Origin of the sequence: Streptomyces sp. NPDC001194 (genome assembly GCF_042896985.1) — a bacterium.
GTDB lineage: Bacteria > Actinomycetota > Actinomycetes > Streptomycetales > Streptomycetaceae > Streptomyces.
Map to the genome: position 1 here is coordinate 55,349 of NZ_JBIAXU010000005.1, position 54,623 is coordinate 109,971.

Annotated in this window: 54 protein-coding genes and 1 pseudogene (2 of these 55 running past the window's edge); 25 read left to right on the forward strand and 30 right to left on the reverse strand. The window is 73.2% G+C overall.

Features of this window, described 5'->3' with window-relative positions:
* The 3 genes from ACFY1T_RS14085 to ACFY1T_RS14095 all read left to right on the forward strand — a co-directional run.
* A protein-coding gene (locus ACFY1T_RS14085) for a YigZ family protein (protein WP_384701660.1) crosses the window boundary here: on the forward strand, positions 1 to 282 show its final stretch. Its footprint begins 345 nt before the window's first position; the window shows 282 of its 627 coding nt (coding positions 346-627); the start codon falls outside the window, past its left edge; its stop codon occupies positions 280 to 282.
* A gap of 122 nt (positions 283 to 404) precedes the next feature.
* Entirely contained in the window at positions 405 to 1,571 is a 1,167-nt protein-coding gene (locus ACFY1T_RS14090) for an exonuclease SbcCD subunit D (RefSeq protein WP_390788341.1), read from the forward strand.
* On the forward strand, positions 1,568 to 4,579 hold the full coding sequence (locus ACFY1T_RS14095) for an AAA family ATPase (RefSeq protein ID WP_390788342.1): 3,012 nt from the start codon (positions 1,568 to 1,570) through the stop codon (positions 4,577 to 4,579). The genes ACFY1T_RS14090 and ACFY1T_RS14095 overlap by 4 nt, the downstream gene beginning before the upstream one ends.
* On the opposite strand, the gene ACFY1T_RS14100 is transcribed toward ACFY1T_RS14095, so the two are convergent.
* Entirely contained in the window at positions 4,569 to 5,015 is a 447-nt protein-coding gene (locus ACFY1T_RS14100; protein WP_384701652.1) for an Lrp/AsnC family transcriptional regulator, read from the reverse strand. The genes ACFY1T_RS14095 and ACFY1T_RS14100 overlap by 11 nt on opposite strands.
* A 94-nt stretch (positions 5,016 to 5,109) precedes the next feature.
* On the opposite strand from ACFY1T_RS14100, the gene ACFY1T_RS14105 reads away from it, so the two are divergent.
* Positions 5,110 to 5,673: a rhodanese-like domain-containing protein gene (locus ACFY1T_RS14105; protein ID WP_390788343.1), complete on the forward strand. Its 564-nt coding sequence runs from the start codon at positions 5,110 to 5,112 to the stop codon at positions 5,671 to 5,673.
* Positions 5,674 to 5,758: 85 nt separating this feature from the next.
* Here the strand turns inward: ACFY1T_RS14105 and ACFY1T_RS14110 are convergent, their stop codons facing one another.
* From ACFY1T_RS14110 to ACFY1T_RS14125, 4 genes are all read right to left on the reverse strand, one after another.
* Positions 5,759 to 7,483: a DUF885 domain-containing protein gene (locus ACFY1T_RS14110; RefSeq protein WP_390788344.1), complete on the reverse strand. Its 1,725-nt coding sequence runs from the start codon at positions 7,481 to 7,483 to the stop codon at positions 5,759 to 5,761.
* Positions 7,484 to 7,641: 158 nt separating this feature from the next.
* Positions 7,642 to 9,111 carry a GNAT family N-acetyltransferase gene (locus ACFY1T_RS14115; protein WP_390788345.1) on the reverse strand — a complete coding sequence of 490 codons (1,470 nt, stop codon included), beginning with the start codon at positions 9,109 to 9,111 and terminating at the stop codon, positions 7,642 to 7,644.
* A 180-nt stretch (positions 9,112 to 9,291) separates the two neighbouring features.
* Positions 9,292 to 10,887 carry an alkaline phosphatase D family protein gene (locus ACFY1T_RS14120; protein WP_390788346.1) on the reverse strand — a complete coding sequence of 532 codons (1,596 nt, stop codon included), beginning with the start codon at positions 10,885 to 10,887 and terminating at the stop codon, positions 9,292 to 9,294.
* A gap of 106 nt (positions 10,888 to 10,993) precedes the next feature.
* Positions 10,994 to 11,845, reverse strand: a complete 852-nt coding sequence (locus ACFY1T_RS14125; RefSeq protein ID WP_390788347.1) for an alpha/beta fold hydrolase — start codon at positions 11,843 to 11,845, stop codon at positions 10,994 to 10,996.
* A 277-nt stretch (positions 11,846 to 12,122) separates the two neighbouring features.
* Between ACFY1T_RS14125 and ACFY1T_RS14130 the strand changes: the two genes are divergently transcribed.
* The gene (locus ACFY1T_RS14130; protein ID WP_390788348.1) at positions 12,123 to 12,893 is read left to right on the forward strand and encodes a GntR family transcriptional regulator; all 771 of its coding nucleotides are present in this window, start codon (positions 12,123 to 12,125) and stop codon (positions 12,891 to 12,893) included.
* Positions 12,894 to 13,194: 301 nt separating this feature from the next.
* Here ACFY1T_RS14130 and ACFY1T_RS14135 read toward each other — a convergent pair whose 3' ends face one another.
* From ACFY1T_RS14135 to ACFY1T_RS14145, 3 genes are all read right to left on the reverse strand, one after another.
* Positions 13,195 to 14,352 (reverse strand): ROK family transcriptional regulator, encoded by a 1,158-nt coding sequence (locus ACFY1T_RS14135; RefSeq protein ID WP_030860714.1) that lies wholly within the window; start codon positions 14,350 to 14,352, stop codon positions 13,195 to 13,197.
* A gap of 101 nt (positions 14,353 to 14,453) precedes the next feature.
* A complete protein-coding gene (locus tag ACFY1T_RS14140; protein WP_390788349.1) occupies positions 14,454 to 15,104 on the reverse strand; it encodes a response regulator in 651 nt (216 codons plus the stop codon).
* A gap of 4 nt (positions 15,105 to 15,108) precedes the next feature.
* Positions 15,109 to 16,284, reverse strand: a complete 1,176-nt coding sequence (locus ACFY1T_RS14145; RefSeq protein ID WP_390788350.1) for a sensor histidine kinase — start codon at positions 16,282 to 16,284, stop codon at positions 15,109 to 15,111.
* A 108-nt stretch (positions 16,285 to 16,392) separates the two neighbouring features.
* On the opposite strand from ACFY1T_RS14145, the gene ACFY1T_RS14150 reads away from it, so the two are divergent.
* From ACFY1T_RS14150 to ACFY1T_RS14160, 3 genes are read left to right on the forward strand one after another with little or no spacing between them, the layout of a single operon-like run.
* Positions 16,393 to 17,304: an ABC transporter ATP-binding protein gene (locus ACFY1T_RS14150; protein WP_390788351.1), complete on the forward strand. Its 912-nt coding sequence runs from the start codon at positions 16,393 to 16,395 to the stop codon at positions 17,302 to 17,304.
* A gap of 29 nt (positions 17,305 to 17,333) precedes the next feature.
* A complete protein-coding gene (locus tag ACFY1T_RS14155) occupies positions 17,334 to 18,083 on the forward strand; it encodes an ABC transporter permease (protein WP_390788352.1) in 750 nt (249 codons plus the stop codon).
* Between the two features lie 40 nt (positions 18,084 to 18,123).
* Positions 18,124 to 18,558 carry a hypothetical protein gene (locus ACFY1T_RS14160; RefSeq protein ID WP_390788353.1) on the forward strand — a complete coding sequence of 145 codons (435 nt, stop codon included), beginning with the start codon at positions 18,124 to 18,126 and terminating at the stop codon, positions 18,556 to 18,558.
* On the opposite strand, the gene mug is transcribed toward ACFY1T_RS14160, so the two are convergent.
* The 5 genes from mug to ACFY1T_RS14185 all read right to left on the reverse strand — a co-directional run bounded on the left by mug (position 18,555) and on the right by ACFY1T_RS14185 (position 23,852).
* A complete protein-coding gene (gene mug, locus ACFY1T_RS14165) occupies positions 18,555 to 19,118 on the reverse strand; it encodes a G/U mismatch-specific DNA glycosylase (RefSeq protein WP_390788606.1) in 564 nt (187 codons plus the stop codon). The genes ACFY1T_RS14160 and mug overlap by 4 nt on opposite strands.
* Positions 19,115 to 20,548, reverse strand: coding sequence for an adenylosuccinate lyase (purB, locus tag ACFY1T_RS14170; RefSeq protein WP_390788354.1), 1,434 nt, complete (start codon positions 20,546 to 20,548; stop codon positions 19,115 to 19,117). The genes mug and purB overlap by 4 nt, the downstream gene beginning before the upstream one ends.
* A gap of 71 nt (positions 20,549 to 20,619) precedes the next feature.
* Complete coding sequence (locus ACFY1T_RS14175) at positions 20,620 to 21,411, reverse strand: SGNH/GDSL hydrolase family protein (RefSeq protein ID WP_390788355.1); 792 nt, start codon at positions 21,409 to 21,411, stop codon at positions 20,620 to 20,622.
* Between the two features lie 69 nt (positions 21,412 to 21,480).
* Positions 21,481 to 22,506 carry a hemolysin family protein gene (locus ACFY1T_RS14180; RefSeq protein WP_390788356.1) on the reverse strand — a complete coding sequence of 342 codons (1,026 nt, stop codon included), beginning with the start codon at positions 22,504 to 22,506 and terminating at the stop codon, positions 21,481 to 21,483.
* Positions 22,503 to 23,852: a hemolysin family protein gene (locus ACFY1T_RS14185; protein ID WP_030860696.1), complete on the reverse strand. Its 1,350-nt coding sequence runs from the start codon at positions 23,850 to 23,852 to the stop codon at positions 22,503 to 22,505. Before ACFY1T_RS14185 ends, ACFY1T_RS14180 begins: the two co-directional genes overlap by 4 nt.
* 206 nt (positions 23,853 to 24,058) lie before the next feature.
* Between ACFY1T_RS14185 and ACFY1T_RS14190 the strand changes: the two genes are divergently transcribed.
* Positions 24,059 to 24,481: a GNAT family N-acetyltransferase gene (locus tag ACFY1T_RS14190; protein ID WP_390788357.1), complete on the forward strand. Its 423-nt coding sequence runs from the start codon at positions 24,059 to 24,061 to the stop codon at positions 24,479 to 24,481.
* A gap of 5 nt (positions 24,482 to 24,486) precedes the next feature.
* On the opposite strand, the gene ACFY1T_RS14195 is transcribed toward ACFY1T_RS14190, so the two are convergent.
* Entirely contained in the window at positions 24,487 to 25,152 is a 666-nt protein-coding gene (locus ACFY1T_RS14195; protein ID WP_390788358.1) for a class I SAM-dependent methyltransferase, read from the reverse strand.
* A gap of 197 nt (positions 25,153 to 25,349) precedes the next feature.
* On the opposite strand from ACFY1T_RS14195, the gene ACFY1T_RS14200 reads away from it, so the two are divergent.
* Entirely contained in the window at positions 25,350 to 25,967 is a 618-nt protein-coding gene (locus ACFY1T_RS14200; RefSeq protein WP_390788359.1) for a hypothetical protein, read from the forward strand.
* 96 nt (positions 25,968 to 26,063) lie between these two features.
* Here the strand turns inward: ACFY1T_RS14200 and bioD are convergent, their stop codons facing one another.
* Genes bioD through bioB form a run of 3 tightly spaced genes read right to left on the reverse strand, consistent with a single transcriptional unit; the run spans position 26,064 to position 29,344 of the window.
* Positions 26,064 to 26,783 carry a dethiobiotin synthase gene (gene bioD, locus ACFY1T_RS14205; protein WP_390788360.1) on the reverse strand — a complete coding sequence of 240 codons (720 nt, stop codon included), beginning with the start codon at positions 26,781 to 26,783 and terminating at the stop codon, positions 26,064 to 26,066.
* Position 26,784: 1 nt separating this feature from the next.
* Entirely contained in the window at positions 26,785 to 28,098 is a 1,314-nt protein-coding gene (locus ACFY1T_RS14210) for an adenosylmethionine--8-amino-7-oxononanoate transaminase (protein ID WP_390788361.1), read from the reverse strand.
* A complete protein-coding gene (gene bioB, locus ACFY1T_RS14215) occupies positions 28,091 to 29,344 on the reverse strand; it encodes a biotin synthase BioB (RefSeq protein WP_390788362.1) in 1,254 nt (417 codons plus the stop codon). The genes ACFY1T_RS14210 and bioB overlap by 8 nt, the downstream gene beginning before the upstream one ends.
* Before the next feature lie 156 nt (positions 29,345 to 29,500).
* Here bioB and ACFY1T_RS14220 point away from each other — a divergent pair, with 156 nt between their 5' ends.
* Positions 29,501 to 30,673 (forward strand): 8-amino-7-oxononanoate synthase, encoded by a 1,173-nt coding sequence (locus tag ACFY1T_RS14220; RefSeq protein WP_390788363.1) that lies wholly within the window; start codon positions 29,501 to 29,503, stop codon positions 30,671 to 30,673.
* A gap of 4 nt (positions 30,674 to 30,677) precedes the next feature.
* Here ACFY1T_RS14220 and ACFY1T_RS14225 read toward each other — a convergent pair whose 3' ends face one another.
* Complete coding sequence (locus tag ACFY1T_RS14225; protein ID WP_030860675.1) at positions 30,678 to 30,908, reverse strand: DUF397 domain-containing protein; 231 nt, start codon at positions 30,906 to 30,908, stop codon at positions 30,678 to 30,680.
* Positions 30,909 to 30,920: 12 nt separating this feature from the next.
* A complete protein-coding gene (locus ACFY1T_RS14230) occupies positions 30,921 to 31,808 on the reverse strand; it encodes a helix-turn-helix domain-containing protein (RefSeq protein ID WP_390788364.1) in 888 nt (295 codons plus the stop codon).
* Between the two features lie 196 nt (positions 31,809 to 32,004).
* Here ACFY1T_RS14230 and ACFY1T_RS14235 point away from each other — a divergent pair, with 196 nt between their 5' ends.
* The 8 genes from ACFY1T_RS14235 (at position 32,005) to ACFY1T_RS14270 (ending at position 39,281) form a co-directional block, all read left to right on the forward strand.
* Positions 32,005 to 32,454: an ATP-binding protein gene (locus ACFY1T_RS14235; protein WP_390788365.1), complete on the forward strand. Its 450-nt coding sequence runs from the start codon at positions 32,005 to 32,007 to the stop codon at positions 32,452 to 32,454.
* A gap of 315 nt (positions 32,455 to 32,769) precedes the next feature.
* Complete coding sequence (locus tag ACFY1T_RS14240; RefSeq protein WP_030860669.1) at positions 32,770 to 33,072, forward strand: urease subunit gamma; 303 nt, start codon at positions 32,770 to 32,772, stop codon at positions 33,070 to 33,072.
* 14 nt (positions 33,073 to 33,086) lie between these two features.
* Positions 33,087 to 33,398, forward strand: a complete 312-nt coding sequence (locus tag ACFY1T_RS14245; protein ID WP_030860667.1) for an urease subunit beta — start codon at positions 33,087 to 33,089, stop codon at positions 33,396 to 33,398.
* Positions 33,391 to 35,112: an urease subunit alpha gene (locus ACFY1T_RS14250; protein ID WP_390788366.1), complete on the forward strand. Its 1,722-nt coding sequence runs from the start codon at positions 33,391 to 33,393 to the stop codon at positions 35,110 to 35,112. The genes ACFY1T_RS14245 and ACFY1T_RS14250 overlap by 8 nt, the downstream gene beginning before the upstream one ends.
* A 30-nt stretch (positions 35,113 to 35,142) precedes the next feature.
* Positions 35,143 to 35,817 carry an urease accessory protein UreF gene (locus tag ACFY1T_RS14255; protein WP_390788367.1) on the forward strand — a complete coding sequence of 225 codons (675 nt, stop codon included), beginning with the start codon at positions 35,143 to 35,145 and terminating at the stop codon, positions 35,815 to 35,817.
* A gap of 35 nt (positions 35,818 to 35,852) precedes the next feature.
* Positions 35,853 to 36,539, forward strand: a complete 687-nt coding sequence (gene ureG, locus ACFY1T_RS14260) for an urease accessory protein UreG (RefSeq protein ID WP_390788368.1) — start codon at positions 35,853 to 35,855, stop codon at positions 36,537 to 36,539.
* Positions 36,540 to 36,697: 158 nt separating this feature from the next.
* On the forward strand, positions 36,698 to 37,426 hold the full coding sequence (locus tag ACFY1T_RS14265) for an urease accessory protein UreD (RefSeq protein ID WP_390788607.1): 729 nt from the start codon (positions 36,698 to 36,700) through the stop codon (positions 37,424 to 37,426).
* A gap of 190 nt (positions 37,427 to 37,616) precedes the next feature.
* A complete protein-coding gene (locus ACFY1T_RS14270; RefSeq protein ID WP_390788369.1) occupies positions 37,617 to 39,281 on the forward strand; it encodes an alpha/beta hydrolase in 1,665 nt (554 codons plus the stop codon).
* Positions 39,282 to 39,316: 35 nt separating this feature from the next.
* Here the strand turns inward: ACFY1T_RS14270 and ACFY1T_RS14275 are convergent, their stop codons facing one another.
* The 6 genes from ACFY1T_RS14275 to ACFY1T_RS14300 all read right to left on the reverse strand — a co-directional run bounded on the left by ACFY1T_RS14275 (position 39,317) and on the right by ACFY1T_RS14300 (position 44,716).
* Positions 39,317 to 40,027, reverse strand: a complete 711-nt coding sequence (locus ACFY1T_RS14275; protein WP_030860653.1) for a 1-acyl-sn-glycerol-3-phosphate acyltransferase — start codon at positions 40,025 to 40,027, stop codon at positions 39,317 to 39,319.
* A gap of 188 nt (positions 40,028 to 40,215) precedes the next feature.
* The gene (locus tag ACFY1T_RS14280; protein ID WP_030860651.1) at positions 40,216 to 40,374 is read right to left on the reverse strand and encodes a hypothetical protein; all 159 of its coding nucleotides are present in this window, start codon (positions 40,372 to 40,374) and stop codon (positions 40,216 to 40,218) included.
* Positions 40,375 to 40,406: 32 nt separating this feature from the next.
* On the reverse strand, positions 40,407 to 41,369 hold the full coding sequence (locus ACFY1T_RS14285; protein ID WP_390788370.1) for a cytochrome c oxidase assembly protein: 963 nt from the start codon (positions 41,367 to 41,369) through the stop codon (positions 40,407 to 40,409).
* 108 nt (positions 41,370 to 41,477) lie between these two features.
* Complete coding sequence (locus tag ACFY1T_RS14290; protein ID WP_030860648.1) at positions 41,478 to 42,503, reverse strand: 6-phosphofructokinase; 1,026 nt, start codon at positions 42,501 to 42,503, stop codon at positions 41,478 to 41,480.
* 214 nt (positions 42,504 to 42,717) lie between these two features.
* On the reverse strand, positions 42,718 to 43,446 hold the full coding sequence (locus ACFY1T_RS14295) for a type 1 glutamine amidotransferase (RefSeq protein WP_030860647.1): 729 nt from the start codon (positions 43,444 to 43,446) through the stop codon (positions 42,718 to 42,720).
* 31 nt (positions 43,447 to 43,477) lie between these two features.
* Positions 43,478 to 44,716, reverse strand: a complete 1,239-nt coding sequence (locus ACFY1T_RS14300) for a MurT ligase domain-containing protein (protein WP_030158239.1) — start codon at positions 44,714 to 44,716, stop codon at positions 43,478 to 43,480.
* Between the two features lie 122 nt (positions 44,717 to 44,838).
* Here ACFY1T_RS14300 and def point away from each other — a divergent pair, with 122 nt between their 5' ends.
* Entirely contained in the window at positions 44,839 to 45,405 is a 567-nt protein-coding gene (def, locus tag ACFY1T_RS14305; RefSeq protein WP_390788371.1) for a peptide deformylase, read from the forward strand.
* Between the two features lie 18 nt (positions 45,406 to 45,423).
* Here the strand turns inward: def and ACFY1T_RS14310 are convergent, their stop codons facing one another.
* Positions 45,424 to 46,068 carry a TetR family transcriptional regulator gene (locus tag ACFY1T_RS14310; protein ID WP_030860645.1) on the reverse strand — a complete coding sequence of 215 codons (645 nt, stop codon included), beginning with the start codon at positions 46,066 to 46,068 and terminating at the stop codon, positions 45,424 to 45,426.
* A gap of 193 nt (positions 46,069 to 46,261) precedes the next feature.
* Between ACFY1T_RS14310 and ACFY1T_RS14315 the strand changes: the two genes are divergently transcribed.
* Positions 46,262 to 47,494, forward strand: a complete 1,233-nt coding sequence (locus tag ACFY1T_RS14315; protein ID WP_390788608.1) for an acyl-CoA dehydrogenase family protein — start codon at positions 46,262 to 46,264, stop codon at positions 47,492 to 47,494.
* 47 nt (positions 47,495 to 47,541) lie between these two features.
* On the opposite strand, the gene ACFY1T_RS14320 is transcribed toward ACFY1T_RS14315, so the two are convergent.
* A complete protein-coding gene (locus ACFY1T_RS14320; RefSeq protein WP_390788372.1) occupies positions 47,542 to 48,294 on the reverse strand; it encodes a hypothetical protein in 753 nt (250 codons plus the stop codon).
* 368 nt (positions 48,295 to 48,662) lie between these two features.
* Between ACFY1T_RS14320 and ACFY1T_RS14325 the strand changes: the two genes are divergently transcribed.
* Positions 48,663 to 48,848 carry a DUF5999 family protein gene (locus tag ACFY1T_RS14325; protein WP_030158228.1) on the forward strand — a complete coding sequence of 62 codons (186 nt, stop codon included), beginning with the start codon at positions 48,663 to 48,665 and terminating at the stop codon, positions 48,846 to 48,848.
* 144 nt (positions 48,849 to 48,992) lie between these two features.
* Here ACFY1T_RS14325 and ACFY1T_RS14330 read toward each other — a convergent pair whose 3' ends face one another.
* The gene (locus ACFY1T_RS14330) at positions 48,993 to 51,095 is read right to left on the reverse strand and encodes an ATP-binding protein (RefSeq protein WP_390788373.1); all 2,103 of its coding nucleotides are present in this window, start codon (positions 51,093 to 51,095) and stop codon (positions 48,993 to 48,995) included.
* Between the two features lie 84 nt (positions 51,096 to 51,179).
* On the reverse strand, positions 51,180 to 52,136 hold the full coding sequence (locus ACFY1T_RS14335; RefSeq protein ID WP_390788374.1) for a fibronectin type III domain-containing protein: 957 nt from the start codon (positions 52,134 to 52,136) through the stop codon (positions 51,180 to 51,182).
* An 83-nt stretch (positions 52,137 to 52,219) separates the two neighbouring features.
* Here ACFY1T_RS14335 and ACFY1T_RS14340 point away from each other — a divergent pair.
* From ACFY1T_RS14340 to ACFY1T_RS14350, 3 genes and pseudogenes are all read left to right on the forward strand, one after another.
* Positions 52,220 to 52,558 (forward strand): annotated as a pseudogene (locus ACFY1T_RS14340) (ABC transporter ATP-binding protein); the annotation flags it as partial.
* 98 nt (positions 52,559 to 52,656) lie between these two features.
* Complete coding sequence (locus tag ACFY1T_RS14345; protein WP_390788375.1) at positions 52,657 to 52,851, forward strand: hypothetical protein; 195 nt, start codon at positions 52,657 to 52,659, stop codon at positions 52,849 to 52,851.
* 152 nt (positions 52,852 to 53,003) lie between these two features.
* Positions 53,004 to 54,572: a hypothetical protein gene (locus ACFY1T_RS14350; RefSeq protein ID WP_390788376.1), complete on the forward strand. Its 1,569-nt coding sequence runs from the start codon at positions 53,004 to 53,006 to the stop codon at positions 54,570 to 54,572.
* Between the two features lie 7 nt (positions 54,573 to 54,579).
* Here the strand turns inward: ACFY1T_RS14350 and ACFY1T_RS14355 are convergent, their stop codons facing one another.
* Positions 54,580 to 54,623, reverse strand: the 3' portion of a protein-coding gene (locus tag ACFY1T_RS14355; RefSeq protein WP_390788377.1) for a cytochrome b/b6 domain-containing protein. Its footprint extends 646 nt past the window's final position; the window shows 44 of its 690 coding nt (coding positions 647-690); its start codon lies beyond the right edge, outside the window — the gene reads right to left on this strand; the stop codon is at positions 54,580 to 54,582.

Here is a 54,623-nt window from a genome sequence, read left to right on the forward strand (position 1 = left end):
GCCTACGGGGGAGTCGTCGGCGAGGCCCTCGACGCGCTCGGCACCGTCACCCGCAGGCGCTACCGGCTCGCCACCGTCACCGTGGACCACCAGCGGGCCGGCAAGACCCAGAACGACCTGCGCTCCACCGGCCGGACCGTGGTGGACCTGCGCTACGGGGCCGCGGTCGAGATCGAGGTCGCCCTGCCCGAGGCGGACCTGCCGGCCTTCGAGGCCTGGCTCGCCGACAGCACGGCCGGGAGCGCCACCCTCACCCTCGGCGGGGAGACGTACGCGTCCTGAGGACGTGGCCCGGGGGCCCCGGCGACGCGTTAGCGTAGAGGGGCTCAGTGAGCGGGACACGACCGGGACGACCAGGGGGACGGAAGAAACATGTGCGGCGAGACGTCCCGCGGGGCCGGCGAGTGAGGCTCCTGCACACCTCCGACTGGCACCTCGGCCGGTCCTTCCACCGCGTGAACCTGCTCGGGGCCCAGGCCGCCTTCATCGACCACCTGGTCGAGACGGTCCGCGAGCACGAGGTCGACGCGGTCCTCGTCGCGGGAGACGTCTACGACCGGGCCGTGCCCCCGCTGCCCGCCGTCGAGCTGTACGACCGGGCCCTGCACCGGCTCGCCGACCTCGGCGTGCCCGCCGTGATGATCTCCGGGAACCACGATTCCGCCCGCCGGCTCGGCGTCGGCGCCGGGCTGATCGGCCGGGCCGGGATCCACCTGCGGACCGACCCCGAGGGCTGCGCCGACCCCGTGGTGCTGGCCGACGCACACGGGGAGGTGGCCCTGTACGGACTGCCGTACCTGGAGCCCGCCCTGGTGAAGGACCGCTTCGGCGCGCGGAAGGTGAGCCACGAGGCCGTGCTGGGCGCGGCCATGGACCTGGTCCGGGCCGACCTCGCCACCCGCGCCCCCGGCACCCGCTCCGTCGTCCTCGCCCACGCCTTCGTCACCGGCGGACTGGCCAGCGACAGCGAGCGCGACATCGCCGTGGGCGGGGTCGAGGCCGTGCCGGCCGCCGTCTTCGACGGGGTGGACTACGCGGCCCTCGGACACCTCCACGGCTGCCAGACGATCAACGAACGCGTCCGCTACTCCGGTTCCCCGCTCGCCTACTCCTTCTCCGAGGCCGACCACCGCAAGACGATGTGGCTGATCGACCTCGGCCCGGCCGGCGAGATCACCGCCGAGCGCCTCGACACGCCCGTGCCGCGCCCGCTCGCCCGGCTCCGCGGGCGCCTCGACGCACTGCTGGAGGAGTCCGCGTACACCGCGTACGAGGACTCCTGGATCGAGGCCACCCTCACCGACCCGGTCCGCCCCGAGGACCCCATGGCCCGGCTCGCCGCCCGCTTCCCGCACACCCTCAGCCTCGCCTTCGACCCCGAGGGCCGCGAGGAGTCCGGCGCGGCCTCGTACGCCCAGCGCCTCAAGGGGCGCAGCGACCAGGAGATCGCCGAGGACTTCGTCGCCCACGTGCGCGGCGGCGGGGCCGCGGACGAGGCCGAACGGGCCGTGCTCCAGGGCGCCTTCGAGGACGTACGGGCGGACGACAGCCGGCAGGAGACCCGCCGATGAGGCTGCACCGGCTCAGGATCACCGCCTTCGGGCCCTTCGCTGAACCCCAGGAGATCGACTTCGACGCGCTGTCCGGCGCCGGGATCTTCCTGCTCCACGGCCCCACCGGAGCGGGCAAGACCTCCGTCCTCGACGCCGTCTGCTACGCCCTGTACGGATCGGTGCCCGGACCCCGCCAGGCCCCAGGCACCAGCCTGCGCAGCGACCACGCCGACGCCCAGATCCCGACCGAGGTCACCCTCGAACTCACCGCGGGCGGGCGGCGCCTGGAGATCACCCGGCGCCCCGAGCAGGACCGGCCGAAGAAGCGCGGCACCGGGACCACCAAGGACAAGGCGCAGAGCTGGCTGCGCGAATACGACGGGGAGGTCTGGCAGGGGCTCAGCCGCTCCCACCAGGAGATCGGCGAGGAGGTCGAGCAGCTGCTCGGCATGAGCCGCGAGCAGTTCTGCCAGGTCGTCCTGTTGCCGCAGGGAGAGTTCGCCAAGTTCCTGCGGGCCGACGAGGCGGCGCGGGGCCGGCTGCTGGGCCGGCTCTTCGACACCCGCCGCTTCGCCGCCGTCGAGGCGCTGCTCGCCGAGCGCCGCCGGGCCGCCGAGGCCAGGGTCCGGGCCGGCGACGAGAAGGTGCTCGGCACCGCCCAGCGGCTCGCCCAGGCCGCCGGGGACAGCGCCGACCTGCGCGCCTGGCCGCTGCCCGGGCACCAGCCGGGCGACCCCGGGCTGGCCGCGGCCGTCCGGGCCTGGGCCGCCGTGGCCCGCTGCGCGGCCCGGGAGCGGCTGACGGTCGCCGAGTACGCGCTGGCCGCCGTCGAGGGCCGGCACGCCGCCGCCCGGCGGGCCGCCGGGGAGGCCCGCGAACTCGACCGCCTCCAGCGCCGCCACGCGGAGACGGCCCGCCGCACCGCCCTGCTCGCCGAGGCGGAGCCCGAGCGGGAGCGGGTCCGCGCCCTGCTGGACCGGGCCCGCCGGGGAGCCCTGGTGGCCCCCGCCCTGGAACTGCGCGGAGCCGCGTCGGCGGCCCACCTGTCCGCCGCCCACGCCGAGGCCGCCGCCCGCGCGGAACTCCCGCCGCCCCTCGCCGAGGCGGGCACCGAGCAGCTCTCCGCCGTGGAGCAGCGGCTGCGGGAGGACCTCGGTGCGCTCGGCGCCGCCCAGCGGGCGGAGCAGCGCAGCGCCGAGATCGGCCGCGAGCGCGCCACCCTGGAGCGGGAGGCCCGCGACGCCGAGGAGCAGCTGCGGGACTCCGCCGACTGGCTCGGCCGCTGGGAGGCCACCCGGACCGCGCTGGCCGAGCGGGTGGACGCCGCCCAGCAGGCCGCGACACTGGCCGAGCAGCTCGCGGGGCGGCTGGAGCCGGCCCGGATGCACCTGACCGCCGCCCGGCGCCGGGACGAGCTGGACGGGGCCGCGGAGCGCGCCGAGGGCGAACTGCTCTCCGTACGCGAGGAGTCGACCGCCGCCCGGGAGCGCTGGCTGGAGCTCAAGGAGGCCCGGCTGCGGGGGATCGCGGCCGAGCTCGCCGAGGCGCTGGTGGCGGGGGAGGCGTGCACGGTGTGCGGATCGGCGGAGCACCCCGCTCCGGCGCGGCCGGCCCCCGGGCACGTGGACCGCGCCGCCGAGGACGCCGCCCACGGCCGCTATGAGCAGGCCGAGGAGCGCCGGGCCGCCGTCGAGCGGAAACTCGCCGCCGTCCAGGAGGCCCGCGCCGAGGCCGCGGCCGCCGCCGGGGAGGCCACCACCGCGGAACTCCTCGCGCTCACCTCGGACCTGAGCGCCCGCCACGCCGCCGCCCACGCCGCGGCGGCCGGGCTGCACTCCGCCCGGGAGCGGCTGGCCGGCGCCGAGCGGGAGCACGCCGTCCGCAGCTCCGACCGGCTCGACGCCGAGCGCCGGGCCGCCGGCCGGGCCTCCCGGCGCGAGGCCCTGGACCGGGAGCAGGCCGCGCTGGAGGCCGAGCTGGCCCTCGTCCGGGGGGACGCGCCCACGGTGGCGGCCCGCGCCCGGACCCTGGAGGACCGGGTCCGGATGGTCACGGGCGCCGCCGCCGCGCTGCGCCGGGCCGAGGACAGCGCCGCACGCCTCAAGGAGGCCGACGCCCAGCTCGCCGACGCCGCCTTCAAGGCCGGCTTCGACACCACCGAAGCCGCCGCGGACGCGGTTCTCCCGGACTACGAACGCAGCGCGCTCCAAAGGAGGCTGGACGCCTGGCAGGCGGAGGAGGCCATGCTGGCGGACCGCCTCGGCGAGAGCGACACCGCCGCGGCCGCGACGCTGCCCCCGGCCGCGCCGGACGCCGCGGAGGCGTACGAGGCCATGGCCGCGGCGAAACTCCGTACGGCGGGCTCGGCCGTGGACGCGGCCCGGGTGCGCTGCGCCGAGTTGGACCGGCTCTCCCGGCAGGCGGAGCAGGAGCTGCGCGCGCTCGGCCCGCTGCGCGAGGCGTACGACCGCGTGGCCCGGCTGGCCGGGCTCACCGCGGGCACCTCCGCGGACAACGAGCGCAAGATGCGGCTCGAGGCGTACGTGCTGGCCGCCCGGCTGGAACAGGTCGCCGCCGCGGCGACGGTACGGCTGCTGCGGATGTCCGGCGGCCGCTACACCCTCGTCCACTCCGACGCCAAGGCGAGCGGACGCGGGCGTTCGGGCCTCGGACTGCACGTGGTGGACGCCTGGACGGGCAGCGAGCGGGACACGGCCACGCTCTCGGGCGGCGAGACCTTCTTCGCCTCTCTCGCCCTGGCGCTCGGACTGGCCGACGTGGTCACCGACGAGGCGGGCGGCATGCGCCTGGACACCCTCTTCATCGACGAGGGCTTCGGCAGCCTCGACGACCAGGCGCTCGACGAGGTGCTCGACGTACTGGACTCGCTGCGCGAACGGGACCGCAGCGTCGGCATCGTGAGCCACGTCGCCGACCTCCGGACCCGCGTCCAGGCCCAGTTGGAGATCGTCAAACAGCGGGGCGGCTCGCTGGTGCGCCACCGCACGGCCTCCCTCACGGACTGAGCGGGCGGCGGGAGAGCGGCGAGGAGTAGACGATGCTGGTGGTGACGGAGCCGAGGCCCGAGATCCGGCCCGCGACCTCCTCCAGATGCCCCATCGAGCGGGTGGCGACCTTGAGCACGAAGCAGTCGTCGCCCGTGACGTGGTGGGCCTCCAGGATCTCCGGGGTGGCCTCCAGCAGGTCGTGGAAGGGCTTGTAGTTGCCGTGCGGATAGCGCAGCCGGACGAGCGCGAGGATGGACTTGCCCAGCTTCTCCGGGTCCACCACGGCCGTGTACCCGGTGATCACGCCCGCCTCCTCCAGGCGGCGCACCCGCTCGGTGACCGCGCTCGCCGACATCGAGACGGCGCGTGCGAGATCGGCGAAGCTGGCCCGGCCGTCCTCCTGGAGGGCGGTCAGAATGCGCCAGTCGGTGGCGTCAGGGGAATAGTCGGTCATGGGTCAGATGTAGCAGGGGAATCCCCGGCCGAACAAGGGGAAGGCCGGGGAATGGCACTTCTCGGGATGATCAGCGGCTCGTAGATTCGAAGCCATGACGACGACACAGAACAGCGCCGCCCCGGCCGACGTCCCTGCCACCGCCCCGGCCGACGTCCCTGCCACCGCCCCTGCTCCGGGTGCCAACCCCGTGCTCCGGGTGCCCCCGGCCGCCCCGGCCGCGGCCGCCGCCTACTTCGCCGCGAGCCTCGCCTTCCACGCGGACGTGTCCGACGTCGCCGCCGCCTTCAAGGTCCACCGCGAGCAGGGCGCCGAGCTCGGCTTCCAGCTCGTCGACTCCCGCTCCACCCCGGGCTGGGACCAGGCCCACGTGCCCGGCGCGGTCCACCTGCCGACCGCGCTCATCCCCGAGCAGGCCGAGCAGCTCCTCGACAAGGCCCTTCCCGTGGTCACGTACTGCTGGGGCCCCGGCTGCAACGGCGGTGCCCGCTCGGCGCTCGCCCTGGCCCGGCTCGGCTTCCAGGTCAAGGAGATGCTCGGCGGCATCGAGTACTGGATCCGCGAGGGCTTCGAGGTCGAGACCTGGCAGGGCAGCGAGCGGCGTGCCGAGGCGGACCCGCTGACGGCGCCGACCGACTCCGACGACTGCGGCTGCTGAGGCCGCCTCCCGTACCCGGAACGCCGTACGGGCCGCCCGCTCCCCGTGCGGGGAGCGGGCGGCCCGTACGCGTGAGCGCCGCCGGTCAGAGCTTCGACAGCTCGTCCACCAGATCGTCCAGCCCCAGCGAGCCCTGCGACAGCGCCGCCATGTGCCACGCCTTCAGGTCGAAGGAGTCCCCGTGCGCGGCGCGGGCGTTGTCCCGCCCGAGCAGCCAGGCCCGCTCGCCCAGCTTGTAGCCGATCGCCTGTCCCGGCATCGACAGGTAGCGGGTCACCTCGCTCTCGATGAAGTCCGCCGGCCGGCCGCTGTGCAGACCGAAGAATTCCTGGGCCAGGTCCACCGTCCAGCGCTCGCCCGGGTGGAACGGCGAATCCGCCGGGATCTCCAGACCCAGGTGCATGCCGATGTCCACGATGACCCGCGCGGCGCGCATCATCTGGCAGTCCAGGTAGCCCAGGCGCTGCTCGGCGTCCTTGAGGTAGCCCAGCTCGTCCATCAGGCGCTCCGCGTACAGCGCCCAGCCCTCGCAGTTGGCGCTGACCCAGCCGACGGTGGACTGGTAGCGCGAGAGCTGGTCCGCGACGTGCGTCCACTGCGCGAGCTGCAGGTGGTGGCCGGGAACGCCCTCGTGGTACCAGGTGGAGACCAGGTCGTACACCGGGAAGCGGGTCTGGCCCATCGTCGGCAGCCAGGTGCGCCCCGGACGGGAGAAGTCCTCCGAGGGGTTCGTGTAGTACGGGGCCGCCGCACCGCCCGGCGGGGCGATCATGGACTCCACGCGCTTGACGCGCTCGGCGAGCTCGAAGTGGGTGCCGTCGAGGTTCTCGATGGCCTCGTCCATGATGCCCTGGAGCCAGGCCTGGACCTCGTCGACGCCCTCGATGTGGGTGCCGTGCTCGTCGAGGTGGGCCAGTGCCTCCCAAGGACCCGCGCCCGGCAGGATCTTGGCGGCCTCGGCGTTCATCTCGGCGAGCAGCCGGTGGTATTCGGACCAGCCGTAGGCGTACGCCTCGTCCAGGTCCAGGTCCGTGCCGTTGAAGTACCGCGACCAGCGGGCGTAGCGCTCGCGGCCCACCTGGTCCGGCGCGTCGGCGACGGCCGGTGCGTACACGTCGCGCATCCAGTCGCGGAGTCCGGCGACGGCCGCCGTGGCTCCGGCGGCCGCCTCCTCCAGCCCGGCACGCAGCGCTTCCGGGCCGCGGGACGCGAGTTCGCCGAAGAAGGCCTCTCCGCCGGCGTCCGCCCCGCCGCCCTCGGTGTCTTCGCCGGCCCAGGTGGTGAGCTGGTCGATGAAGGTGGCGGTGGCGCGCGGGCCCCCGTACAGGCCGCGCTGCAGGCCCAGCGCGAGGCTCTCGCGGTAGCCGGCGAGGGCGGCGGGGACCGCCCGCAGCCGCTCGGCGATCGCCGCCCAGTCCTCGTCCGTTTCGGCCGGGGTCAGGGTGAAGACGTCACGGACGGCGTGCGCGGGCGAGTGGATGTTGCTGACGGTCCGCAGGTCCTCGTCCGCCTCGTACACCGCGAGTTCGGCGGTGAGGCGCTCGCGCAGCAGGCGGCCGCAGCGGCGCTCCGCGTCGCTGTCCGCGCCGGGCAGCCGTTCGGCGGCGTCGAGGCGGGCGAGGGTGGAACGGGACAGGTCGGCGGCGGCCGCACGGCCGGCCGGCGAGAAGTCCGGGAGGCGGCTGGAGCACGCGGCGACACCGAGATAGGTGCCCGTGATCGGATCGATGGCGATGAGGTCGTCGACGTATGCGTCGGCGACCTGGCGGGGCAGCCGGGAGGCGCTGTCGCTGCGAAGGGTCTCTGACATGCCGCCATCTTCGTACGAGGGAAGGCTCCGCGTCATCACCGTTCGCTGTCAGCCTCCTGACGTGCACGGGAGCGGCGGAGCCCGGTCCCGCTCCCGTGCCGTCGACGGCCTTGTCCGGGGGCGAGTTCACGCCATGTGGCCGGACCCGTGCGGCAGGCTCAGCGCGGTTGCTGCTGCCCGCCGTACGACTGCCGCGCGCGCGGGGCCTCGTGCGCGGCCCGGGAGGCGGCCGGCGCCGCGTCCAGCCGGGCCGTGATCACCAGAGTGCCGTCCTCGATCTGGTAGTCGAGGGGGAGGCCGAGGCCGCGCATGGCGGCGACCATGCCGGTGTTGGAGGCCTGGGTGACGGCGTACACGCTGTTGCAGCCGGTCTCGACGGCCATCGCGATCAGGCGGCCCAGGAGCTCGGAGCCGATCCCGCGGCGCTGCCAGTCGTCCTCGATCAGGAGCGCGACCTCGGTCTCGTCCCCGTCCCACAGCAGGTGGCCCAGGGCGACGAGCTTGCCGGACGCGGTGGTGGCGGCGAGCGTACGGCCGAACCGGGGGCTCAGCAGGTGGCTGAGGTAGCGGTCGGCGTCGGCCACGGGTCCGTGGTAGCGCAGGCCCAGGGTGCGCTCGGAGCATCGGTCGTGCATCGCGCGGGCGGCGGCCAGATCGGAGCCGTCGGCCCGGCGGACGGTGATCTCGTTGCCCTCGGGCAGGGTCAGCACGTCCTGGCTGCGCGGGACGCGCGGGCCGAGCCGGGCGTCGAGCTCGACGAGGGCGCGGGCCCGGGCGAACTCGGTCGGGGTGAAGGGCAGGTAGGGGCGCTCCACGGTGATGGCACCGCCCGAGGGGTCGCGCAGCCGCATCACCGTGGCCTCCAGGACGCCCTCGACCGGGGCGTCGGCGCCCGCGTTGGGGCGGCCGGAGAGGGTGGTGGCCGGGATCGAGTGGATGGTGCAGCGGCCGAGCAGCTGGCGCAGCGCGAGGGGCAGTTCGGCGGCGTCCAGGGCGGTGCGGGTGGCCAGGCCCAGGACGCGGGTCGGGGTGTCGACGAGGTCGTGCGCGTCGGCGCGTTCGATCCACGTGCTGTGGCCGCCGGACCCGGCGATGGCGCGCGAGAGCTCGGCGGCGGCCAGCCGCTGCGGGGCGCGCAGCAGGAATTCGTCGACGGTGCCGCCCTCGGGCAGCGGATGGGTCTGGAGGGTCAGGATGTCGACCTCGTGGCGGGCGAGGGCGCTGCAGATCGCCGCCAGGCTGCCGGGCTCGTCCCGTACGGTCGTCCGCATCCGCCACAGGGAGGTCGTGGCGGCGGTGGCGCTCTCCGAGCCGGACGCCGGCGCCGACGCGATCTCGGACGCGGACGGGACCGGGACGGCGCCCGGGGTCCGATCGGAAGGCGCTGTGCCCGGCGGCGGTGCATGGCTGTTGTGGCGCCGCGCCCACCAGGTGTGGAAGGCCGCCGTGACGAGGAGCGCGACCGCCGAGGCGATGAGCAGGATCGGGCCCTGGGGGCCGTGCGCGACGAGATTGGCGATGCCGTCTGCGACCGCGACGGCGCAGAACAGCGCGGCCAGTTCGACGACGTCGCGGCGCCAGTGGTGACGGTGGTGGCGGTGGGCGGGGGCGTGGTTGCGTTCAGTCATGCATGCCACTGTGGCGCAGGGGTGTTGCGTGATCACGAACGATCTGTGTCCGCCTGGTTAAGTATCCGTCTGGCCGATTTCGCCCGGTTTTCGCGTGGGGTGCGGGCATCCGGAATCCGTGACGGTGGTCGGCGAACGGGTCCCGGGTCCCGGGAGTTCCGGGACCCGGACCCGCGGTGGTCACTGGCCCACGCGTCCCGGCCGGAGCGAGGTGGTGAAGAGTACGCCGCCTCCCTGGCGCCGCAACCGGACGGTGAGCTCCCCGCTCTCGCCGTCGATCTCGACCTCCCCGTAGTACGGGGGGTTCTCGGACGGTGACATGTTGGCGAGCGGAGCGGACTGGACGTAGGCGGTCTCGGGGCCGAAGGTGGCGTCGAGCTTCCCGGCGGGGAACCCGCCCGCGCCGATGGGACCGGATACGAACTCCCAGAACGGCGCGAAGTCGGTGAACGCCGCCCGCTCCGGGGCGTAGTGGTTCGCGGCCGTGTAGTGGACGTCGGCGGTGAGCCAGAGAGTACCCGTGATGCGCTGGTGCTTGATGTGGCGCAGGAGTTCGGCGATCTGGAGCTCGCGGCCGAGCGGGGCGCCCGGGTCGCCCTGGGCGACGGCCTCGAAGTTCTCGGTGCCGTCGGCCACGACGATGCCCAGCGGCATGTCGGAGGCGATGACCTTCCAGGTGGCGCGCGAGCGCGACAGCTCGCGCTTGAGCCAGGCCAGCTGCTCCCGGCCGAGGATGCCGATCGGGTCCACGGTCTGGCGGCCGGGGGAGTTGGGGTCGCGGTAGGTCCGCATGTCGAGGACGAAGACGTCCAGCAGCGGCCCGTACCGCATCACGCGGTACATCCTGCCCTCGGCGCGGCCGCCGCGGAGGTCGGTGACCGGGAAGTACTCGCCGAAGGCCCGGCGGGCGCGGCCCGCGAGGGTGTCCACGTCGCGCACCGTGTAGCGGGGGTCGTCGATCACCTGGCCGGGGTACCAGTTGTTGCGCACCTCGTGGTCGTCCCACTGGGCGAGGACCGGCACCTGGGCGTTGAAGTCGCGCAGGTTGCGATCGAGCAGGTTGTAGCGGAAGTTCCCGCGGAACTCGTCGAGGGTCTCGGCGACCTTCGCCTTCTCCTCGGTGGTGATGTTGCGCCAGATGCTGCCGTCGTGCAGGGGGACGGAGGCCAGGATCGGCCCGTCGGCGTAGACGGTGTCCCCGCTGAACAGGAAGAAGTCGGGGTCGCGCCGGCGCATCTCGTCGAAGACGCGGTAGCCGCCGAGGTCCGGGTTGATGCCCCAGCCCTGGCCCGCGAGGTCTCCCGACCACAGGAAGCGCACGTCGTGGCGGCGGGAGACGGGGGTGGTCCGGAACGTGCCGCGGACCGGCTCGCCCGTGCGGCGCGGGTCGTCCGGGTCGGCCAGGACCACCCGGTAGTGGATCTGCTGTCCGGGCGGGAGGTCGCGCAGGGTGGTGGTGCCGGTGAAGTCGGTGGCGGGGCCGAGGAACGGGCCTCCGTGCCGTCGGACGCCGTAGCGGAACGATTCGCTCGGGGAGGTCTCGACGTACATCCGCGCCGGCCGGTCGGAGCGCGTCCATACGGTGGCCGAGTGCGCGGTGATCTCACCGGACTGGGTGCCCCACGGCGCGCTCGGGCGCCCGGAGCGGGTGAACGCCGCGGCGGTGGTGGGCGCGGCGAACGCGGGCGCGGCGAGCGCCCCGGACAGGGCGAGGCCCACCGGAACGGCGAGCGAACCGCCGAGCAGGGACCGTCGGGTGTGCGGAATCGGTGCCATCGGAGCGTCTCCAGGGGCCGGCGGGGACGGGTCGGCCCAGTGTGTCGCCGCACACCGGCCCGCCCGCGTCGCCCAACCGAACCGTGGATGAACAGCCGTCAGCCGGTCAGGCCGATTGGCCGGTTGTGGCGCGCACCGTGTCCAGAACCACGCGGCAGACCAGCGCCGGGTCGTCGTTCATCGGTACGTGGCCGCAGCCGCGGAGCCGGATCAGCCGGGCGTCCGGGACCGTGTGCTTGGCGCGTACGCCCTGGCGGGGCAGGAGCAGCCGGTCGCGGGAGCCCCAGGCGATGGTGACCGGCAGACCGGGCACGTCCGAGGTGAACCGTACGGAGCGGCCGGCGGCCAGGGTCTCCTCGAAGCCGGTGGCCTCGCGCAGGGCGAGGGTCTCGGCGACCACGGCCTCGGGGGAACGGCGGGCCGGGTGGGCGTAGATGGTGCCGGTGAGCGCGGCCCGGCCGGCGGCGCTGCGCGAGAGCCGCTCGAGCGTGGAGTGGGGCAGCGTCAGCGCGCCGACGCGCATCGCGCGCAGGGTGGCGAAGGCGTACTTGCGCTCGGCCTCGGTCCAGAAGCCGGCGGGGGAGAGCGCGGTGACCGAGCGGGCCAGGTTGCTGCGGCCCATCTCGAGGGCGAGGAGCCCGCCGAGGGAGTTGCCCACGACGTGCGGGCGCTCGAGGCCGAGGGCCGCGCAGAGCGAGCCGAGTGCGGGGACGAAGGTGCTCAGGTCGTACGGGACCCCCTGCGGCAGCGGCTCCGAGGCTCCGAAGCCGGGCAGGTCGACGGCGATGACGTCGTGCTCGGCGGCCAGGATGTCGGTCACCGGATGCCAGGCCTGGAGATGGTGGCCGATGCCGTGCAGCAGGAGGAGCGGAGCGCCGGCGCCCTTGCGCTCGTAGGCGACGGTGGCGGTTCGGGGGCCCAGGGGCGAGTCGATCGGGAAGGAGACCGTGGCGGTCATGCTGCTCCTTGCTCCTCGTGTGAGACGGGCTGTCAGTAATGATTACCGTCCGGTAGCCCGCCGGTACAAGCCTCTGGTGCGTGTCGGAAGAGCGAGAACATCGCATGAACGGCTTGATACGTATGCCCGATGTGCCCGGTAAAGGGGTGAGGATTGGTCTTGACCAAGGGGGTGCGCCGTCCTATCGTCGCAGGGATAGTGCAGGAACCTTTAATAAACAAAGGCGCGGAACTGCCGCTGGAACACGGCGATTGCAGCGATGGCAGGAGGAGTCAGGGTGGGGACCACGCAGCTCGAAACGGTGCCGGAGCCTAAGTACTGGCACCTCAAGACCGTCCTCAGCGAGGCGCTCGACCAGGACTTCGCCGTGGGCGAGGTCCTGCCCAACGAGCGTGAGCTCGCCGCCCGCTTCGGAGTCGCCCGCGCGACCCTGCGCCAGGCCCTGGAGCAGCTCGAACTCGAGGGGCGGCTGCAGCGCCGCCGCGGGGTCGGCACCACCGTGGCCCCGCCGCGGGTCGGCGTGGCCGTCGGCAGCGCGGGGCAGAGCTGGCCCGGCGAGAGCACCGACGGCTGGGAGGTCGTGGACGCGGACGTGACCGACGCCGCCCTGCCGTCAGCAGCCGTCCTGAAGCTCCTGGGCGCCGTCGCCGCCGACCAGCCCGTGCACACCGTGCGGCGGACCCGGGTCTCCCACGGGCAGGCCGTCGCCGCCGAGCTGCTGTACGTGCCGGCCGCCTCCGTGCCCGGCCTCTCCGCCATCGACGCCCCGGCCGGACCGGCCCGCGCCCGGGCCGTGCTGCGCGAGCTCCAGCGGCTCGCCCTGGACGGGCAGGACCGCTCGGTGGAGCTCGGCTCGGCGCGTGCCGACGACGCCAAGGAGCTCGACCGGCTGCCGGGTGCGCCGGTGCTCGTGGTCACCACCCGGTACTTCACCGCCGCGGGAACGGCCGCCGTCTCGGTGGCCACGTACCGCGCGGACACCTGCCGCCTGACCTTCGCAGACTCGGGCGACGTGGAGATAACGCACGAAGCCCGCGTCGCCTCCTGACCTCCGCGGCGGCCCCGCCCCGCCCGGAACGGCCCGTCCCGGTTCCTGCCGGTGCCGGGCCGTTCGCGTTACCGGCCGCGGGCCGGGAGGTGACGTCCCTTCGAGCCGGGACGCCGCGTCCGCCCGGGGAGGCCCAGGGGGTGTCGCGCCGGTGTCGTGCCGATCAGGCGGGGCTCTCGCGGTACCGATCCGCCGATCCGCCGGTCAGGCCCCGGTCGCGGAAGCCGGCCGCGGCGCGATCGGCGCGCGGCGACGGGCCCGCGCACACCGGTGACGGCAGCGGGTGTTCGCCGGGGCGGGTTCAGCGGCGGCGGGTCGTGACCGTCTTCTCCACCGCGAAGAGCTCTTCCTCCACGTGGTCCAGCGCCAGGCGCAGGGCTCCGGTGGCCACCGCGGCCTCGCCGAGCAGGGACTGCGCCACCCGCGGCGGGCGCAGGCAGTAGCGCTCCAGCTCCCGGCGCAGGGGGTCCAGCACGCCGGACAGGCCGGCCGCCCAGCCGCCGACCACGACGAGCTCCGGATCCATGGCCAGGACCAGAGCCGCCACGTCGTGCACCAGCCTCTGGATGAAGCGCTCCACCGCGGCCACCGCCCGCTCGTCACCGCGGCGGGCCATCGCGAAGACCTCGGCCACTGCCTGCTCGTCGAGCGGGTGGAGCGGCTCCCCGGTCGTGGACAACAGCTTCTCGGGCGTGACGTCGCGGCCCAGCAGGTGCAGGGCGCCGATCTCGCCCGCAGCCCCGCCGAACCCGCGGTGGAGCCTGCCTCCGATCAGTGAGCCCGCGCCGGGGCTGAGCCCCGCCATCACGAACACGATGTCGTCCGTGTCCTGCGCGGCGCCCTTCCAGTGCTCGGCGACCGCGGCCGCGTTGGCGTCGTTCTCCACCCGCACCGGGCAGCGGAACGAGCGCCTCAGCCGCTCACCGAGGGGCAGTCCCGTCCAGCCGGGCAGGGCCGTGCCCAGGCGTACGGTGCCGTCGGCCTCCACGATCCCGGGGCTGCCGACGCCGACCGCCCGCAGGGAGTCCCGCGGTACGCCGGCCCGGCGCAGGAGATCCGCCACCGCCGCCCGAACCCGCTCCAGCCGCTCGTCGGCGGAGGCCGTCTCGGCGACGTCCTTGGTGCCGGCGCCGATCACCCGCCCGTCCAGGCCGGAGAGCAGCACCGCGATCCGGTGCGAGCCGATCTCGATGCCGAGCAGATGCCCCGCCTCGGCCCGGAACCGGTAGCGCCTGGCCGGCCGCCCCTGGCGGCGCGCACCCTCCTCCGCACCTGCCTCGACGACGAGCCCGGTACCGATCAGCCCCTCGACCACGCCTTCCACGGTGGGCCGGGACAGCCCGGTCACCCGGGTGAGATCGGTGAGGGTCGGCGATTCGGCCGCCCGCAGTGCGCGCAGCACCACGGCCGAATTGATCCGCCGGAGCAGAGAGGGATCCCCGCCGGTCAGCTGCCCCAACGTGTGTCCTCCCAGCTAGCGAGCTTGTCTGCCGGATCGTACTGTGCCCCCGGGGCCACTGCGAGACGCAGCCCCCCATCGGCCGGAACCGGCTCCTCCCCTCAGGCCGGGGCAACGAATCCGGACTCGTAGGCCGTGATCACCGCCTGGGTCCGGTCCCGAGCCCCCAGCTTGCCCAGGATCGCGCTCACATGGGACTTCACCGTCTCCGTGCCGACGATCAGCTCCTTGGCGATCTCGACGTTCGTCAGCCCGCGCGCCATCGCCCGCAGCACCGCCTCCTCGCGCTCGGTCAGCGCCGCCTGCTTCAGCGCCGCCCGCGCCTGCCGGTTCCCGTACTCCGCGGCCAGAGCCCGTACGGCCGCCGGGAACAGCAGCGTCTCGCCCTCGGCCACCAGCCGCACCGCGTGCACGATCTCGGAGGGCCGGGCCCGCTTCAACAGGAAGCCGTCCGCCCCCGCCCGCAGCGCCTGGTACACGTACTCGTCGTTCTCGAACGTGGTCACCACGAGGATCTTCGGCGGGGAGTCCACGGTCCGCAGAACGGCCCGCGTCGCCTCGATCCCGTCGAGCAGCGGCATCCGAACGTCCATGGCCACCACGTCCGGCCGCAGCTGCCGCACGAGCGGGACCACGGAGGCCCCGTCGGCCGCCTCACCCACCACTTCGATGTCGGGCTGGGCATCCAGGACGGCACGCAGACCCGCGCGCACCAGGGGTTCGTCATCGACGAGGAGAACGGTAACCGGCATCCGGTCAGCGTATTCGCTCCAGCGGAAGCCGGGCGCGCACCCTCCAACTGCCTTCGAACGGGCCCGTCTCGGCCTCCCCGCCCAGCAGCGCGGCCCGCTCCCGCATGCCGCGCAGCCCGCTCCCGCCGCCGGGGATGAAGGCGGGGCCCTCCGGAAGCGGGTTCGTGACCTCCATGTCCAGCCTGCCGACGGCCATCTCCACCCGGACCCGGACCGGCACCGGTCCGCAGTGCCGCAGCACGTTCGTGAGCGCCTCTTGCAGGATCCGGTAGCCCTCCCGGGTGACCGGGCCCGGCAACTGCTCCAGCGGACCCGTCAGTTGCGCGTCGACCTCCGATCCCGATGCGCGCGCCGACTCCAGCAGCCGGTCCGCCTCCGCGAGCGTCGGCCGCTGGGAGACGGGCTGCGCCGACTCCCGCAGGACCAGCAGGACCCGCTCCAGGTCCTCCAGCGCGGCCCGCCCCGTCTCCTCGATCGCACCCAGCGCCCGGTCGGTGAACTCGGGATTGCCGGCGGCCCGGGCCGCCCCCGCCTGCACCACGGCCACCGTCAGGGCGTGCCCGATCGAGTCGTGCAGCTCCCGCGCGATGCGCGTGCGCTCCAACAGCTGCTCGGTACGGGCCTCCAGGGCGGTGAGCCGTTCGGCGGCCGAAGGCCCCAGCAGTCGGCGCGCGACCGCGGTGACCAGCTCGCCCAGCAGCACCACGATGACGATGAGAAGGATCAAGGGCACCGGAATGAGCAGTGCGGCAGCCCAACGCGGCGGAATGGAAGGGATCATGAGGTCCGAGCCGAGCGGATGTCCGAGCGCCGCCGCGACCAGTTCGACCGTCACCACCGGGAGCCACACGGTCGCGGCCATCGCGGCGAGCGCGATGACGAGCCGGGCCTCGAGCCAGAGCAGCGTCCGCCACCGGTCGCCCCACCGCGCCGACGGCGCGGCACTGATGCCGCTGTCGGGCGTGCCGTGGTCGTGCGGGGTGAGCAGGAACTGAGCCTGCAGCCCCTCCGCCAGCCGTACCCACGGGACCAGGCCGAACGGTATGACGATGACCAACGGCATCCACGGCCACGCCGGCTCTATGAACATCCACAGGGCGAGCAGCAGCACGGGCACGCACAGGTGCAACCAGCGGGAGTAGGTCACCGGTTGGAGCGGGGCACGGAGCAGTCGGTACATGCCCCCATCGTGGCAGCGACCGGCCCGGATGCGTCTCCCCCACGTGGGGGAGACGGCACCCTCGCATGGGGGAGGAAGGGGGGTGGGGCGGGCGGCGAGTCTTGAGCCATGAACAGCATCGAGATCCGAGAACTGACCAAGGAGTACGGCCGCACCCGGGCCGTGGACCACCTCACCTTCGATGTCCTGCCCGGGCGGGTCACCGGATTCCTAGGCCCCAACGGTGCCGGCAAGTCCACCACGATGCGCCTGCTGCTCGGCCTGGACCGGGTCACCTCCGGGACGGCCACGATCGGCGGAGCCCGGTTCACCGACTTCCCGGACCCGCTCCACCGGGTCGGCGCACTGCTGGACGCCCAGGCGGCCCACGGCGGCCGCACCGCCCGGGACCACCTGCGCTTCCTCGCCGCCGCCAACCGCATCCCGGTGCGCCGGGTCGAAGAGGTGCTGGAGCAGGCGGGAATCGCCTCGGCGGCGAAGCGGCGGATCAAGACCTTCTCACTCGGTATGCGCCAGCGCCTGGGCATAGCGGCCGCGCTGCTGGGAGACCCCGCGGTGCTGCTGCTGGACGAGCCGACCAACGGGCTCGACCCCGAAGGCATCATCTGGATCCGCGAGCTGATGCGGGGTCTCGCCGCCGAGGGCCGCACGGTGCTCGTCTCCAGCCATCTGATGTCCGAGACGGCGGCGCTCGCCGACCATCTGGTCGTGCTCGGGCAGGGCAGGCTGCTCGCCGACTCCTCCATGGAGGATTTCATCGAGGCCCGCAGCACCCCGAAGGTGCGTCTGCGCACCTCGGACCCGGTCCGGCTCCGGGCCGCCATGGCCCGGGACGGCTTCCGGATGGCGAGCGCCGACGACGGGCGCTGGAGCGTGGAGGGCATACGGGCCGAGCAGCTCGGCGGACTGGCCGCCCGCGAAGGCATCCCCGTGCTGGAACTCTCCGACGAACGGGCCTCGCTGGAGCAGGCCTACCTCGACCTCACCGCCGACCACGCCCAATTCGCCGCCAACCACTGACGTTCCCCACCACTCAAGGAGGCTTCGCCATGAGCGCCGCTGCGCCCACCATCCCCGTCCTGCACTCGGAATGGATAAAGATACGGTCCCTTCGGGGCACGTTCGGGGCCCTGATCGCCATACTCGTGGCCACCGCCGGGATACAGGCCCTCGCCGCCGCGGCCGTGGGGCAGGCCGAAGCCGGCAGCATGGGGGAGGACCCGCTTCTCGGCGCCTTCTACGGCATCAACTTCGGCCAGATAGCGGCGTTCGCCTTCGGGGCGAGCGCGCTGTCCGCGGAGTTCCAGGGCGGCGCCCTGCGCACGACGCTGACCGCGGTGCCGAACCGTACGCGCTTCTACCTGTCGAAGATGGCCCTGGTGAGCGGCCTCGCCTTCCTGGTGGGCCAGGTCACCGGAGTGCTCACCTTCGTCCTGGGCCAGGCGTTCATGGGCGGGTACGCACTGTCGCCGGGGGACCCGGGCACCTTCCGTGCCGTCTTCGGCAGCGGTGTGTACCTCATGCTCATGGCCCTGTTCGCGGCCGGGCTGACGGCGGTGCTGCGCAGTGCGGCGGTCGTGCTGAGCGTGCTCATACCCTTCGTCGTCATGGTGCCGTTCATCGTCGGCCAGGCGGCGGGCGGTGTCGCCGAGTTCCTGCCGGACCAGGCGGGGCAGCTCGTGATGCACCTGGAGTCGAGCGGCCGGCTCGGTCCCTGGAGCGGTCTCGGGGTGCTGGCACTGTGGGCGGCGGCCGCGCTGGCCGGAGGCTGGCTGGCGGTGCGCCGGCGCGACGCGTGACGCCGAGCCAGTTGTCAGACCTCGCCGCGATACTGACGGCATGACCACGGCAGAGCATCTCGACACGATCGACCGGCTCCGGACGCGTGCCTTCCCCGATGTCCGGGGCAGGTCCGAAGTGGGCACCAGCGGGCCCGGCTACCACCTCGCCGAGCTGGGCGGCAGCCGGTGGTACGGGGACGAGGACGCGGCCGATCGCCTGGCGCACGAGGACCAGGTGGCCGCCGAGTTCGAGGCCCTGGCCCAGCGGCTGGAGGAACGCTGGGGCAAGCCGGACCGGTTCACGCTCGAGGGCCTGAGATTGCGCACGGAGGCCGGGGACGTGGCGCAGCCGTGGCAGGAGATCGGCGACACCAGCGACCACCTCCACCTGTGGCGGGCGGAGGACCGCTGGGTCGCCGTCTACGAGGCCCGGTGGGGGGCCGACCACTCGCCGCAGCTGATGGCCGCGGTGACCGTGATCGACCCGCCCTAGGAGTGGTCCGGGGCCTGCTCGGAGGCCGATTCGGCGGCCGTACGGAGGCGGGCGTACTCCTGGGCCATGGACTCCGCGGTCCAGTGGGCGTTGAGGCCGCTGGGATTGGGAAGCGCCCAGATGCGGGTGGAGCCGATGGTCCGCTCCTGGGGTCCGATCTGCGCCTTCCGTTCGCCGAAGGCCGTGCGGTAGGCGGTGACTCCGACGACCGCCAGCCACTGCGGGCGCAGCCGCTCCACCTTGGCGGTCAGGATGCGGCCGCCCTCGCGGAACTCCTCGGCGCTCAGCTCGTCGGCGCGGGCCGTGGCGCGGGCGACGACGTTGGTGATGCCGAGCCGGTAGGTCAGCAGCTCCTCCTGCTCCGCGGGGGCCAGGCGGCGCGGAGTGAAGCCGGACAGGTGCAGGACCGGCCAGAAGCGATTGCCGGGGCGGGCGAAGTGGTGGCCCGTCGCGGCGGAGAGGAGACCCGGATTGATCCCGCAGAACAGCACACGCAGACCGCCCGCGACCACGTCCGGGAGGACGCGGTCACGGGCGGCGCTCAGCTCCTCGGGGGTCAGAGGATCGACCCCGGCGCGTACCCGGCGGCCTCCGGGTGCTGCTTGGCGATCGCCTCGATACGGGAGACCACCGCGGCCACCTGGTCACCGGCCGCACCCGTGAAGGACAGCTTGTCGGCCATCAGGGCGTCGAGCTGGGCCCGGTCGAGCGGCATCCGCTCGTCGGCGGCCAGCTTGTCCAGCAGCTCGTTGCGCTCGGCGCCCTGCTCGCGCATGGCGAGCGCGGAGGCCACCGCGTGCTCCTTGATGACCTCGTGGGCGGCCTCGCGGCCGACGCCCGCCCGCACCGCGCCCATCAGGACCTTGGTGGTCGCGAGGAAGGGCAGGTAGCGGTCCAGCTCGCGGGCCACGACGGCCGGGAAGGCGCCGAACTCGTCGAGGACCGTCAGGAAGGTCTCCAGCAGGCCGTCGAACGCGAAGAACGCGTCGGGCAGGGCCACCCGGCGGACCACGGAGCAGGACACGTCGCCCTCGTTCCACTGGTCGCCGGCCAGCTCGCCGGTCATCGAGGCGTAGCCGCGCAGGATCACCATCAGGCCGTTGACGCGCTCGCAGGAGCGGGTGTTCATCTTGTGCGGCATCGCGGAGGAGCCGACCTGGCCGGGCTTGAAGCCCTCGGTGACCAGCTCGTGGCCGGCCATCAGGCGGATCGTCTTCGCGATCGACGAGGGAGCGGCGGCCAGCTGCACCAGGGCGGTGACCACGTCGTAGTCGAGCGAGCGCGGGTAGACCTGGCCGACGGAGGTGAAGGCCTGGGCGAAGCCGAGGTGGGCGGCGATCCGCTGCTCCAGGTCGGCCAGCTTCGCGGCGTCGCCGCCCAGCAGGTCGAGCATGTCCTGGGCGGTGCCGACCGGGCCCTTGATCCCGCGCAGCGGGTAGCGGCCGAGCAGGTCCTCCAGCCGGTCGTAGGCGACCAGCAGCTCGTCGGCCGCCGTCGCGAAGCGCTTGCCCAGGGTCGTCGCCTGCGCGGCGACGTTGTGGGAGCGGCCGGCCATGACCAGCTCGGCGTGCTCGCCGGCCAGCTTGCCGAGGCGGGCGAGGACGGCGACCGTACGGTCGCGGGCCAGCTCCAGGGAGAGCCGGATCTGGAGCTGCTCGACGTTCTCGGTGAGGTCGCGGGAGGTCATGCCCTTGTGGACGTGCTCGTGGCCGGCGAGGGCGTTGAACTCCTCGATGCGGGCCTTCACGTCGTGCCGGGTGACCTTCTCGCGCTCGGCGATGGAGGCGAGGTCGACCGTTTCCAGGACGCGCTCGTAGTCGGCGAGGGCGGCGTCCGGGACCTCGATGCCGAGGTCCTTCTGGGCGCGGAGTACGGCGAGCCACAGCCGCCGCTCCAGCGTCACCTTGTACTCGGGGGACCACAGGACGGCGAGCTCCGCGGAGGCGTAGCGGCCGGCCAGGACATTGGGGATGCGGGGCTTGGCTGTCACGTGTAGGGATTCTACTTGGGCCGCAGCTGTGCGTTTACGCAGGTGGGGACCCCGCCTCGGATTGTGCCTTGCTACGAGAGCGGCTCGCCCGCCGTGGCCCCGTACGGCAGCAGCTCCGGGCGCTTGGCCGGGCGGCCGTCCCCGGAGGAGCGGCCGGTCAGCCGGCGGCCGACCCACGGCAGCAGGTGCTGCCGGGCGAAGCTCAGGTCCTGGGACCGGCGCACGGCCCAGCCCGGGGGCACCGCCGCCGGGAGCTCGGCGCGCCAGTCCTGCTCGGGCGGCAGGCCCAGCGTCTGCCAGACCGCCTCGGCCACCCGTCGGTGGCCCTCGGCCGTCAGGTGCAGCCGGTCCACGTCCCACATCCGGGGGTCGGCCAACACGCCGGCCCCGTACAGGTCCACGACCAGGGCCCCGTGCCGGGCGGCCAGCTCCTCGATGATGCCGAAGAGCTCCTCCATGCGCGGCCGGAAGCGGTCCATCACCGGCCCGTTGCGCCCGGGAGAGCGCATCAGCACCAGCGTCTTGCACGCGGGGGCGAGCAGCTCCACGGCCTGCTCCAGGTGCCCGCGCACCCGGCCCATGTCGACCTTCGGCCGCAGAGCGTCGTTCAGACCGCCGACCAGCGTCACCACGTCCGCGCCCATCTCCGCCGCGACCGGGACCTGGTCCTCGGCGATCTGCCCGATCAGCTTCCCGCGGACGGCGAGGTTCGCGTAGCGGAAACCGGGTTCGCGCGCCGCGAGGCGGGCGGCCAGCAGATCGGCCCAGCCGCGGTAGGAGCCGTCGGGCAGCAGGTCGGACATGCCCTCGGTGAAGGAGTCGCCGACCGCGACGAAACTGGTGTAAGACGCATTCATCTCCATGGCGCAGCGATGCTACCGCGCGGTACCCCGGCCCCGCAGGGGCGGGGCACCACGGCGGTGGCAGCCGCGTCAGGCGGAGGCGGGCCTGCCGAACAGCTCGCGCAGCACGTCCTCCATCGTGACCAGGCCCGTCATCGCCCCGCCCGAGCCCATGACCGCCGCCAGGTGCGTCCGGCTGCGACGCATCGCGGTCAGCACGTCGTCGAGCGGGGTCTCCGCCCGTACCTGCGCGATCGGACGCAGCGCGGACACCGGGAACGGCTGGTCCCGCTCCGGTCCTTCCGCGTCGAGCGCGTCCTTGACGTGCAGGTACCCCAGGATCCCGGCCTGTGCGTCGATCACCGGGAAGCGGGAGTACCCCGACTCCGCCGACAGGTGCTGCAGGGCCGTCGGCGTGACGCCGTCGCGGGCCACGACGACCCGGTCCAGCGGCAGCACCACATCGGTGACGGGTCTGCGTCCCAGCTCCAGGGCGTCGTGCAGCCGCTCGCTCGCCCGGTCGTCGATCAGCCCCGCGTCGCTGGAGTCCTTCACGATCCGGGCCAGCTCGTCGTCGGAGAACGTCGCCGAGACCTCGTCCTTCACCTCCACCCGCAGCAGCCGCAGCAGGAGGTTGGCGAAGGCGTTGATCGCGAAGATCACCGGCCGCAGCGCCCGGGTGAGGGTCACCAGCGGCGGACCGAGCAGGAGCGCGGTGCGCACCGGCTCGGACAGGGCCACGTTCTTCGGCAGCATCTCGCCGAAGAGCATGTGCAGGTACGTGGCCAGCGCCAGTGCCACCACGAACGAGATCGCGTGGGTCAGCCCCGAGGGCACCCCGACGAGGTCGAAGAGCGGGGTCAGCAGGTGTGCGATGGCCGGCTCGGCCACCACACCCAGCACCAGGGTGCACAGCGTGATGCCCAGCTGGGCCGCCGCCATCAGCGCCGACACGTGCTCCAGGCCCCACAGCACGGCGCGGGCCCGCCGGTCGCCCTGCTCGGCGTACGGCTCGATCTGGCTGCGCCGTACCGAGATCAGGGCGAACTCGGCGCCGACGAAGAAGGCGTTGACGACCAGGGTCGCCAGGCCGATCAGCAGTTGGAGCACCGTCATCGCGTTCCCTCCCCACCCTGGTCCGAGGACTCCTGCGCGGGCTCGGCCGGCGCGTGCAGCAGCACCCGCGCGGCCCGCCGGCCACTGGCGTCCTCCACGTCGAGCCGCCAGCCGGCCAGCTCCATGCTGTCGCCGACGGCCGGGATCCGGCCCAGCTCGGTCGCTATCAGCCCGGCGAGGGTCTCGTACGGGCCGTCCGGCACGCGCAGTCCGATCCGCGCGAGCTGATCGGTGCGCACGGCGCCGTCGGCGGAGTACAGGCGGCGCCCGGAGGCGTCCGTGCCGGCCGTGGCCAGGTCCGAGGTCTCGTGCGGGTCGTGCTCGTCGCGCACCTCGCCGACGACCTCCTCGACGATGTCCTCCAGGGTCACCACGCCGGCGGTGCCGCCGTACTCGTCGATCACCACGGCCATGGTCTGGCGGCCGGACAGCAGGTCCAGCAGCCGGTCCACGGTCAGCGACTCCGGTACCAGCAGGGGGTCGCGCAGCAGCCGGGAGACCGGGCGCCGGTGCCGCTCCTCGGCGGGCAGGGCGAGCACGTCCTTGATGTGGACGGTGCCGACGACGGTGTCGAGGCTGCCCCGGTAGACAGGGAAGCGCGACAGGCCGGTCGCGAGCGTCGCGTTCGCCACGTCCTCGGCGGTGGTCTGCACGTCGAGGGCCGTGACCTGGACCCGCGGGGTCATGACGTTCTCCGCGGTCAGGTCGGCCAGGTTCAGGGTCCGTACGAACAGCTCGGCGGTGTCCTTCTCCAGCGCACCCGCCTTCGCGGAGTGCCGGGCCAGGGCCACCAGCTCCTGCGGGGTGCGGGCCGAGGCCAGTTCCTCGGCCGGCTCCATGCCGAGCCGGCGGACCATGTGGTTGGCCGTGGTGTTCAGGTGGCTGATGAACGGCCGGAAGGCACGGCTGAAGACCCGCTGCGTGGTGGCCACGCGCTTGGCGATGGCCAGCGGTGAGGAGATCGCCCAGTTCTTGGGCACCAGCTCGCCGACGACCATCAGGACGACGGTCGACAGCACGGTGCCCAGGATCAGGGCGGTGGAGGAGGCGGCCGCGGCCGACAGCCCCATGGCCTCGAACGGGCCCTGGAGCAGGGCTGAGATCGAGGGCTTGGAGATCATGCCGATGACCAGGCCGGTCACGGTGATGCCGAGCTGGGCGCCGGAGAGCTGGAACGTCAGGCTCCGCACGGCCGCGAGGGCGCTCTCGGCGCCGCGCTCGCCGCGCTCGGCGGCCTGTTCGAGCTCGCTGCGCTCGACGGTGGTCAGCGAGAACTCGGCCGCGACGAAGACGCCGCAGGCAAGGCAGAGCAGCAGCGCCACGAGGAGCAGGAGCACTTCGGTCATCGGTCGGTCACCTCCGTCCCATGATCAGTCAGGAGGAGGGGTGTCGCGCGATGTCGGGTACTGGGGGGCTCGCCCATGGGCGGACGCTCACACCTTTCGTTCGGGTCGGTTTCGGGTCGGTCGACCACTGACCATCATAGTAAAGGAAAGGCAAAGTGATCGGATCATTCTTTTGGCGGAGCGCAACCGGATGATGGGATCCGGCCATGAGCGATCTTCATATAGGTCCCGCGTCCTCGGCCGATCTCACCGCCGTGCTCGAGTTCTGGAAGGCGGCTGCCGAGGGAACGAGTATCAGTGACGACCTCGCCGGGGTCGAGCGGCTCCACGCCCGCGATCCGCACTCCCTGCTGCTGGCCCGCCGCGAGGGCGAACTGGTCGGCACGGTGATCGCGGGCTTCGACGGCTGGCGCTGCCACCTCTACCGGCTCGCGGTGCACCCGGACCACCGCCGCCGGGGCATCGGATCGGCGCTGCTGGCCGCCGCCGAGGAGCGGTTCCGCGAGCTCGGCGGACGGCGCGCCGATGCCATGGTGCTGGACCGCAACGAGCGGGCCCACGGCGCGTGGGCGGCGGGCGGCTACCACCGCCAGGACCAGTGGACGCGCTGGGTCAAGCCACTGGGCTGAAGGGTTCAGGCAGGACCGCGGCGGGCCGTGCCGAGCACGCAGTACGAGCTCGGGAGCGCCGGGCCGCGCTCCGGCACCCGGAGGGTGCGGTACGAGGTGACCCGGAAGCCGGCCGCCTCGATCGCGCCGACCGGATCCCGGTACGTGTGGCACCCGCCGAAGAGGCGGGGCCAGACGGTCCGGTCCAGGGTGCGCTGGACGGCGGCCATCCCGGCGGTGGGCGCGCGGCCGTGCTCGAAGAAGCGGAGCTCGGCGTCGGGGCGCAGCACCCGGTGCAGCTCCGCGAGCGCGCGGGGCAGGTCCCGTACGGTGCACAGCACGAGGGAGGCGACGGCGGCGTCGAAGGCCTCGCTCTTCACGGGCAGCGCCTCCGCGACGCCCGGCACGATGTCGACCGGGACCTCGGCGCGCCGGGCCGCGTCGGCGGCGAGCCTTCGCAGGCTCCGCTCCGGCTCGACGGCGACGACCTCGGAGACGGCCCGCGGGTAGTGGGCGAAGTTCAGGCCGTTGCCGGCGCCGATCTCGACGACGCGGCCGGACACCCCGTGCAGGAGCTCGCGGCGCAGTTCGCGCACGCCGCCCCGGGTGTCGGCGGTGGTGCTGAGCCTCGCGTAGAACCGGGCGAAGAGCGGGTGCTCGACGGATTCCGGGTCGCGGTGGGGTGAGGGCATGGCGGACCTCCGGGCGGGGTGGCTACGGGTGCGGGTGCCCTGCCGGGCTGTTCCCCATGCGCGCGGCGGGCAAAACAGGTGCCGGCGGAGGCTGAGTACGCGTACTCAGGAGTTCGGGGCGGTGCCGTGACGACAATCGGTTGAACCGAGCACCGGGGCCCCGGCCGCCGGGGCCCGCCCCAGGAAGTGGAGACCCAGTGACATCCCGTACGACACCCGCCCGTGCCGTGCTGCTCGCCGCGGGGCTGCTCGCGATGACGGCCTGCGGCACCACGGCGTCCGGGAGCGGCGCGGTCGCGGCCCCGTCCCCGTTGCCGAGCCTGACCCCGGACCACGCCGCGCAGGCGGCGGCCGCGGTGGCCCGCCACGACAAGCGCTTCCCCGAGGTGGCCGCGGGTTGCGCGGGCCGGGAGAGCGTGGCGCCCACCGGATCGGCGGCGCCGGACGACTTGCCGACGGACCCCGCGGCGCGCAAGTACGCGGAGAACCACGCGTACCGGAACGAGGCCGCGCTCACGCCCGCCGCCCGGTGCCGCGGGGAGGCCCACGCCGCACGGATCAAGGCGGCGCTGGGCGGCTCCGGCGGGAAGGGCGCACCGCGGACGGCCCAGGAGCTCGGCGGGCGCCTGACCGCGATGGGCTACGAGGTCGAGCCGGGCGACGTGTACGCATCGAGCACCGGCGACCTCTCGTTCGTCCTGTCGATTCCGGAGAGCGGGCCGTGCGTGACGGGCCGGGTGGGCCCACCCGTGAGCGTGAAGGCGCACGGCCCCTACATGGAGGGCGGCTGCCACGAGCCGCGCGGCGGCCACTGAACGCAGCCCCGCTCGCGGAACGCCCCGCGGAGGAAGTGGCCGGACGGCCCGGCGGCCCGGACGGCGTCGCCGGCCCGCTTCCTCCGCGGGTGCCGGTCAGGGCTGCCAGGTCTCCAGGAAGGACTCCGGGGACCACGTGCCCGAGAGGCCGCCGGCGAGCCAGGTGGGAGCCGCCGCGCGGAAGGACTCCGGGGACAGGGATCCCGAGGCCTCCGGTACGACGCCCAGCAGCGGGAGCCCCGAGGACGACGGCAGGTCCGCCAGGTTGCAGCGGCAGGCCAGGTCCGGCTCCGCCGGCCAGCTGCCGATGACCACGCCCGGCGACTGCAGCCCCCGGGCGCGGAGGGCTTCCGCCGTCAGGGTGGTGGAGTTGAGGGTGCCGAGGGCCGGCGGGGTGACCACCAGGACCGGCGCGACGAGCAGACGGGCCGCGTCGGCGAGGGTGTGGCCGGCCGCGTCGAAGCGGACCAGCAGCCCACCCGCGCCCTCCACCAGGACCAGGTCGTGCGAGCGGGACAGGTCCCGCGCCGCGTCCGCGATCTCGCCGGGCGAGAGCGTCGGCAGGCCCGCGCGGCGGGCCGCCGTGTCCGGGGCCAGCGGCTCGGGGTAGCGGGCCAGTTCCACCGCCGTGATCGTCGGTCCGGCCAGGCGGACCACCTCGGCCGCATCCCCCGCGGCGCCGGGCTCCATCCCCGTCTGAGCCGGCTTCAGGACCGCCACCGAGCGGCCCGCCGCCACGGCGGCGGCCGCGACCGCCGCGGTGACCACGGTCTTGCCGATCTCCGTGCCCGTGCCCGAAACCATCAGTACGGTCATGTCAGCCCTCCTGCGCGGCCGCGCACACCGCACGGCAGATGCGGGCCACGTCGCCGTCGCCCGTGACGAACGGCGGCATCACGTAGACCAGGTCGCGGAAGGGGCGTACCCACACGCCTTCGCGGACCGCGGCCCGGGTCGCCGCCGCCACGTCGACCTCGTGCGTCAGCTGGACCACGCCGATCGCGCCCAGGACCCGTACGTCCCGTACACCGGGCAGCTCCCGTGCCGGAGCCAGGCCCTCCAGCAGGCCCGCCTCGATCCGCTTGACCTCGCGCTGCCAGTCCTGGCCGAGGAGCAGGTCGATGGAGGCCAGCGCCACGGCCGTGGCCAGCGGGTTGCCCATGAAGGTCGGCCCGTGGGCGAGGATCGGGACGGCTCCCCGGGAGATCCCGTTCGCCACCCGCTCCGTGCACAACGTGGCCGCCAGCGTGAGGTAGCCGCCGGTCAGGGACTTGCCGAGGCACATCACGTCCGGGGTGATCCCGGCGTGGTCCGCCGCGAACAGGGCGCCGGTGCGGCCGAAACCCGTCGCGATCTCGTCCAGGATGAGCAGGACGTCGTACTCGTCGCACAGTTCGCGCATCACCCGCAGGTAGCCGGGGTTGTGGAAGCGCATGCCGCCCGCACCCTGCACCACCGGTTCCAGGATCACCGCGGCCAGCTCGTCCGCGTGGGCGGAGAGCAGGGAGCGCAGGTGGTCGACGTACGCGGGGTCCACGGGCGCGTCGAAGCCGCTCGGCGGGACGTCGGCGAAGAGCTGCTGCGGGAGGATCCCCGACCACAGCTCGTGCATGCCGCCCTCGGGGTCGCAGACGCCCATCGGCGTCCAGGTGTCCCCGTGGTAGCCGCCGCGCCAGGTCAGCAGCCGGGTCTTGCCGGACCGGCCGATGGAGCGCCAGTACTGCAGGCACATCTTCACCGCGACCTCGACCGAGACCGACCCCGAGTCGGCGAGGAAGACGTGCTCCAGGCCGGGCGGGGTGATCTCGACCAGCCGGGCGGCGAGGCGGACGGCGGGCTCGTGGGTGAGTCCGCCGAACATCACGTGCGACATCCGGCCGAGTTGGTCGGTCACGGCCTCGTTCAGCGCCGGGTGGTTGTACCCGTGGATCGCCGACCACCAGGAGGACATGCCGTCGACCAGCTCGTCCTGGCCCTGCGCGGGCTCGGCCAGCCGCAGCCGCACGCCCGAGGCGGAGGAGACCACGAGGGGCTCCTGCCGCCCGGGCATCGGACCGTACGGGTGCCAGACGTGCTGCCGGTCCAGCGCGAGCAGTTCCGCGGCCGGCAGCGAGTGGTGCTGGTCAGGCATTGGGGGCGAGGTCCGTTCCCGCGCCGCGGCGGCGGACCGCCACCAGGTCCGGACGGACGTCGCCGGCCGGAGCCTGCGCCGGAGCCCCGGCGGGCACGGGAGCCGACGCCGCGACCGGCGCCTGGGCCGGGACGGCCTCGTGGCCCGAGCAGCCGCCGCACGCGGAACCACAGCCCGCCTCGGCCGCCGAGGACCCGCACGGGCTCTGACCCGCCGCGGCCCTGGCCGCCGCCAACGCGTCCGCGCGGTGCGCGGGCAGGGTCGTCGTACCGGCGCCCTCCACCTCGAAACCGGCGTCCGCGATCATGTCGAGGTCGGCCTGGCCGGCCTGGCCCTCACTGGTGAGGTAGTCGCCGAGGAAGATGGAGTTGGCGATGTTCAGCGCGAGCGGCTGCATCGAGCGCAGGTGCACCTCGCGGCCGCCGGCGATCCGGACCTCCACGTCGGGGCAGACGAAGCGGACCATCGCCAGGATCCGCAGGCAGCGCTGCGGGGTGAGGTTCCACTCCTTGGCCAGCGGGGTGCCCTCGAAGGGGATCAGGAAGTTCACCGGCACCGAGTCGGAGTCCAGCTCGCGCAGCGAGTAGACGACGTCGACCAGGTCCTCGTCGCTCTCGCCCATGCCCGCGATCAGGCCGGAGCAGGCCGACAGGCCCGCCGCGTGCGCCTTTTGCACCGTGTCGACCCGGTCCGCGTAGGTGTGGGTCTTGGTGATCTGGCCGTACGTGGCCTCGGAGGTGTTGAGGTTGTGGTTGTAGGCATCGGCGCCCGCGTCCTTCAGGCGCTCGGCCTGGCCTTCCGAGAGCAGGCCGAGGCAGGCGCACACCTCGACGCCCTCGTTCTGCTCCTTGATCGCCTCGATCGTCTTGCCGACGCGGTCCACGTCGCGGTCCGTCGGGCCGCGCCCGCTCGCCACCAGGCACACGCGCTTCGCGCCGCCCGCGACACCGGCCGCGGCGGCCTGCGAGGCCTCGTCCGGCTTGAGCCACGTGTACTTGAGGATCTCCGCCTTCGATCCCAGTCGCTGGGAGCAGTAGGAGCAGTCCTCCGGGCAGAGCCCGGACTTCAGGTTGACCAGGTAGTTCAGCTTGACCCGACGCCCGAACCACTGGCGGCGCACCTTGCCGGCCGCGGCCACCACGTCGAGCAGTTCGTCGTCAGAGGTCGCCAGTACGGCAAGTGCCTCTTCGCGGGTCGGCAGCTCGCGCCGCAGCCCCTTGTCCACCAGGGTGTTCAGCAGGTCCATGACGCCGATCCTGGACTACACGAGCACTCCCGGCCAAGGAGAGATCGCACAACATGGCCGGAACGGAGTGTGTGGATCGCCACACCTGGCACTCAAGTGACGGCCGTTAGGGTCAGGCAGGTCTGTGGACTGCCGACAAAAAACGAGGACCCGCCGATGAGCCAGCACAGCCCCGAGCCCGATGACGTGTTCGCCTGGATCGACGACGCGGAGCGGGCCCGTGAGCAGGCCGGACTCGTCCGGACGCTGCGCCCCCGCCCGGCCTCCTCGCCGCTGCTGGACCTCGCGAGCAACGACTACCTCGGCCTGTCCCGGCACCCGGAGACCGTACGCGGCGCCCTCGAGGCCGCCGAACGGTGGGGGGCCGGGGCCACTGGATCACGCCTGGTGACCGGTACGACCGAGCTTCATGCCGAGCTCGAGCGGGAGCTGGCGGCCTTCTGCGGATTCGAGGCCGCCCTCGTCCTGTCCTCCGGGTACGCCGCCAACCTGGCGGCGGTCACGGCCCTCAGCGACCGGGGCACCCTCGTCGTGTCCGACGCGGGCAATCACGCCTCGATCGTCGACGGCTGCCGGCTCTCGCGCGCCGCGATCGAGGTGATCCCGCACTCCGACCCGGAGGCCGCGGGCAAGGCGCTCGGCGCGCAGGAGGGCCGGTCGCTGCTGGTCAGCGACTCGGTGTTCTCCGTGGACGGGGACGCCGCCCCGCTCGCCGCGTACGCGGCGGCCTGCCGGGAGGCGGGCGCGGCCCTGGTCGTGGACGACGCGCACGGGCTGGGCGTCCTGGGGGAGGGCGGCCGGGGTGCCCTGCACGCCGCCGGACTCGCGGGCGCGCCCGGGGTGGTCGCCACGCTCACGCTCTCGAAGTCCCTGGGTAGCCAGGGCGGGGCCGTGCTCGGTCCGGCGAAGGTGATCCGGCACCTGGTCAACACGGCCCGGACGTTCATCTTCGACACCGGGCTGGCGCCGGCCGCCGCGGGTGCGGCGCTGGCGAGCCTGCGCCTGCTCCGGCGGGAGCCGGAGCGCGCCGGCCGGGCCCGCGAGGTGGCCGATCGGCTGTACGGGCGGCTCACCGCGTCCGGCCTGACCGCGGCCCGGCCGGACGCGGCCGTGGTGTCGGTACGGGCCCCGTCGGCCGCGGCGGCACTGCGCTGGGCCGCCGACTGCCGCGAGGCAGGTCTGTCCGTGGGGTGCTTCCGTCCGCCGTCGGTGCCGGACGGCATCTCCCGGCTGCGGCTGACCGCACGGGCCGATCTCACGGGGGACGAGATCGACCGGGCCGTCGAGACGATCCTGAGGACCGCCCCCGCCGGAGCCACGGACTGCTAGGACTTCACGCGAGTACGTCCGCGTCTGCCCGTACGGCTGCGAGGAAGCCGTGCCAGGCCGGCCCGGTGAAGAGCACGGCCGGGCCGTCCGTCCGCTTCGAGTCGCGGACGGCCAGCAGGCCGCCGCCACCGAGGACGGCGGTTTCCACGCAGTTGTTCATTCCGGTGCTGCGGCTGCTCCGCCGCCACCGCGCGCTGATCAGAAGTCCGCTGGTGGAGAGGGGGGTTGCGGACACGGGGGTGCCTCCTTACGCGTCGTCAGCGAGTGAGCTGATGAGATCCGACGAGTCCTGGGGCGGGAGGGCGTGCGCCTGGATGGTGCGGAATGCGGCGCTGTACGCCTCGAGGTCTTCCTTCCGCTCCAGGTAGAGGCTACTCGTCAAATGGTCGAGTACCACCACGTCCAGATCGGCGATGTTCGGAAATGAGAAAATTACGAACGGTCCTGTCAGGCCGAGATGACCCCCCACGCTGAACGGCAGTACCTGCAACCGCACTTGGGGCAGCCGGGCCACCTGCCCCAGGTGCCGCAACTGCGCCGCCATCACCCCGGGGCCGCCGATCTGCCGCCTCAGCACCGCCTCGTCCAGTACCGCGCTCAGCTCCAGCGGCGGATCAGCCCGCAGCACCGACTGCCGGGCCAGCCGTACGTCGACCAGCGCGTCGACCTTGGGCTCCGGCAGCCCGCCCAGCGCGGCCCGGGTCACCGCCCGCGCGTACTCCGGGGTCTGCAGCAGGCCCGGCACCACGGAGAGTTCGACCGTACGGGCCGAGCGGGCGCTCGCCTCGAGGCTGATGAAGTCCCGGTACTCCTGGGGCAGCAGGCCCCGGTAGTCGTGCCACCACTGGCGGCCGCGCCCGGCCTCGCCTCCGCCCGCGGCGGGTCCGGCCGCCGAGGCGGACAGGGCCTCCAGCAGCGCCCGCTGCTCGGGGCTGACGACCTCTGCGTACACGTCGAGGAGGAGGCGGATGTCCTCCGGTTTCACGCCACTGCGCCCTGTTTCGATGCGGCTGATTTTCGATTGGTGCCACCCCGCGATCCGGGCGGCCTCACCACTGGTGAGTCCGGTCCGGTCGCGCAGCGCGCGCAGTTCCTCGCCGAGCTTGCGCCGACGCACCGCGGGACCGTGCTGCATACCCGCCTCCTTCCACCGGCACAGCTCGCACCAGTCTGCCGTCCAAATACGCTCTTCCGTAGCAGAGTTCACCGCATCGGGCGACAGATATATGCATATCTTGGGGGAACGGCCGCACCGGCGGGACGATGGGTGGCACTCTGGCGTCCAGCACAGATCCGGGGCGTTTCGCCCCGGTGGGAAAGGGACCGTCGCCATGGCAGACCACCAGGAAGCATCCGTCACTCTGCCGAGCGATCCCGCCTCGGTCGCCACCGCCCGCCGCTACGTCGCGGAGGTGCTCGGTGAATGGGGACTGCCCGACGGGGCCGACACCGCGGACAGCGTCCGGCTGATCGTCTCGGAGCTCGCCACCAATGCCGTCCAGCACACGTTCGGCCAGTCGCCCACCTTCACCGTCGACGTCCGCCTGGAGCGCGGGGAGTGGCTGCGCGTCGGGGTGACGGACAGTCACCCGCGCTGGCCCAGGCGCCTTCCGGCCGCCGTCCAGCAGGACAACGGGCGGGGGATGGTCATCATCCGCTGGCTGACCGCCGAGGCGGGCGGCCGGCTCTCGGTCAGCCCCACCGAGGACGGCGGCAAGACCGTCTGGATCGCCCTTCCCTGGCCCGTCGGGGCCCCCGCGGAGAGCGTCTCGGGTCGCTGAGCCCGTACGGCCACGGGGGCCGGTGCGCGTTCCGTATACGGAACCGGGTGCGTGCGGCCCGGGAGTTGAACCGGGTGCCTTCCCGAAACGTGGGTTAACGCGGCGGAAAAACGCGCCGCCTAGCGTGGCGGACACGGGCTTCCGTCAATGATCACCCATCCTTCGGCAAAGCGCCGGTGCGCGGGACGGAAAGCCTTTCTCTGCGTTGGGCAAGAGAGGCTTGGCTCGGATATGCGCAGGTCAACAAAGTGTTGAAGGCCGTTAGGGTCGGCCCGGCGCGACGCTGATCTGGTCCCCGGAAACTTGGTGATAAGAGTGCAACTGACACCGCACGAGCAGGAACGACTGCTCATCCACGTGGCCGCGGACGTGGCCGAGAAGCGCAAGGCGCGCGGCGTACTCCTCAACCACCCCGAGGCGGTCGCCCTGATCACCTCGCACATCCTCGAAGGGGCCCGCGACGGGCGGACCGTGGCCGAGCTCATGGCCTCCGGCCGCACCGTCCTCGGCCGTGACCAGGTGATGGAGGGGATCCCCGAGATGATCCACGACGTCCAGGTCGAGGCGACCTTCCCGGACGGCACCAAGCTCGTCACCGTCCACGACCCGATCGTCTGAAGGGGAGAACCCGCATGATCCCCGGCGAAATCGTCCACGGGGACGGCCCGGTGCGCCTCAACGAGGGCCGGCCCGTCACCCGCCTCACCGTGCTCAACGCCGCCGACCGGCCCGTCCAGGTCGGCTCCCACTACCACTTCGCCGAGGCCAACCCCGGCCTCGACTTCGACCGCCCGGCCGCCCGCGGGCTGCGGCTCAACATCGCCGCCGGCACCGCCGTCCGCTTCGAGCCGGGCATCCCCGTCGCCGTGGAACTCGTACCGCTGGGCGGCCTGCGCACCGTACCGGGCCTGCGCGGGGAGACCGGGGGGCCGCTCGATGGCTGAGCTCGAGCGCCGCGCCTACGCCGACCTCTTCGGGCCGACCGCGGGCGACCGCATCCGGCTCGCCGACACCGACCTGTTCGTCGAGATCGAGCGGGACCTCGGCGGAGGCCCCGGACTCTGCGGCGACGAGGCCGTGTTCGGCGGCGGCAAGGTGATCCGCGAGTCCATGGGCCAGGCGCGCACCACGCGCGCCGAGGGCGCCCCGGACACGGTGATCACCGGAGTCGTCGTCCTCGACCACTGGGGCATCGTGAAGGCCGACCTCGGCATCCGCGACGGCCGCATCTGCGGGATCGGGAAGGCCGGCAACCCCGACACCATGGACGGGGTGGACCCCGCCCTCGTGATCGGCCCCGAGACCGAGATCATCGCGGGCAACGGGAAGATCGTCACGGCGGGCGCGATCGACGCCCACGTGCACTTCATCTCGCCGACCGTCGTCGACGAGGCCCTCGCCTCCGGCATCACCACCCTCGTGGGCGGCGGCACCGGCCCCGCCGAGGGCACCAAGGCCACCACCGTCACGCCCGGCCCCTGGCACCTCGCCCGGATGTTCGCGGCCCTGGAGTCCTACCCCGTCAACATCGGCCTGCTGGGCAAGGGCAACACCATGTCCCGGGAGGCCATGCACTCGCAGCTGCGCGGCGGCGCCCTCGGGTTCAAGATCCACGAGGACTGGGGGGCCACCCCCGCCGTCATCGACGCCTGTCTGCGCGTCTGCGAAGAGACCGGCGCCCAGGTCGCCATCCACACCGACACCCTCAACGAGGCGGGTTTCGTCGGCGACACCCTCGCCGCCATCGCCGGACGGACGATCCACTCGTACCACACCGAGGGCGCGGGCGGCGGGCACGCACCCGACATCATCACCGTGGTCTCCGAGCCGAACGTCCTGCCCAGCTCGACGAACCCGACCCGGCCGCACACCGTCAACACCATCGAGGAACACCTCGACATGCTGATGGTCTGCCACCACCTCAACCCTGCCGTCCCCGAGGACCTGGCCTTCGCCGAATCCCGGATCCGGCCCTCGACCATCGCCGCCGAGGACGTCCTGCACGACCTCGGCGCGATCTCGATCATCTCCTCCGACGCCCAGGCCATGGGCCGCGTCGGCGAGGTCGTGATGCGCACCTGGCAGACCGCCCACGTCATGAAGAAGCGGCGCGGGTTCCTGCCCGGCGACGGACCGGCCGACAACCACCGCGCCCGCCGCTACGTCGCCAAGTACACGATCAACCCCGCCGTTGCCCAGGGCCTCGCACGGGAGATCGGCTCGGTGGAGACCGGCAAGCTCGCCGACCTCGTGCTGTGGACGCCCGCGTTCTTCGGGGTCAAGCCCGACCTGGTCATCAAGGGCGGCCAGATCGCCTACGCGCAGATGGGCGACGCGAACGCCTCGATCCCGACCCCCCAGCCGGTGCTGCCCCGCCCCATGTTCGGAAGCCACGGCCGGGCCCCCGGGCTGAACTCGGTCAACTTCACCGCGCAGGCCGCGCTCGACGACGAGCTGCCCGAACGGCTCGGACTCGGCAAGCGGTTCGTGGCCATCGAGAGCACCCGCAAGGTGGGCAAGGCGGACATGCGCAACAACGACGCCATGCCGAGGGTCGAGGTCGACGCCGACACCTTCACCGTCACCATCGACGGCGAGGTGGTGGAGCCCGCGCCCGCCGCGGAACTGCCCATGGCACAGCGATACTTCCTCTTCTGACATGGAATCCCTGCTGACGGCGGCGGCCCCATGAGCCTCGCCGCCCTCCTCGTCCTCGCCGACGGACGCTTCCCCGCCGGCGGCCACGCCCACTCCGGCGGGGCCGAGGCCGCCTGCAAGGCCGGCCGGATCCACGACGCCGCCACCCTGGAGGAGTTCTGCCGCGGCCGGCTGCACACGGCCGGACTCACCGCCGCCTCACTCGCCGCGGCCGCGGCCCTCGGGCTCGACCCGGCGGTCCTCGACGCCGCGGCCGACGCCCGCACGCCCTCGCCCGCGCTGCGCGCCGCGGCCCGCCGGCTGGGCCGGCAGCTGCTGCGGGCCGCCCGGGCCACCTGGCCCGCCGCCGAACTCGACGCGCTCGCCGCGGCCTTCCCGCGCGGGGCGCACCAGCCGGTGGTGCTCGGGCTCACCGCCCGGGCGGCGGGGCTCGGGCCGCCGGAGGCCGCCCACGTGGCGGCGTACGAGAGCGTGAGCGGACCGGCGACCGCGACGGTACGGCTGCTCGGCCTGGACCCCTTCCAGGCGAGCGGGGTCCTGGCCCGCCTCGCCCCCGAGCTCGACGCGGTCGCGGACCGGGCCGCGCGAGCCGCCCACCGGGCCCGGCGGGAAGGCCCCGGGGCCCTGCCCGCGGCCTCTTCGCCGCTGCTGGAGATCGCGGCCGAGGTCCATGCCGACTGGCCGGTCCGGCTGTTCGCCTCCTGACTTCCCTTCCCACACCTCCACGACCGGAGATCCCCATGCACCTCGACCACGGCGTGACCTACCCCCAGCGCCACACCCACGGTGCCGAGCCCGTACGGGCGGACGGCTCGCGCCGCGCCCTGCGCATCGGACTCGGCGGACCCGTCGGATCCGGAAAGACGGCCACCGTCGCCGCGCTCTGCCGCGTCCTGCGCGCCGAGCTGTCCATGGCCGTCGTCACCAATGACATCTACACCCGGGAGGACGCCGAGTTCCTGCTCCGCGAGGCCGTCCTGCCGCCCGAGCGGATCAGCGCGGTGGAGACGGGCGCCTGCCCGCACACCGCCATCCGCGACGACATCTCCGCCAATCTGGAGGCGGTGGAGGAGCTGGAGGAAACGGTCGGCCCGCTCGACCTGATCCTCGTCGAGTCCGGAGGCGACAACCTGACCGCCACCTTCTCGCGCGGCCTCGTCGACGCCCAGATCTTCGTCATCGACGTCGCGGGCGGGGACGACATCCCGCGCAAGGGCGGCCCGGGTGTCACCACCGCCGACCTGCTCGTCGTCAACAAGACCGACCTCGCCCCCCACGTCGGCTCCGACCTCGACCGGATGGCCCGCGACGCCGCCGAGCAGCGCGGTGAACTCCCCGTCGCCTTCCAGTCGCTGCGCGGCGCCGAGGGCGTGGCTCCGGTGGCCGCCTGGGTCCGCGAGCGGATCACCGCCTGGGCCGCCCGGTGAGCCTTACGGTGGCCGGCGCGCCCCCCGCCGCGCCGCCGGCCCCGGCTCCGCCCGGCCCGGCCCCGTCGCAACCGGCCCCGTCGGAACCGGCCGCATCGTCCGGGCCCGCATCGTCCGGGCCCGCTCCGGCCCGCACCGGCGTACGGGCCACCGCCCGGATCGCCGCGGTCGCCGACGGCCGCGGCGGGACCGCCCTGCCCCTGCTGGCCGGCGAGGGACCGCTCGCGCTGCGCCGCACCCGCGGCACGGCCGCCGAGGCCGGCGTGATGCTGGTCGGCGCGATGAGCGCCCCGCTCGGCGGGGACCACCTCACCGTCGAGGCCGCCACCGGTCCCGGGGCCCGGCTCGCCCTGGGCTCGGCGGCCGCCACCCTGGCGCTGCCCGGCCGCGGTGGCGCGCCCGCGCGGTACGACGTACGGCTGACCCTGGCCGGGGACTCGGCCCTGCGGTGGCTGCCGGAGCCGCTGGTCTCCGTACGCGGCAGCGACCTGCGGGTGCGCACCCGCGCCGAACTCGACCCCACGGCCCGGCTGCTGCTGCGCGAGGAGCAGGTGCTGGGCCGTGCGGGGGAGGCGCCGGGGCTCCTGCGCAGCCGGCTCACCGTGAACCGGGGCGGGCGCCCGCTGCTGGACCAGGAGCTGGCCTGCGGACCGGGCGCTCCGGGCGGCTGGGACGGCCCGGCGGGGCTCGCGGGGCACCGGGCGCTCGGTCAGCTCCTGGTGGTGGACCCGGCGTTCGCCGCTTCGGCGCCGACCGCCGCGGTGCTCGGGGAGTTCGCGGTGGTCACCCCGCTGGCCGGTCCCGCCGTCCTCGTGACGGCTCTGGCACCCGACGCGCTGCGGCTGCGCGAGGTACTCGACGCGGCGTGTCGTACGTACGGCTGGTAATCGCCGAGCGAACCTGGGACGAATGGGACACCGCTCAGCGGTACACGCCTTTCCGGTTATCGGGTTGGCAAAGAACGCGACCTTGCCCTGTTGTCAGGTGTTGGTCAGGCGAAAGGATCCCACTGTTCGACCGACCGACCCGACCAACCCGGCCTCCTCCGGCCGGGTCTGACGCAGGGGGAACAACCACGTGATACGCACTGCAGCGCTGGGGAGCGCTGCCACTCTGATCACCGGAGCGCTGGCCGCGGGCCTGCTGCTGGCCCCGCCGGCCGCCGCGGCTTCGTCCAGCCAGAACAGCGGTTTCCCGGAGGCACTGGGCGTCCAGCTCGCCGCCGCCCGCGCGGCCGCCACCGGGGTCGAGTGGAAGGACTGCCCCGCCGACTGGGGCTTCGAGGCCCCGATCCAGTGCGGCTGGGTCAAGGTCCCGCTGGACTACGCCAAGCCGTTCGGCAAGACCATCGACCTCGCGGTCGACCGGATCGGCAGCACCGGCACCAAGGAAGAGCGCCAGGGCGCGCTCGTCTACAACCCGGGCGGCCCCGGCGGCTCCGGCATGCGCTTCCCGCGCCGGGTCACCACCAAGAGCCCGCTGTGGGTCAACACCTCCAAGGCCTACGACTTCGTGGGCTTCGACCCCCGCGGTGTCGGCCACTCCGCCCCGATCTCCTGCATCGACCCGCAGGAGTTCGTCAAGGCGCCCAAGGCCGACCCGGTCCCGTCCAACGAGGCGGACAAGCGCGCCCAGCGCAAGCTCGCCGCCGAGTACGCGGACGGCTGCAAGGAGCGCAGCGGCGAGATGCTGCCGCACATGACCACGCCGAACACCGCGCGCGACCTGGACGTCATCCGGGCCGCCCTCGGCGAGAAGAAGCTGAACTACCTCGGCGTCTCCTACGGCACCTACCTCGGCGGCGTCTACGCGACGCTGTTCCCGACCCACGTGCGCCGCATGATCGTCGACAGCGTGGTCAACCCGGACACCGACAACATCTGGTACGAGGCCAACCTCGGCCAGGACGTCGCCTTCCAGACGCGCTGGAACGACTGGCAGGACTGGGTCGCCAAGTACGACTCCGTCTTCCACCTCGGCGACAGCCGCGCCAAGGTCGAGGCCAAGTACCAGCAGCTGCGGGCCCAGGCCAAGGCCAACCCGCTCGGCGGCGTCGTCGGCCCGAACGAGCTCATCGGCTTCTTCCAGGGCGCCCCGTACTACGACTCCTCGTGGGTCCCGGTCGCGCAGGCGTTCAGCGCCTGGGCCGCCGGTGACGAGAAGCCGCTGATCGAGGCCATCGCCCCGGACATGTCGGACACCAAGGGCAACGCGGCGTCCGAGAACAGCAACGCCGTCTACACCGCGGTGGAGTGCGCCGACGCCAAGTGGCCGACCAGCTGGGCCAAGTGGGACCGGGACAACACCAAGCTGAACGAGAAGTACCCGTTCCTGACCTGGTCCAACGCGTGGATGAACCTGCCCTGCGCGACCTGGAAGGCCAAGCAGAGCAACCCGATCGAGGTCGGTGCCAAGCGCGGCCTGCCGCCGGTCCTGATCGTCCAGTCCGAGCGTGACGCCGCCACGCCGTACGAGGGTGGCGTCGAGCTGCACCGCCGTCTCGCCGGCTCGCGCCTGATCACCGAGCAGAACGCCGGCTCGCACGGTGTCACCAGCCTGGTGAACCCCTGCATCAACACCCGGGTGGACGCCTACCTGCTGACCGGCAAGGTCGACGCCAAGGACGTGAAGTGCGGCCCGCACGCCACTCCGGTCCCCCCGGCCCCGGCCGCCGCGAAGTCGCTGGCCAAGGCGCCGGCCTCCGCGCTCCCGGCGCAGGAGGAGCTGCCGGCCGTCCGCTAGGGCGGACGACGGCGTGAAACGGCACGGGAGGAGGCTCAGCGCGTTTTGCGCCGGGCCTTCTTCCGTGCCTCCTCCTCTTCCGCCTTCACCTCGGCGGCGTACCGGTCGACGTACTCCTGGCCGGACAGCCCGAGGACCGCGTACATGATCTCGTCGGTGACGGCCCGCAGAACGGCCCGCTCGCCTTCCATCCCGGCGTAGCGGGAGAATTCCAGCGGCTCGCCGAAGCGGATGGTCACCCGCCGGATGTTCGGGATCTTCTGTCCCGGAGGCTGGATCTCGAAGGTGCCGACCATCGCGCACGGGACGACGGGCACCCCGGCCCCGAGCGCCATCGCGGCGACGCCCACCTTGCCCTTGTAGAGCCGCCCGTCGTGGGAGCGGGTGCCCTCCGGGTAGATGCCCAGCAGCTCGCCCTTGGCCAGTACCCCGAGCCCCTCGCGCAGCGCGGCCTGCCCGGCGTCCTTGCCGGAGCGGTCCACCGGGATCTGCCCGGCGCTGCGGAAGAAGAACGCGGTCAGCCGCCCCTTCACACCGGGGCCCGTGAAGTACTCGGCCTTCGCGAGGAAGGTGATCCGGCGTTTGAGGATGGCCGGCATCAGGAAGTGGTCGGAGAACGACAGGTGGTTGCCCGCGATGATCGCGGCCCCCTCCGCCGGGATGTTCTCCAGTCCCTCGATGCGAGGCCGGAACAGCAGCCGGAGCAGCGGACCGAGCAGCACGTGCTTGAGCAAGTGGTAGAACACCGGGGCATTTTCCCTTCACCTGGGGTCAGGTCAGTGTGCCGGACACGGTGCCGGATGGGCATGGCGAACCAGAATCCCACCGGCCGGGCCGGCACAGGACGACCACGGAAGGCAGCCCGGCCCCGCGGCCGGCGGGCCGGGAGGGGCGGCCGGGGCGGGAGGCGGGGGTGAGGTGCGCGGGCGCCGGTTCAGGGCTTGCGGGACGCGGCCATGCCGGCGGTGAGCAGGCCGAGGACCACCCAGCCGAACCACAGCCAGCCGTTGCTGCCGAGGGCCACGGAATACGTGGCGACGGCCACCAGAGCGGCGAAGGTCATGACGGCCATCGCCTTAACGGATCCGGTCATGCCCCATGGTCGCGCGCGAAGGTCCTGCCGCGCTACTGGCCACGCGCTTGGAGCGAGGCGAGATAGGAGTTGTACGCCTCCAGCTCCTGGTCGCCGTCGCGGTCCGCGGCCCGGTCGGAGCGCTTCGCCGCCCGCTGTTCGGAGTGGTACCACTGGTAGACCAGCGCGATCAGCACGAGCACCGACGGGATCTCGCTGAAGGCCCAGGCGATGCCGCCGCCCCACTGCTGGTCGAGGAGCGGGTCGATGCCGAGGGAGGCCGGCGGGTTCGCGTACGTCTTGATCATCGGCTCGCTCGCCATCATCAGCGCGATGCCGAAGAAGGCGTGGAACGGCATGCCGGCGAAGAGCTCCAGCATCCGCATCACGTAGCCGGGGCGGTGCGGACCGGGGTCCACGCCCATGATCGGCCAGAAGAAGACGAGGCCGACGGCCAGGAAGTGCACCATCATGCCGATGTGCCCGGCCTTGCTCTCCATCAGGAAGTCGAAGAGCGGGGTGAAGTACAGGGCGTAGAGGCTGGCGATGAACAGGGGGATCGTGAACACCGGGTGGGTGATCACCTTCATGTAGCGGCTGTGCAGCAGCATCAGCAGCAGTTCGCGCGGCCCCTTGGTGCCCCGCGCCGCCGGAGGCAGCGCGCGCAGCGCCAGCGTCACCGGCGCGCCGAGCAGCAGCAGGATCGGGGAGAGCATGCTGATGACCATGTGCTGGACCATGTGCACGCTGAACATGACCATGCCGTAGTCGTTCAGCTTGGTGCACATCACCAGGGCCACGGTCAGCACGCCCGTGGTGAAGGCGATGGTCCGGCCCGGCGGCCAGGCGTCCCCGCGGCGGCGCAGCCGCAGCACGCCCCACAGGTACAGGCCGAGGCCCACCAGCGAGCCGATCAGGAAGAACGCGTCGAAGGAGAACTCCAGCCCGCGCCCGAGAGTGAACGGCGGCAGGTCCATGTCCATGTTCATGTCCATGCCGTGACCGCTGTGATCCATCTGTTCACTCCCTTGACCTGTGCTGCCCCACCACAGTAGTGCCGCCCCCGGACGCGATCGCGTTCGGGGGCGGCCATTACGGGGTTATGGCGCAGAAGGGGGGAAACATCACAGAACGTTCTGCGCCTCGGCGTAGCGCTCGGACGGGACCGTCTTGAGGGTCTGCACGGCGTCGGCGAGCGGGACCATCTCGATCTCGGTGCCGCGCAGCGCGGTCAGCATCCCGAACTCGCCGCGGTGCGCGGCCTCCACCGCGTGCCAGCCGAAGCGGGTGGCCAGGACCCGGTCGTACGCGGTCGGCGTACCGCCGCGCTGGACGTGGCCCAGGATGACCGGACGGGCCTCCTTGCCCAGACGGCGCTCCAGCTCGACCGCGAGCAGGTTGCCGATGCCGGCGAAGCGCTCGTGCCCGTACTGGTCGGTGCCGCCCTCCTGGAAGTCCATGGAGCCGGCGCGCGGCTTGGCGCCCTCGGCGACCACGACGATCGCGAACCGCTTGCCCGCGGAGAAGCGCTCGCCCACGATCGCCGTCAGCTCGTCGATGTCGAAGGGGCGCTCCGGGACCACGATGGCGTGCGCGCCGGCCGCCATGCCCGAGTGCAGGGCGATCCAGCCGGTGTGCCGGCCCATGACCTCCACGACCATCACGCGCTGGTGGGACTCGGCGGTGGTCTTCAGCCGGTCCAGGGCCTCGGTGGCGACCCCGACGGCGGTGTCGAAGCCGAAGGTGACGTCCGTCGATGCGATGTCGTTGTCGATGGTCTTCGGCACGCCCACGATCGGCAGGCCTGCCTGCGACAGCAGGTTCGCGGCCTTCAGGGTGCCCTCGCCGCCGATCGGGATGATGGCGTCCAGGCCCAGGTCGGCCACGTGCCCGCGGGCCCGCTCCACGCCGTCGCGCAGGTGCGCGGGCTGGACGCGGGAGGAGCCGAGGATGGTGCCGCCGCGGGCCAGGATGCCGCTCACGGCGTCGAGGTCCAGCTTGCGGTAGTCGCACTCCAGCAGGCCGCGCCAGCCGTCGTGGAAGCCGATGACCTCGTCGCCGTGGTCGACGACGGAGCGGTGCACGACGGAGCGGATGACGGCATTGAGGCCGGGGCAGTCGCCTCCGGAAGTGAGCACACCAATGCGCATGGCAGGGGGAACCTTTGCAACGTGGGCCGACGACCGGACCACGTCGTCCGGTTGGAACTACGGCCACCCTACAAGCGGTGGAGCGGTGGACTGAACCATCCTCCACATGCTGGTCATGCTCGTCGTACGAAACGACGTCGGCCCGGTTCCCCCAAGGGAAAACCGGGCCGAACACATGATTGCGGGGCCGCCCCGATGAGCGGTCCGCGCGGCGTTACGCGGGCTGTGTGGCGGACGCGATCCGCTCGGCGCGCAGCGCCTCGTACCACCGGTCGTCGATGGGCGGCAGCGCGTTCACGTCGAGGGCCAGCTTCAGCAGCAGGTCCGCGATCTGCGGGTTGCGGGCCATCACGGGGCCGTGCATGTACGTGCCGAAGACCGTGTCGTTGTACGCGCCCTCGGTGCCGTCGCCGGTGCCGTTGCCGCGGCCCATCGAGACCCGGGCGAAGGGGCGGGCGGTCGGCCCGAGGTGGGTGACGCCCTGGTGGTTCTCGAAGCCGGTCAGCTGCGGCAGGTTCAGGCGCGGGTCGATGTCCGCGAGGACGTCGCCGACGCACCGCTCGCCCTCGCCGCGCACCGTGACCACGTCCAGCAGGCCGAGGCCCTCCTGGCGCTCGCCCATGTCGTTGACGAACTCGTTGCCGAGGATCTGGTAGCCGGCGCAGACGGAGAAGACGATCGCCCCGTTCGAGACGGCCCGCTCCAGACCGCCGTCGCGCAGCAGTCGCTCCGCGGCGAGCCGCTGCGGGCGGTCCTCACCGCCGCCGATCAGGTAGATGTCGCCCGAGGTCGGGATGGGCTGGTCGCTGCGCACGTCCACGCGCTGCACGTCCAGGCCGCGCTGGCGCGCCCGGCGCTCCACCACGAGGGCGTTGCCCTGGTCTCCGTACGTGCTCAGCAGGTCCGGGTAGACCCACACCAGACGCAGGCTGTTGTCGCTCATGCTCTTGTCCTCTGCGGTTCAGGTGGGAGTTCTAGTTGCCGACGCGGCGGCGCACGTCCTGGAAGGCGGTGTAGTTGGCGATCAGCTCGATCTGCCCGGGCGGCGCCAGCTGCACGGCCTCGTCGAGGGTCTCGCACACGCGGAAGTCCAGGCCCGCGACCTCCAGGCGGACCGCCAGGTCCAGCTTGCGGTCGCCGATCACGAAGATCGGGTGGCCGGCCAGGCGCGGGTAGTCCACGTCCCACAGCCAGGAGGTGTCCGTGCCGTCGGCGCCGCGTGCGTTCACCGAGAGGATCACCGGGGTCGGCGGCGGGTCGATCAGCGAGAACGTCTCGAGCCAGCCCGCCGGGTTCTTCGCGAGCAGCAGCCGCAGCTCACGGCCCTGGAAGTTCACCACGTCGTAGCGGCCGGCGACGGCCTGCACCTGGTACATCCGCTCCAGCGCCACCTGCGGCGGGACGCCGAAGACGGCGGCCACGGCGGCCGAGGTGGCGGCGTTCGCCTTGTTGGCGCGGCCGGGCAGCTGGAGGTGGATCGGCCAGGCCGAGCCGTGCGGGTCCAGTACGTGGTCCCCGGACAGCACCCAGCTCGGGGCGGGGCGCCGGAATCCGCACTCGCCGCAGAACCAGTCGTCGCCGGGGCGCTGCATGACGCCACCGCAGGAGGGGCACGACCAGGCGTCGTCCTTCCACTCCTGGCCGGCGGCGACCCACACCACGTTCTGCGAGGACGAGGCCGACCACACGATGAGCGGGTCGTCGCAGTTGGCGACGATGACGGCCTTGGAGCCCTGGAGGCCCTCGCGCCACTTCTCCGCGAGCATGCGGGTCTCGGCGGCGCGGTCCAGCTGGTCGCGGGAGAGGTTCAGCAGGGCGATCACCTTGGGGGTGACGTCCCGGGCGACTCCGGCGAGGTACTTCTCGTCCACCTCGATGACGCCGTACTTGGCGTCGGATCCGCCCGCGAGGGCGGAGGTGATGCCGGCCGGCATGTTCGCGCCGAGGGCGTTGGAGACGACCGGTCCGCTGGCCCGCAGGGCCTCGGCGATCAGCCGGGTGGTCGTGGTCTTGCCGTTCGTCGCGGAGACGAGGACGACGTCGAGATGCTGCGCGAGCGCTCCGAGGAGATCGGGGTCGAGTTTGAGTGCGACCTTGCCACCGATCACCGATCCGCTTCCGCGTCCCGCGGCCCGCGACACCGCCGCCGCGGCCTTGCCCGCCGTCACGGCCAGCTTGGCCCGCGGCGAAAGCGGCTCTGTGTTGCCTGCCATCGTCCCTTGTCCTCCTTGCGTCGGTCGGCCCCAGCCTATCCAGTACCGGCCGGGGCCTTGACCGCGGCGCCCTGAGGTGCCGCAGATCTCCTCATATATTCGCCCGTCGTACCCTTACGGCCATGCGACAGCGCCCCATCCCCGGTACCGCCGGCCTCGTCCGCACCATGAGCCTGCTGGGCGACCCGGTGCTCCACTCGCCGTGCGAGGAGGTCACCGCGTTCGGCCCGGCCCTCGACCGGCTCATCGAGGACATGTTCGCGACGATGTACGCCGCCGAGGGCGTCGGCCTCGCCGCGAACCAGATCGGCGTCGGGCAGCGGGTGTTCGTGTACGACTGCCCCGACGACGAGGACGTCCGCCACGTCGGGCACATCGTCAACCCGCGCCTGGTGGAGGCCGACGGGGACGGGTTCCGCGGCCCCGAGGGCTGCCTGTCGCTGCCCGGCCTGGAGGCGGGCACGGTCCGCTTCGACCGCGCGGTCGTCGAGGGGGTCACCTCCGCCGGCGCGCCCGTGCGGATCGAGGGCACCGGTTTCTTCGCGCGCTGCCTTCAGCACGAGTGCGACCACCTCGACGGCACGGTCTACGCGGACCGGGTCACCGGGCTGCGCGCCAGGCGGCTGCGGCGGGCGATCCGCAAGACGCCGTGGGGCGCGCGGGCCGCCGCCCGGGACACGCAGGGCTGAGCGCGGCCCCGGCGGCCCTCAGAACCCCGGGCCGTCCACACGGTTGCCGGCCGTGGCCAGGCGGCCCCACAGCAGGTCGGTGAGCCCGGTGACCAACTCGGCCCGGTCGCAGGGGCGTTCCCCCAGCCACCAGTCTCCGGCGGCGTGCATCATGCCGACGATGCCGTGGCCCCAGATCCGGGCCAGGCGTTCGCCGCCGGGGCCGAGGTCCACGCGCTCGCCGATCACGTCGGCGAGCTCCTCGCCGAGCCGGCGCAGCAGCGGCGCCGAGTGCAGGCCCACGTCGAAGCCCCGCTCGGCGGCGTGCGAGTCCTCGGCCGGGTGCATGAGGAACCGGTACACCTGCGGCCGGGCCTCGATGGCCGCGAGGTAGGTGTCGAGGGTGGACTCGACGCGACTGCGGCGCTCGGCCGGGGCGTCGAGCGCGGCCCGCAGCGAGTCGAGCAGCGCGTCGGTGTGCCGGACGGCGAGGGCCTGGTAGAGCCCGGCCTTGTCGCCGAAGTGCCGGTAGAGGATCGGCTTGGTGATGCCGGCCTCCGCCGCGATGGCGTTCATGGACGCCTTGGGGCCGTCCCGGAGGACGACCCGGTCGGCCGCTTCGAGCAGCTCCCGCCTGCGGCGCTCGGCCGCTCCCGGTTCCCCGGCCTGCTGAGTGGTCTCCATGACGTGTTTCTCTCCCCGCCCTTGCGATGGTGCGTGACGCCCACGCAACGTAACACCCCGCACACCCTCGCGATCGAATCGGCTGCGCCGCGGGCTGCGCTGCTTGACAGTGCCTACTCGCCGGTAACAGACTGTGGTCACCGTATGGGTTACCGCTAGTAACGCACTGGTGGACGCACAGCTGGAGGGGAACATGGCGGAGTTCACCATGGAGCTCAATGACGACCAGAAGCAGGTACGCGACTGGATCCACGGCTTCGCGGCCGAAGTGATCCGGCCCGCCGCCGCGGAATGGGACGAGCGAGAAGAGACTCCGTGGCCCGTCATCCAGGAGGCCGCGAAGGTCGGCATCTACTCGCTCGACTTCTACGCCCAGCAGTTCTTCGACCCTACCGGCCTGGGCATCCCGATGGCCATGGAGGAGCTGTTCTGGGGTGACGCGGGCATCGCCCTGTCGATCGTGGGCACCGGGCTCGCCGCCATCGGCGTCGTCGCCAACGGCACCGAGGAGCAGATCGGGACCTGGATCCCGCAGATGTACGGCACCCCCGACGACGTGAAGGTCGCCGCCTTCTGCTCCTCCGAGCCGGACGCCGGATCCGACGTCGGCTCGATGCGCACCCGCGCCGTCTACGACCAGGCCAAGGACGAGTGGGTGCTCAACGGCACCAAGACCTGGGCGACCAACGGCGGCATCGCCAACGTCCACATCGTCGTCGCCGTCGTCGACCCCGAGCTCGGCACCAAGGGCCACGCGTCCTTCATCGTGCCGCCGAACACCCCCGGCCTGTCCCAGGGCCAGAAGTTCAAGAAGCACGGCATCCGCGCCTCGCACACCGCCGAAGTGGTCCTGGAGGACGTCCGCGTCCCCGGCTCCTGCCTGCTCGGCGGCAAGGAGAAGCTGGACGAGCGGCTCGCGCGGGCCCACGAGCGGGCCAAGGCCGGCGGCGGTGGCGAGCGCGTGAAGAACGCCGCCATGGCCACCTTCGAGGCCTCCCGCCCGGCGGTCGGCGCCATGGCCGTCGGCACCGCGCGCGCGGCGTACGAGGTCGCCCTCGACTACGCCAAGACCCGTACGCAGTTCGGCCGTCCGATCATCGACAACCAGGGCGTCGCCTTCCAGCTCGCCGACATGCGCACCTCCATCGACGCGGCCCGGCTGCTCGTGTGGCGGGCCTCCTGGATGGCGGTCGCGGGCAAGCCCTTCACCTCGGCGGAGGGCTCCATGTCGAAGCTGTTCGCGAGCGAGATGGCCAAGAAGGTCACCGCCCAGGCGGTCCAGATCCTCGGCGGCAACGGCTTCACCCGCGAGTACCCGGTGGAGCGCATGCACCGCGACAGCGCGATCTACACGATCTTCGAGGGCACCAGCGAGATCCAGCGCCTGGTGATCGCCCGCACGATCTCGCAGATGCCGATCCGCTAGCGGACCGGCGCCGGACGCCCGCGCGCCGTGCCTGACGGGCGGTTCCGTCAGTGCACGGGCGTGAGGCACAGCGAGTGGGCGCCCTCGACCCACTTGTCGGGGACGCTGATCAGGTCGCCGTCGGCGCAGTCCGCGCCGCCGGTGCCCCGTTCCCTGGTGACCAGGTACTTGGCCAGCGGGGAACCGCAGGGTTCCGGCACCAGCTTCTCGTTGCGCAGCTTGTCCGCGTCGCGCACGCAGGTCCCGATGGCCGGGCCGGTCGGCAGACCGTCCTTCCCGGCCATCAGGCCCAGCAGCACGAGCAGGGGCGGAGCCAAGGCGATGAGCACGGTCGCCGTGAGGAAGACCAGCGCCGGCGGGCGGCGCCACAGCGGCTTGCCGGGGCTCAGCGAGGGCACGATGGCGCCGGCCGGGGGAGCGAGCCTGAGGAAGCTCGAGCGCGCGCCGAGGTTCAGCAGCACGGTGACCGGTGTGATGAACACCGACAGCGGGCCCCACCAGCCCTGCCACAGCGTGTCCGCGGACATCTTGCGGTAGGTGGCGAGCCCGCAGTCGCGGCAGAACGGCCCCTCCTGGCGCAGGAACCGCATGAGCACCACCATCCCCTGGTGCCCCCGCACGGTGGCCCGCACGGCCGGCTGGGCCCCGCACACGCGGCAGCCGTACGGGGCCTGCGGCATCTGCCGGTGGCCGTACGGGACCGGCTGCGGCGGCACGCCGTACGGGGAGTGGGGGAGGCCCTGCTGCGGGCCGTACGGGTGGTAGGGGCCGGCGCCGTGCTGCGGTGGCGGAGTGGCCACGGATCTCTCCTCGGGTCTCGCGGGGTCTCGCGGTGATCGCCGGGCGGCCGGTGATCACCGGCACCCTAGCCCGCGCCCGCGCGGCGGCAGCCGGGCGAGGGCCCGCGCCGGACGTGATCCCGGCCACGCCCGCGCCGGGGGTGAACACCCCTGCGGGGCACGGCGGCGGGGCCCGCCAAGGGGCGTCGGGTGAACGATCCGGATACCCGGCATGAGCGCATGGTGAGCGGGCATACACACCCTGAACTGGACTGCCGAAATGGGTTCCGTCCGGGGGCGGCGATCAGCAATACTCACCGCCACCGTGGATCGCGGATTCGACCGGGTGACCACCGGCCCTCCCGCCCCACACTGCGAGGAGGTGCGCCATGTGCTCCCACCAGCCCCCCTGCCCGTCCGCCGACAGCGCCGATCACGACGCCGCCCGCACCGTGGCCTTCCGCCCCGAACAGGGCTGGAGCCTGCTCTGCAACGGTCTGGTGGTCTTCGACGACACCGGTGAGCTGCTCCCCGACGGCCGCGCGGTGGAACCCCGCCGCCCGGCCCTGGTCTGAGCTAGGAGGCAGCATGCGCCAGCAGCTGATCCGCAAGCCCGTCCCCAAGCCCGCACCACGAGACCTGGACCTGCGCACACCGTCGGGCAGACCCCTCCCGTACTGACGGGAGCCCCGACGTCATGCGGCCCCACCGGCCGGAGTTCAGCCGGTGGGCGCTGCCGTGCCGCCCAGGAACGCGGCCTCGTACGCCGCGTCCCCGATCGCCGCGCGGGCCTGTCGCTCGCCCCGGTCCCGCAGGGCCGTCAGCGAGGGTGAGCCCATCTGCGGCCGGCCGACCGTGCGCCACCAGGCGTGCCCGGTGCCCAGCAGCCGCGCCGCGAGCTCCCCGTCGCCCAGCGCCGCCACCGCCGCCGCGAGTACGTCCAGGCCGAGCGCGATGCCGAACCGGTCGCCGAGCAGCCGTTTCCCGGAGAGCATCGCCCGTACGTGGCGCGCCGCCTCCCCGTGGTGGCCGAGCCCGAGCGCGGCGACCGCCAGGATGTAGTCCGCATACGCCCGCAGCCAGCGCTCGCCCAGCTCCGCGCAGGCCTCGCGCAGTCCCCGGGCCTCGTCGGCGGCCTCCTCGAAGCGCTCCAGGTCGCACAGGGCGTACCCGGTGGCCAGCCGGCACAGCAGCCAGCCCGGGCCGCTGGTCCGGCCGCCGTGGCCGGCCCGTGCCCGGGGGCCGGCGAGCTCCAGGGCCCGTACCGGATCACCGGGCATCAGCACCGAGACCCCGTGCAGGTACGCGGCGCGCAGCTCCGGCTCGGGGTCCGCCAGCCGGGCCGCCGCGCGGGTGCACTCCGCGCCGAGTTCCCGGGCCGCGTCCATGTCCCCCTGGAGCAGGGCGGTCAGCCCGAGCGCCCACAGGGCCTGGGTGTACGCGGCGCCCGTCCCCGGGGCCGTCCGCAGGGCCCGTTCCAGGAAGCCCCGGCCCTCGTGGACGTGTCCGCAGGAGAACCAGAAGAACCACAGGGCCCCGGCCATCTCCAGAGCGGCCGCCGGGTCCGCGCCGATGAGGTGCTCCAGTGCCGTCCGCAGCTGGGCGTGCTCGGCGGTCATCCTGCGGTACCAGTCGACCTGTTCAGGGCTCATCCAGCCCCGGTCGGCGGCCTGGCAGAGCGCCGCGTACCAGTGGGCGTGCCGGTCGGCGACGGTCTGCACCTCGCCGAGCTCGGTCAGCCAGTCGTGGCCGTACTCGCGGATGGTGTCCAGCATCCGGTAGCGGGCGCCCGCCCCCCGCTCCAGGGTGCGCCGTACGACGGACTTCGCGACCAGGCCCGCGAGCACCCGCTCCACCCGGGAGGCGGGCAGCGGGCCGCCCGAGCAGACCGCCCGGGCGGCCGCGATGTCGAAGTCCCCGGTGAAGACGGACAGCCGGGCCCACAGCAGCCGTTCCACCGGCTCGCACAGTTCGTGGCTCCAGCCGATCGCGGTCCGCATCGTCCGGTGCCGGGGCTGCAGGCCGGGCCCGCTGTCGGACAGCACGGCGAAGCGGGTGCCGAGCCGCTGGGCCATCTGCTCCAGGGTCCACAGCCGCAGCCGGGCGCCGGCCAGTTCCAGGGCCAGCGGGATGCCGTCGAGGCGGCGGCACACCTCGGCCGCGAGCCGTGCCCGTCCGGGGTCGTCGAAGGCGGCCGCGGCATCGGGGGTCGCGGCCACGGCACGGGCGCGGAACAGGGCGAGGGCGTCGCTGTCGGCGCCCTCGCAGGGCAGGGGGCAGACCTCGACGACCTTCTCGCACGGGCTGTCGAGGGGTTCCCGGGAGGTGACCAGCACCGTCAGGCCGGGGGCGGACTGCAGGAGTTCACCGACGAGATGACGGCATTCGGCCACCATGTGCTCGCAGGTGTCGAGGACGAGGAGCAGTTCCTTGTCGGCCATCCACGCGCACAGCTCCTCGTCGAGGGGGCGGGCGGAGTGGTCGGCCAGGCCCACGGCGTGGGCGACGGTCATGGTGAGCAGGCCGGGATCGCGCAGCGGCGAGAGCTCCACCCACCAGACCCCGTCGGGCCGGGCCTGTTCGGGATCGCTGACGGCCCGCAGGGCGAGGCGGGACTTGCCGACACCGCCCACCCCGGTGAGGGTGGTCAGTCTGTGGGAGCCCAACACGTCGTGCAGTCGGGCGAGTTCGCTCTCCCGTCCGATGAACCCCGCCGGGTCGGGCGGCAGGTTTCCCGGCGGGGCGCAGGGAGCCGGATCGGGATCGCCGTCGGCTTCCGCGGAATCCGGCCGTTTTCTGTTGGACGCGTACTCACCGAACACGGTTGTATTGTGCGCGATCTTCTCGTCCGGACGTGCCGTTCCGTTCGGATTGCCGTCACGTTGACGGGAGACCGGCCGTGCGCCTCATGCCGCGAGTACGATGCTCCGCTCCGCGGAGAAGGCCCCCCAGTTGCCGTCGGGCAGCCGGGCGCGCAGCTTGAGCGTCCACCGGGTGCCGGCCGGTTCGGTCACCGTGAGCCGGTACTCCACCCCGGCGGCCCCGGGCGCGGGCACGGCGCCGGCGCCGAACTGGATGACGGTGACGGGCCGTCCGTTGACGTGGAGCTCGTACTCGGTGGTCGGGCGGCCGGTGTCCGGGGCGGTCCAGGTCAGCGTGACGGCGCCGGGAGAGGCGGTCGCGGTGAACCCGGCGGGCTCGGTGCCCGGTCCCTGCCCGGCGGAGGCCGGGGTGGTCACGTCCACCGCGGGGCCGTCGGGGGAGGAGTTGTCCGCGCCGTCGCGGGCCCGGACGGTGAAGGTGTAGCCGGTGTCCGGCTGGAGGCCGGTCAGGGTGGTGGCGGTCTCGCCGGGGCCGGCCGTGTGGATCCGGATGCCGCCCTGGTAGACGTCGTAGGCGGTCACGCCCGTGTCGTCGGTCGCCGCGGACCAGGACAGCGTGGCGGACCGGGGGCCGTCCGCCCGGCCCGTGGTGCGGGCGGGAGCGGTGGGGGCCTGGCGGTCCTCGGCCTTGGCGGCCGGGGTGGTGGCCTCGGCGGAGGCGCTCGGGGCGGAGGTGTTCCCGGCGGCGTCGCGGGCCCGGACCGTGAAGGCGTAGCCGGTCTGCGGGCTGAGGCCGGTGATGTCCACCATCGTCTTGTCGGCCGGGAGTTCGCGCACCAGCCGGCCCGCCTGGAAGACCTGGTAGTTGGTCACCGCGTCGGCCGGGGCCGCCGCCTGCCACATCACGTGCACGGAGGTGGCGCTGCCGGCCTGTGCGGTGATCCCGGCGGGGGCCGCGGGGGGTGTGGTGTCGGCGGCGGTGCAGGCGGTGAGCCCGGTGGCGGCCAGGCAGAGGGCGAGCAGGGGGGCGGTGCGTCGCACGGGGGGCCTTCCTCGGCTTCCGCTTCCTCGTAAAGGTCTAGACATATATGGCACGGGTGCGGGCGGCGCGGCAAGCCCCGTGCGCCGCGGGCCGGCGCGCAGAAGCGGACGAGGCGGTCCCCGAGCGGGCCGCGCGTGTCGGACTGGGCGCGGATCTGCCCGCCCGGCGCCCCCACGAGGCCGGCGACGGCCGGCTGCAACGCGCCTGCCCGGCCCGCGCTTCGGTGCCTCGCCCGCGCCGGCTGGTCTGCGACGAGATGACCGCGATGGAGGACGCCTCCACCGCTGCCGCCCTGGTGGGGGTGGTCGAGGAGTGCCGCGCCGAGACCGGGGCCGGGCTCCTGGCGGTCGGCCGCGATCCGTTCCCGCTCACCCGCTGGTGCGACCGTACGACCCACCGGGACGGGATCGTCAAGCACTGACCGCCCGTCACGGACGGTCAACACCCGTACGGCGGACACGGGTTTCGCCCGAAGGCACCCCCTCCTGCGCCACGATGGCGCCGCCTAAGGAGGTATCGATGGTGATCTCGCTCTCCGTGGTCGTGCTGCTCCTCGTCCTCGCGTCGATCTTCATGCGCAGCGGCGGCCTCAAGTTCTCCCACGCCCTCGTCTGCGCGCTGCTCGGCTTCTACCTGGCCGGCAGCAGCATGGCGGCGACCATCCACGACGGTCTGACCGCCACGGCCCAGGTGGTCTCCGGGCTGCGCCCGTAGGCCGGCGGTCCGGGGCGGATTGATCAACTGTTGCGCCTTCGTGAATCATCCGGCACCTCCATGGACTCCTCAGGCCGTGCGATCTAGCGTCTGGCGGCGGCGCGATGTCATACGCACTGTCAATAAAACTGAAGAGAACGGAGGAAGTCCGGATGTTCCGAAGAGCGCTGAACTGCGCCGTGGTCCCCGCCCTCATCGTGTTCACCGCGATGTACGGGACCTCCCCGGCGCAGGCCGCGGAGATACCCCAGGCCCCCGGCCACCGCCTGGTCAGCCACTACGACGGCGCCGCCGCGGCCGCCGTCCCGCTGCCCGGCGAGGCCCCGCCCCAGCACCCCTTCCTCGCGCCCAACGGCCGCAGCGGCATGCACTCCGACGCCGGGGGCAGCGCCACCTCCCCGTGGTCCGGGCCGCTCGGCAGGAACCCGCGGGTGAGCAGCGAGAAGATCGCCGCTCTGGGCGGCGAATGCGCCACCGCCACCTTCGACGCGGGAGGCCGCCTGGTCACCGTGTGCGGCACCTTCACCGGCTTCAAGGTCAAGCTCCTCGACCGCCGTACGCTGTCCACGCTCGCGGAACACCAGCTCCCGCAGCGTTCCTCGACGGTCGAGGCGATCACCTCCCTCGACTTCTCGAAGATCTTCAAGGACACCTCGGGCGGCGCCTACTTCTACCTGGACGACCAGGACCGGGCCGTGCTGGCCGACTCCCGCCAGCACATCCTGCGCCTCTCGCACGCGCAGCGGCCCGACGGCAGCTGGACGTTCGACGTCGACGACGACTGGGACCTCACCGGCCAGGTCCCGCACGACTGCGTCACCTGGACCAACCTGCGGCCCAGCGGCACCTGCGACCCCGTCACCTCCGTGATGCCCGACTGGAACGGCCTCATCTGGTGGGTCACCCGCCAGGGCCGCGTGGGCACCGTGGATCCGCAGACCTCGCGGATCCGCTCGGTCCGCCTCCCGGGGGAGGAGATCCAGAACTCCTTCTCGGTCGCCGAGGACGGTGTGTCGATCGTCTCCGACCACGCCCTCTACAGCTTCCGCGCCTCCGCCGACGGCACCCCCGAAGTGCAGTGGCGCCAGACGTACGACCGCGGTACGGGAACCAAACCCGGCTCCGTGAACCAGGGTTCGGGCACCACCCCGGACCTCTTCGGCGACGGTTACGTCGCCATCACCGACAACGCCGACGACCGGATGAACGTCCTGGTCTACCGGCGGGGCGCCGACGTACCCGCCGACCGGCGGCTGGTCTGCAAGGTCCCGGTGTTCGCCAGTGGCGCGTCGACCACCGACAACTCCCTGATCACCTGGGGCAACAGCATCGTCGTCGAGAACAACTACGGCTACGAGAACCTCACCAGTCTGCTGCTCGGCAAGTCCGTCGTGGGCGGGGCCAGCCGGATCGACGTCCGCGCAGACGGCAGCGGCTGCGACACGGTGTGGCAGAGCTCCGTCCGCTCGCCCTCCGTCGTCCCCAAGCTCTCCACCGCGAACGGGCTGCTCTACTTCTACGAGAAGGAGCCCAACGCCTGGGGGATCGACGCCTGGTACCTGACGGCGGTGGACTTCCGCACCGGAGAGCGCCGCTGGCGGCAGCTGACCGGCACCGGGCCGCTGTACGACAACAACTGGGCGCCGATCACGCTCGGACCCGACGGCACCGCGTACGTCGGCGTCTTCAACGGCATCGTCGCCGTGCGCGACGGCGGCTGACGGCGGCTCACCCGGGGCCGGCCGGCGCGCGATCCGCGTCGGCCGGCTCCC

What these genes read in the sequence shown, in the direction of transcription:
- ACFY1T_RS14290 (WP_030860648.1), bottom strand. Translation starts at nt 42,503, where the DNA reads ATGCGCATTGGTGTGCTCACTTCCGGAGGCGACTGCCCCGGCCTCAAT.
- ACFY1T_RS14180 (WP_390788356.1), bottom strand. Translation starts at nt 22,506, where the DNA reads ATGACGGTGCTCCAACTGCTGATCGGCCTGGCGACCCTGGTCGTCAAC.
- bioB (WP_390788362.1), bottom strand. Translation starts at nt 29,344, where the DNA reads ATGGACCTGCTGAACACCCTGGTGGACAAGGGGCTGCGGCGCGAGCTG.
- def (WP_390788371.1), top strand. Translation starts at nt 44,839, where the DNA reads ATGCGACAGCGCCCCATCCCCGGTACCGCCGGCCTCGTCCGCACCATG.
- ACFY1T_RS14160 (WP_390788353.1), top strand. Translation starts at nt 18,124, where the DNA reads ATGACCACGGCAGAGCATCTCGACACGATCGACCGGCTCCGGACGCGT.
- ACFY1T_RS14250 (WP_390788366.1), top strand. Translation starts at nt 33,391, where the DNA reads ATGGCTGAGCTCGAGCGCCGCGCCTACGCCGACCTCTTCGGGCCGACC.
- ACFY1T_RS14350 (WP_390788376.1), top strand. Translation starts at nt 53,004, where the DNA reads ATGTTCCGAAGAGCGCTGAACTGCGCCGTGGTCCCCGCCCTCATCGTG.
- ACFY1T_RS14220 (WP_390788363.1), top strand. Translation starts at nt 29,501, where the DNA reads ATGAGCCAGCACAGCCCCGAGCCCGATGACGTGTTCGCCTGGATCGAC.
- ACFY1T_RS14315 (WP_390788608.1), top strand. Translation starts at nt 46,262, where the DNA reads ATGGCGGAGTTCACCATGGAGCTCAATGACGACCAGAAGCAGGTACGC.
- ACFY1T_RS14345 (WP_390788375.1), top strand. Translation starts at nt 52,657, where the DNA reads ATGGTGATCTCGCTCTCCGTGGTCGTGCTGCTCCTCGTCCTCGCGTCG.
- ACFY1T_RS14285 (WP_390788370.1), bottom strand. Translation starts at nt 41,369, where the DNA reads ATGGATCACAGCGGTCACGGCATGGACATGAACATGGACATGGACCTG.
- ACFY1T_RS14105 (WP_390788343.1), top strand. Translation starts at nt 5,110, where the DNA reads ATGACGACGACACAGAACAGCGCCGCCCCGGCCGACGTCCCTGCCACC.
- ACFY1T_RS14095 (WP_390788342.1), top strand. Translation starts at nt 1,568, where the DNA reads ATGAGGCTGCACCGGCTCAGGATCACCGCCTTCGGGCCCTTCGCTGAA.
- ACFY1T_RS14325 (WP_030158228.1), top strand. Translation starts at nt 48,663, where the DNA reads ATGTGCTCCCACCAGCCCCCCTGCCCGTCCGCCGACAGCGCCGATCAC.
- ACFY1T_RS14120 (WP_390788346.1), bottom strand. Translation starts at nt 10,887, where the DNA reads ATGGCACCGATTCCGCACACCCGACGGTCCCTGCTCGGCGGTTCGCTC.
- ACFY1T_RS14235 (WP_390788365.1), top strand. Translation starts at nt 32,005, where the DNA reads ATGGCAGACCACCAGGAAGCATCCGTCACTCTGCCGAGCGATCCCGCC.
- ACFY1T_RS14155 (WP_390788352.1), top strand. Translation starts at nt 17,334, where the DNA reads ATGAGCGCCGCTGCGCCCACCATCCCCGTCCTGCACTCGGAATGGATA.
- ACFY1T_RS14145 (WP_390788350.1), bottom strand. Translation starts at nt 16,284, where the DNA reads ATGTACCGACTGCTCCGTGCCCCGCTCCAACCGGTGACCTACTCCCGC.
- ACFY1T_RS14175 (WP_390788355.1), bottom strand. Translation starts at nt 21,411, where the DNA reads ATGGAGATGAATGCGTCTTACACCAGTTTCGTCGCGGTCGGCGACTCC.
- ACFY1T_RS14100 (WP_384701652.1), bottom strand. Translation starts at nt 5,015, where the DNA reads ATGACCGACTATTCCCCTGACGCCACCGACTGGCGCATTCTGACCGCC.
- ACFY1T_RS14245 (WP_030860667.1), top strand. Translation starts at nt 33,087, where the DNA reads ATGATCCCCGGCGAAATCGTCCACGGGGACGGCCCGGTGCGCCTCAAC.
- ACFY1T_RS14195 (WP_390788358.1), bottom strand. Translation starts at nt 25,152, where the DNA reads ATGCCCTCACCCCACCGCGACCCGGAATCCGTCGAGCACCCGCTCTTC.
- ACFY1T_RS14185 (WP_030860696.1), bottom strand. Translation starts at nt 23,852, where the DNA reads ATGACCGAAGTGCTCCTGCTCCTCGTGGCGCTGCTGCTCTGCCTTGCC.
- ACFY1T_RS14150 (WP_390788351.1), top strand. Translation starts at nt 16,393, where the DNA reads ATGAACAGCATCGAGATCCGAGAACTGACCAAGGAGTACGGCCGCACC.
- ACFY1T_RS14295 (WP_030860647.1), bottom strand. Translation starts at nt 43,446, where the DNA reads ATGAGCGACAACAGCCTGCGTCTGGTGTGGGTCTACCCGGACCTGCTG.
- ACFY1T_RS14310 (WP_030860645.1), bottom strand. Translation starts at nt 46,068, where the DNA reads ATGGAGACCACTCAGCAGGCCGGGGAACCGGGAGCGGCCGAGCGCCGC.
- ureG (WP_390788368.1), top strand. Translation starts at nt 35,853, where the DNA reads ATGCACCTCGACCACGGCGTGACCTACCCCCAGCGCCACACCCACGGT.
- ACFY1T_RS14280 (WP_030860651.1), bottom strand. Translation starts at nt 40,374, where the DNA reads ATGACCGGATCCGTTAAGGCGATGGCCGTCATGACCTTCGCCGCTCTG.
- ACFY1T_RS14190 (WP_390788357.1), top strand. Translation starts at nt 24,059, where the DNA reads ATGAGCGATCTTCATATAGGTCCCGCGTCCTCGGCCGATCTCACCGCC.
- bioD (WP_390788360.1), bottom strand. Translation starts at nt 26,783, where the DNA reads ATGACCGTACTGATGGTTTCGGGCACGGGCACGGAGATCGGCAAGACC.
- ACFY1T_RS14125 (WP_390788347.1), bottom strand. Translation starts at nt 11,845, where the DNA reads ATGACCGCCACGGTCTCCTTCCCGATCGACTCGCCCCTGGGCCCCCGA.
- ACFY1T_RS14255 (WP_390788367.1), top strand. Translation starts at nt 35,143, where the DNA reads ATGAGCCTCGCCGCCCTCCTCGTCCTCGCCGACGGACGCTTCCCCGCC.
- ACFY1T_RS14210 (WP_390788361.1), bottom strand. Translation starts at nt 28,098, where the DNA reads ATGCCTGACCAGCACCACTCGCTGCCGGCCGCGGAACTGCTCGCGCTG.
- ACFY1T_RS14300 (WP_030158239.1), bottom strand. Translation starts at nt 44,716, where the DNA reads ATGGCAGGCAACACAGAGCCGCTTTCGCCGCGGGCCAAGCTGGCCGTG.
- ACFY1T_RS14140 (WP_390788349.1), bottom strand. Translation starts at nt 15,104, where the DNA reads ATGCCGGTTACCGTTCTCCTCGTCGATGACGAACCCCTGGTGCGCGCG.
- ACFY1T_RS14110 (WP_390788344.1), bottom strand. Translation starts at nt 7,483, where the DNA reads ATGTCAGAGACCCTTCGCAGCGACAGCGCCTCCCGGCTGCCCCGCCAG.
- ACFY1T_RS14115 (WP_390788345.1), bottom strand. Translation starts at nt 9,111, where the DNA reads ATGACTGAACGCAACCACGCCCCCGCCCACCGCCACCACCGTCACCAC.
- ACFY1T_RS14230 (WP_390788364.1), bottom strand. Translation starts at nt 31,808, where the DNA reads ATGCAGCACGGTCCCGCGGTGCGTCGGCGCAAGCTCGGCGAGGAACTG.